The organism is Rathayibacter sp. AY1C7 (genome assembly GCF_002931865.1).
Lineage (GTDB): Bacteria > Actinomycetota > Actinomycetes > Actinomycetales > Microbacteriaceae > Rathayibacter.
Genome location: NZ_PSWB01000008.1, coordinates 57,672 through 114,829 on the forward strand (window position 1 = coordinate 57,672; position 57,158 = coordinate 114,829).

Here is a 57,158-nt window from a genome sequence, read left to right on the forward strand (position 1 = left end):
GAAGAGGCCGCCGATCACCGAGTACCAGGCGTCGCAGCCGCCGAGCAGCCCGCGCGCACCCGCGGCGTCCCCCGAGACCCCGACAGTGACCCCCTCCGGCACCCGCGCCCAGATCTCGCGGACGCGCGCCGCCGCGGCGCCCGGTCCCTCCGGCACGCCGGGGATCTTGAGGGAGGCGACCTGCGGCAGCCGGGCGACGGCCCCGTAGAGGTCGTCGGAGAAGGAGAAGCGCGTCGTCCCGGGGTTGTCGTACACGACGAGCGGCACCGAGAGCTGAGCCGTCACGTCCTCGTAGAGCCCGAGCACGTCTTCGTCCGTCAGCGGCTGGTAGCCGAGCGGCGCCAGGAGCACCGCGCTCGCCCCGGCGCTCTGCGCGTCCTCGGCGAGCGCCAGCACCTGCGAGGTGCGCAGCGCCCCGATCCCGACCACGACCGGCACCGGGCCGGCGCTGCGGACGGCGATCTCGGCGGCGCGCCGGCGCTCGCCGCGGTCCAGGTACGGAGCCGAGCCGGTCGAGCCCAGGGCGCCGATCGAGTCGACTCCCGCCCGCGCGAGCCGCTCGACGAGAGCGGCGAACGACCGCTCGTCGATGCTGTCGTCGCGGAGCGGAGTGAGGGGGAAGGCGCTGAGTCCGGTGAGCACGTCGGTCCGTTCGCTGGGGGCGGGAGGGGCCCGGCCAGTCTCCCCGGCGGCAGGGGCCCGGTCGAGGCCAGAACCGCCGGGGGCCGGGGGACCAGCCGTCACTCCGCGTCGAGCACCACTCGGGAGTGGAGTCCGAGCCGGTCGAGGAACGCCTCGTCGTGGCTGACGACGACCAGGCCGCCCCGCCAGACGGCGAGAACGTCGACGAGGTGGTCGGTCGTGGCGAGATCGAGATCGTTCGTCGGCTCGTCGAGCACGAGCAGCTGCGGAGCGGGCTGGGCCAGCACGAGCCCGGCGAGCGCGACGCGGAACCGCTCGCCCCCCGAGAGCGACGCGATCCTCCGATCGACCACGTCGCCGCGCACCAGGAGCCGCGCGAGGGCGTTCCGCAGCTCGACCGCCGGACGATCCGGCGCGGCCCGGGAGACGTGCTCCCGCACGGTGGCCTCCTCGTCGAGGAGTCCCTCGCGGCGCTGGGGGAGCCAGCCGACCCGCTCCGTCAGCGCTCGGGCCGTGGTGCCGGCGAGCGGATGCTCCCGCGCACCCGGCGCCCCGACGAGGTGCTCGAGCAGGGTCGTCTTCCCCGTCCCGTTCGCGCCGACCACGGCGATCCGCTCCGGCCCCTGGAGCACCGTCGTCCGGCCGCGCACCGTCACCTCCGCCAGCCGGCGCCCGGCCGCGACCCCGGGGTCCGGCAGGTCGAGGCGGACCCGGTCGTCGTCCCGGACTGCTCGCGACGCTGCGTCGACCTGCTCGCGCGCCCGCGCCTCCGCGGCCCCGTGCCCGGAGCGCAGCCGTCCCGCGGTCGCCTCGGCTCGTCCTCTCCTCGCGTTCGCGAGGATCGCGGGCATCGACTCCGCCGATCGCGCCCCCGCCCGCGCGCGGCGGGCGATGGTCGTCTCGGCCTCGATGCGCTGCCGCCGCTCGGCGCGGAGAAGCCGGTCGGCGTCGCGCAGATCGCGCTCCGCGGCCGCCTGCTCGAGGGCGAGCCGCTCCTCGAACGCCGAGAACGTCCCGCCGGAGGTGCGGACCGCCCCGTCGCGCAGCTCCGCGATCTCGTCGACGTGCTCGAGCAGCTCCCGGTCGTGGCTGACGAGCACGAGCGTCCCGCGCCACCGGTCGACCAGGTCGAGCAGAAGCCCTCGGGAGCGCCGGTCGAGGTCGTTCGTCGGCTCGTCGAGCACGGCGATCGGCCGGCCGCGCAGCCGGACGCCGGTCACGGCCGTGAGGACGGCCTGCCCTCCGGAGAGGGTCGCGACCGGCCGCAGCAGGTCCGCCTCCTCCAGGTCGAGACCGGCGTCGCCGAGTGCGGCGAGCGCCCGGGCCTCGAGGTCCCAGTCGTCCGCGAGCACCTCGAAGTGCCGCGGATCCGCGTCGCCGCGGAGGATCGCGTGCAGAGCGTCCAGGCGCTGCCGGATCCCGAGGAGATCGGCGACGGTGTCGTCGGGCCCTCGCCGGAGGCGCTGGGGCAGCAGGTCGACGGGTCCCGTCGTCGAGACGCTCCCGGCGGTGGGGGAGAGGCCGCCGGTGACGAGGCGGACGAGGGTCGACTTGCCGGCGCCGTTCGCGCCGACGAGACCGGTGCGCCCGCGTCCGAACGCAGCGGTGACGCGGTCGAGGACGACGGAGCCGTCGGGCCAGGCGAACGTGCAGTCGTGGAGGACGACGGCGGGCGGGGTGGTGCGGGACGAGGAGGGCACGGTGCTCCAGTGGTCGGTGTCGGCGCACGACGACCACCGGGCTCCGAGGGAGCAGGGCCTCGCCCCTGAGGGGCGGGCACGGGGGACGTCAGTGCGAGAGCAGCTGCTGCGTCGTGGACGCAGTACCGGTGCTGGAGCGCAGGAGTCCGTCTTCCGTGCGGGGGGCCCCCGTGACCGCGAGCCGCTGGATCGGCCGGTGTGGCGGCCGCACCGACGTCGCGGCTCGCGACGAGGTACCCGACGACCGTACGTGCCCGTCGATACACGCGCAACCGTGACCGACTGCTCGTCCGCGGCCTGCGTCCGTCGGCGCCGTCGCGCGGCTCGCGGCGGACGGCTCTCCACCCACGGCGGGACGGCCGGACCGCCCTGGTATGCACGCTGCTGCCCACCGGTCGAGGGAGTCGCCGGCGGGCCCTCCCGTCGCCGGGCCCTCACTACGCTGAGCCCATGGTGACCATTCGCGACGTCGCGGCCGATGCGGGGGTGGCCCGCAGCACGGTGTCCTACGTGCTCTCCGGCAACAAGAAGCTCCCGGAGGCGACCCGCCTGCGCGTGCTCGCGAGCGTGGAGCGGCTCGGCTACCGGCCCGACCCGATGGCGCGGGCCCTGGCGCTGCGGCGCACGAACATCCTCGGCTTCTTCGCCTCCGTCGATCCGGAGTCGCGGCAGACCGATGTCGACGTCTTCATGCGCTTCGTGCGGGCGGCGATGTACGCGGCCCGCGCCCGCGGCTTCGACCTGCTGATGATGGGCACGGGCGAGGGGGAGCTCGCGCGCGACGTCCTCGCCGATGCGCTCGTCGTGATGGACATCCGCCGGGACGACCCCCGGCTGCCGGTCCTCGCGAGCATCGGCCTGCCGACCGCGCTGGTCGGCTACCCGGGCGAGGGCAGCCCGTTCAGCGCGATCGACCTCGACTTCGACGGCGCGGCGCGGGTCGCCGTCGACCACCTCGCCGACCTCGGGCACGTCGAGATCGCGGTCCTCGGGATGGGCCCCGACGCCTACGAGAGCGGCTACGCCTTCGCCCTGCGGTTCCGCGAGGGCTTCCTCGACCAGTGCCGCCTGCGCGGCGTGCGGGGCGCCGTCATCCCCAGCACCGACGACGTCGACGACTGGTTCGAGCAGGCGCAGGAGCAGCTCCCCGGCCTGAGCGCCGTGGTCACTCACGGGCCGGGCGTGCTCGAGCCGTTCCTGCAGCGCCTCAGTGGCCTGGGCCTGCGCGTCCCGGAGGACTGCTCGATCATGACCATCGCCCCGGAGGCGGTGATGCGGCACGCCGACCAGCCGGTCACCGTGGTGGACCTGCCCGGCGACGAGATGGTCTCGCGGGCGGTCGACCTGGTGCTCGACGAGCTCGCCGGCACCGCGACTCCGGGAGTGACGGAGCTGCTGCCCGCGGTGGTCGTGGACCTCGGCACCACCGCGCCCTTCTCGCCGGGCACCAGCCGGGGCGTCGTCCCCTCGTGGCGGCGGGCGCGCGGCTGACGTCGCCGGGTCGTCCGGAGCGTTCCCCGGGCGATCGGTGAACCGGTTCTCCGAAATCTATTGAACCGGTTCTCCGACTCGGTTAGGCTCGCCACGACTTCCGGACGGACCGCCCCAGCGGGCGCCCCCGGAGGGTCTTCCCGGCGCGAGCGCTCCGCTCGTTCCGACCGTATTCAGAGAGGAATACCGTGAAGAACAGCATCCGACGAGCCGCAGGCGCCGCCTCCCTCGTCCTCATCGCCGGAGTCGCCCTCAGCGCGTGCAGCGCACAGGGAGCGGGCGACGACTCGTCGAAGTCGCTCACCCTCTGGGACAGCTTCACCCAGTACGACGCGTCCTCCCCCTACGGCCAGCTCCTGGCCGGCTGCGAGGCCTCGACCGGGATCACCCTCGAGCGCACCTCCGACCCCGACCTCACCACCAAGCTCCTGCAGTCGGCCGCGTCGAAGACCACGCCGAACCTGGTCGTCCTCGACAACCCCAACGTCGCGAAGTTCGCCGACACCGGCCTGCTCGTCGACAACGCCGCCTCCGGGCTCGACACCAGCGACGTCCTCCCGAACGTGCTCGCCGCCGGCCAGCTGGACGGGAAGACCTACGGCTCGTCGATCGGCTCGAACACCCTCGCGCTCTTCTACAACAAGGCGCTCTTCGAGGCAGCCGGCGTCACTCCGCCGACGACCTGGGACGAGCTGACCACCGCCGCGAAGGCCCTCACCGCGGGCGACGTCACCGGGCTCGGCTTCTCCGCGGTCGGCACCGAGGAGGGCACCTTCCAGTTCCTGCCCTTCTTCTGGGGCTCCGGTGCGACCCTCGAGGACATCTCCTCCGACGACGCCGTCTCGGCGCTCGCGCTCTGGACCGACCTGGTGAAGAGCGGCTCGGCCTCGCAGGCGAACGTCAACGCCAACCAGCAGGACGTCCGCGACCAGTTCCTCGCGGGCAAGCTCGGGATGATGGTCAACGGCACCTGGCAGCTCTCCGCCCTCGACGAGGCGGGCATCGACTACGGCGTCGTGCCGATCCCGGCGAAGGACGGGGGAGCGGCACCGAGCCCGCTCGGCGGCGAGTTCGTCGAGGTGGTCGCCTCCGACGCCGCGAAGCAGACCCTCGCCACGGAGTTCGCGCAGTGCGTCATCCAGCCCGACAGCCTGAAGGCCTGGGCGGCCGGCCAGTCGTACATCATGCCGTACGCCGACGCGGCCGCCGAACAGGCGACCGAGGACCCCGCGCTCCAGCCGTGGGTGGAGGCCATCTCGGTCGCGCAGGGACGCACCAGCGACCTCGGCGTCGCCTACCCCGACACCTCGAAGGCGCTCTGGACCGCGATCCAGGAGTCGCTGACCGGCTCGAAGACGCCGCAGGCGGCCCTCGACGACGCCGCGGCGAGCCTGAAGTAGCGGCCGCATGACCGACCCCGCCGTGCTCACGGCGCCGGTCGCGGGCGGGGCGGCCACCAGGCCGCCCGCCCGCCGCCGACCCCGCTCTCACCTCCGCCTCGCCGCCGCCGCCTTCATGGCGCCCGTGGTGATCTTCCTCGCCGTCTTCTTCGTCTACCCGATCATCCGCGGCGTCGTCCTCAGCCTCCAGGACTTCGGACCGTCGTCCTTCGTGACCGGGATCGCCCCCTTCGTCGGCTTCGACAACTACGTCACGGTCGTCACCGATCCGATCTTCGCGAGCATCGCCTGGCACACCGTGGTCTTCACCGTGGTCTCGCTGGTGGGCCAGTTCACGATCGGCATGGCCCTGGCGCTGTTCTTCAGCCGCCGGTTCCCGCTCTCGGCGACGTTCCGCTCCCTCATCCTGCTGCCGTGGCTCCTGCCGCTGATCGTCTCGGCGACGGCCTGGCGCTGGATCTTCGACCAGCAGTTCGGCATCCTGAACGCCGCGATCGGCACGCCGGTCGGCTGGCTGACCGATCCGTCCGTCTCGCTGTGGGCGGTCATCATCGCCAACATCTGGCTGGGCATCCCGTTCAACATGGTGCTGCTGCACGGAGGCCTGCAGGGCATCCCCGAGAGCCTCTACGAGGCCGCGGCACTGGACGGCGCCTCGCGCTGGCGGTCCTTCTGGAGCATCACCTGGCCGCTGCTGCGACCGGTGACCTCCGTCACGCTCCTCCTCGGCCTCGTCTACACGATCAAGGTGTTCGACGTCATCTGGATCCTCACCAAGGGAGGCCCGGCCAACAGCTCGCACACCCTGGCGACGTGGGCCTACGAGCAGTCCTTCACCGACCTGCAGTTCGGAGTCGGAGCGGCGGCCGGCCAGATCCTCGTGATCGTCGCCCTCGTCTTCGGCGTGATCTACATCCGCGCCCAGCGCAAGGAGGACCTCGGATGAACCGGCACACCACAGGGCTGCGCCGCGGGATCGACGTGGTCATCGCGATCGTGCTCTGCGGCTTCCTCCTCTTCCCGCTCTACTGGATGGTCAACGTCTCGCTGACCAAGCCGCAGAACCTGATCCAGACCCCGCCGAGCCTGTTCCCCGGCGACCCGACCCTCGACGGGTACGTGCAGGCGTTCTCGACGCAGCTGCCGAACCTCATCACGAGCCTCGTGATCTCGATCGGCTGCGTGATCCTGACGCTGGCGATCGCCCTGCCCGCCGCTTTCGCGATGGCGAAGTTCCGGGTGCGGGGGACCGGCGTCGTGATGTTCGTGTTCCTCCTCGCCCAGATGATCCCCGGGATCGTCCTGGTCACCGCGCTGTTCGCGATCTACAACGCGCTGGGGCTGCTCAACACCTATCCGGGCCTGATCCTCGCCGACGCGACCGCCTCCGTGCCGTTCGCGGTGATCATCCTCCGGGCCTTCATGCTCGGCATCCCCGACGAGCTGATCGAGGCCGCGCGGATCGACGGTGCGAGCAACTGGCGCTCCTTCGTCTCGATCGTCATCCCGCTGAGCCGGAACTCGATCGTGACCGCGGGCCTGTTCTCGTTCCTGTTCGCCTGGGCCGACTTCCTCAACGCGAACTCGCTCACCTCGGGCAACAGCATCGTGCCGTTCACCCTCGGCCTCTACCGCTACATCGGATCGACCACCACCAACTGGAACGGGATCATGGCGACCGCCGTGATCGCCTCCATCCCGGCCGCCGTGCTGCTGATCGTGGCCCAGCGCTACGTCGCCGCCGGGGTCACCGCCGGCGCGGTCAAGGACTGAGCGCCGTGCCCGACTCGAGGAAGCAGGAGCACATGGACACCGACGCGTTCGCGCTCGAGGGGGACCGCCTCGTCTGGCGCGGCGACGGCGAGACCGTCGTCGTCGAGCCGTGGGGGAGGGACAGCGTCCGGGTCCGCGCCCGCCGGTCCGGGGAGGTCCTCGACACCGACTGGGCGCTGATCGCCCCCGAGCGCCACGCGCCGGAGGTCTCGATCGAGGGACCGCGGGCGACGCTGCGCGCCGGCGGCATCACCGTCGTCCTCGAGCAGCAGGAGGGCTACGGGTACCAGACCGGCTACCACGAGCTCTCCTGCTCCCTCTCCTTCTACGACCGTCGGGGGGAGCTGCTCTTCCGAGAGCTCGGGAGCGGGGGAGCGCTCAAGCTGCGCGCCCGCGAGCAGCGTCCGCACCTGGGCGGCGACTTCCGGCTGACCGCGCTGTTCGAGACGTCCCCCGACGAGAAGCTGTACGGGATGGGGCAGTACCAGCAGGACATCCTCGATCTGAAGGGCTGCACGCTCGAGCTCGCGCACCGCAACTCGCAGTCGAGCGTCCCGTTCGTGCTGTCGAGCCGCGGCTACGGGTTCCTCTGGCACAACCCCGCGATCGGCCGCGCGACTTTCGCAGCCAACCGCACGGAGTGGTCCGCCGAGTCCTCCCAGCAGCTCGACTACTGGGTGACCGCGGGGGAGACCCCGGCCGACATCACCCGGGTCTACGCCGACGCGACCGGGCACGTCCCAATGATGCCCGAGCACGGCCTCGGCTTCTGGCAGTGCAAGCTGCGCTACTGGAACCAGGAGCAGCTGCTCGAGGTCGCCCGCGAGCACCGGCGCCGCGGCCTGCCGATGGACGTCATCGTGGCCGACTTCTTCCACTGGCCGCACATGGGCGACTTCCGCTTCGAGGAGGAGTTCTGGCCGGATCCGTCCGCCATGGTCGCCGAGCTGCGCGAGCTCGGGATCGAGCTGATGGTCTCGGTCTGGCCGCAGGTGTCGGTCGAGTCCGAGAACTACATCGCGATGAAGAAGGGGAACCTCCTCGTCAAGGCCGAGCGGGGCCTGGACCTGCACATGCAGTTCGAGGGTCCGAGCGCGTTCTACGACGCGACGAGCCCCGCCGCCCGGAGGTTCGTCTGGGAGGCGTGCCGGCGCAACTACGGCGAGCACGGGATCCGGCTCTTCTGGCTCGACGAGGCCGAGCCCGAGTACGGCGTCTACGACTTCGACAACTACCGCTACGCCGCCGGCCCCGCCGTCCAGGTCGGCAACCTCTACCCGCAGGCGTTCTCCCGCGGCTTCTTCGAGGGGCAGAGCGAGGGCGGGGAGACCGCGATCGTCAACCTCGTCCGCACCGCGTGGGCGGGCAGTCAGCGCTACGGCGCGCTCGTGTGGTCGGGCGACATCCACTCGACCTTCGCGGACCTGCGCCACCAGATCACGGCCGGCATCCACATGGGCGTCGCGGGGATCCCGTGGTTCACGACCGACATCGGAGGATTCGCCGGGGGAGACCCGTCGGATCCGGAGTTCCGTGAGCTCCTCGTGCGCTGGTTCCAGTTCGGCGCGTTCAGCCCCGTGATGCGCTTGCACGGCGACCGCGCGCCGTCGGCCCCGGTCACGGCCGCCGACGGGAGCCGCCGCGCCGCGACCGGAGCCGGGAACGAGGTGTGGAGCTTCGGCGAGGAGGCCACGCCGATCCTCACCCGCCTGCTGCATCTTCGCGAGACCCTGCGCCCGTACACGCGCGCGGCGATGCGGGAGGCGCACGAGCTGGGCCAGCCGGTGCTGCGAGCGGTGTTCCACGAGTTCCCGGGGGACCCGGAGGCCTGGGATCTGGCCGACCAGTACCTCTTCGGCTCGGACCTGCTCGTGGCTCCGGTCACGCACGCCGGAGCCGTCTCCCGTCGGGTCTACCTGCCCGCCGGGGCGCGGTGGACGGAGCTCTCGACGGGCGCCGAGCACGAGGGCGGGCAGTGGATCGTCGCCGACGCGCCCCTGGCCGTCATCCCGGTCTTCGCGCGCGACGGTCGGCAGGCGCACCTCGTCGGGCAGCTCTGAGCGAAGGCTCCCCGCTGTCCGGAGGTTCCGCCGCGAGGAGCTCCCCCGCGTCAGCCCGTCCCCTCGAGCCAGAAGTCGACCGCGTCGGGGGACGGGCGTTCGGCGACCCGGACGACGTCGCCGAACTCGAGCACGCTGTCCGGATCCTCCTGGACGGCCGGCCACCGCTCGCGGCCGGCGGCGTCCGGATCGCCGTGGGAGACGAATGCGAGCCAGCGCGCGGTCATCTCCTGCTCGAGCCGGCGGTCGACGTCCGTGTAGTCGGCGTCGCCGTCCGCCCCGAGGTTCCCGTACGCGTACATCACCTCGGCGCCGTGGTACGCGCCGAACCGCTCGAGTCCGCTCTCCGGGGGAGTGCGCGTGAAGATGTAGGCGTGGACGCCCGCCCGCCCGGTCCGGGCGGCCGTCAGCGCCCAGAGCCGCATCGGGGCGGTCATCGTCCGGTCGCTGCCGGCGCGCAGCCGGGAGTCGACGACCTGGTCCTCGACGGCACCCGGGTACAGCGCGAGGAATCGGTCCGCGTCGTCTCCGTGCTCCCGGCGCACCTCCTGCTCGTAGGCGTTCGGATCCGGGTCGACGCCTCCCAGCAGATCGAGCGAGGTCTCGTCGGAGTTGCTGCCGAGCAGGAGGGGGACGTCGTTCTGCCGACCGGCCTCGTAGACGGCGAGCGGCGTGTCGGGGAGGACGACGCCGTCGATCGAGGGCCACCAGTGCTGCGAGAGGCCCGCGGCGGCCGCGACGACGCGCTCGGCCGGCAGGGCTCTCATCTCGGCGAGGCTCGCCCCGCCGAGGGCCTCGCTCAGGCGCGCAGCCGCCTCCCGTGCGGTGGCGGCGTCGTCGTAGAGGTCGCCGGCCTCGCGGTCTCCCGCCGACCCCAGGCATCCTCCGCTCTCCCCGATGATCCCGTGGAGGAGGCCGGCCGCGAGGGGCGAGGCCCCGAGGATGCAGGCGCTGCCGGAGCCGGCGGACTGGCCGGCGACCGTCACCCGCCCCGGGTCCCCGCCGAAAGCGGCGATGTTGTCCTGCACCCACTGCAGAGCGGCGACCTGGTCGAGCAGTCCCTGATTCCCCGGGGTGCCGCCGCCGAGCACATCACCGGCGAGGAAACCGAGGACGCCCAGACGGTAGGCGACGGTGACGACCACCGCGCCCCGGGAGGCGAGCGCCGCGCCGTCGTAGGCGGGGAGGGCGCCGGACCCCGAGACGAACGCGCCGCCGTGGAGGTAGACGAGGACCGGGCTGGAGTCGCCCGCCCCGCCGGCCGGCGTCCAGATGTTCAGGCGGAGGCTGTCCTCGTCCGTCGCGTACCCGCCGAGGAGCGTCTCCTCCAGCGGCAGGTCGAGCACGCGGGTCGCCGCTCGGGAGAGGAACGTCGGCTCCGGCTGAACGGCGGAGGGGCCGAAGTCGTCGGCCACGAGGGTCGCCGACCGCTGCGGGGCCGGGCGGGGCGCCTCCCAACGCAGCGGGCCGACCGGGGGAGCGGCGTAGGGGATCCCCGCGAAGGCGTCGACCCCGGCCGCGGCGTCGTGCACACCGACGACGTCGCCCTGCCGGGTCATGACCGGGGCGCTGTGCGGACCGGCGAGCGTCCGCGTCGCTGGGAGAGGACCCGCGGCGAGGGCGACGGCTCCGATGAGCCCTGCGGACGCGACCCAGGCCGCCGTACGCAGCATCCAGTGCCGGTGCCGCCATCTCCGCGAGACGGCCGCGATCAGGACCGCGGCCGCCGCGACGACGAGCCACCCCCACCACTCCACCCGGTTCAGCCAGGCGAGGACCGCCCCGATGAGCACGACGGTCGCGGTCGGCAGCCACCGGGACCGTCGCCGTCGAGGTTCGGGCGTTCCAGTTCTCGATACGGTATGCATTGGAAACGAAACGTACTGAAAAGGCCCATCCAGCGCAAGGATCCGAATAGGCTGGGGGCGTGGTCACAGGCGAGCAGGCTCCGGTCCGGCGGAGGAGCGAGACGCGACGACGTCTCCTCGCCGCGGCCGCCGAGCTCTTCGAGAGCACGGGCACCATCGGCCAGCGCGTCGAGGACATCTGCGCGCAGGCGGGCTTCACCCGCGGCGCGTTCTACTCGAACTTCGCCGGTGTCGACCAGCTCTTCCTCGCACTCCACGAGGAGCAGGCCGCGAGAGTGTGGGGGAGCCTGCAGGAGGCCCTCGACGTCCAGCTGCAGGAGGAGCACCGCGCGGCGACCCTCGACGGCGCCGTACGCTCCCTCCTCGACGCGCTCCCGTCCAGCCGCGAGTGGTTCTCCCTGCGGTCGGTGCTCCTGGCACGCGCTGCCGCGGACCCGGAGTTCGCCGAGCGGATGATGATCGACGACGACCGCGTCTCGCGCGAGCTGGGCGAGCGCTTCGCCGCCCTCGCCGCCGTGCACGGCCGCGTCCCCGCCGTCGAGTCCGCCGTCCTGGCGAAGGCCGTCGTCGCGGCGCACGTCGGGTCGGTGAGCCAGTGGCCCGTGGACACCAGCGCCGAACTCACGCAGCGCCTGGTCGTCGCCGCGGTGATCCGAGGCCTCACCGTCGAAGCGCCCGGTCTGCCATCGGAGTGCGGCGGCGATCGATGACGTCCTGTCGCAGGAGCATTGAGGGGAGCCGATCGCCATCCTGCCGACCGGGGCTTCGGTCGAACTGACATAATGTGCATTATCGGATAACGGCGGAAGGGCCGGACGGACCGGGACTGAGGCCGCCCGACGGTCCGGCACGTCATCAGCGGATCGGCGAATGCTCCACCCACGGCTCGACGTCCTCGTACCAGCACGTCTCGGTCGAAGTGTCGAAGCGCGTGACCAGCCGCAGCTGCGGATCGACGGTCATCGTGCCGCGGACGCCGCCGTCGCCTCGATCCTCTCGGGCGCCCGCCGCAACGCGCGTCGGCGTTCCTGCGAGCGCTCCCGCCGGTTCACCATCACCGCGACGGCATCGAGAAGGATGCTCACGCCGGCCGGCGTCCGCCGGCGGACGGACTGCGCCCACGACGGCGTCGGACTCCCCCGATGCCGGTCCATTGCCGTCCACCGGGGCCATCCGTCGAGGAGCGCAGACCCGTGCGCCGGCGTCAGCCCCTGGTGAGGATCAGGCGAAGTCGGAGATGTCGCCGACGAGGCGGGTATTGTCCGCGGGGATCGGCTCGACGGCCGCCAGAGCGACCTCGGCCGCGAACTCCTGCACGTTGTAGAGCTTGCCGGCCGACTCGCGACGCGAGCTGATCGCGCCCGGGTTCGCGCGCTCCAGCAGGGTCGCGGTGATGGTGCCCTCGATCATGTCGCCCGAGACGACGACGAACTCGATCCCGCGCTCGGCGAGCTCACCGATCCGCTCGCGCAGGGCGTCCTCGCCGGCGCGCTTGGAGAGCGCGACGGGCTCGTACTCGGGCATCGTGGGCGTGGTCCGGATGAAGTGCGCCTGGTGGCTCGTGACGAACACGACACGGGAGCCCTCGGAGAGCAGCGGCAGCGCCGCGTCGAGCACGGCGACCTGCGAGTCGCGGTTGAGGACCATCGCGTAGTCCTCCCCCATGTTGCTCTCCATGCCGCCGGAGGCGTTCAGGACGAGCACGTCCAGTCCTCCGTACTCCTTCTCGATGCGGGAGAAGAGCTCGGCGCGCGAGTCGGCGTCGGTGAGATCGGCGCCGACGGCGATGGCGGTGCCGCCGGCCTCGACGATCTGCGCGACGAGCTTGTCGGCGCGCGGCGCCTTCGAGCGGTAGTTGACGACGACGCGGGCTCCGGCCTCGGCCAGGTAGCGGACCGTGTCGGCGCCGATGCCGCGGGACGACCCGGTGACGAGAGCGCGCTTGCCGTCGAAGGAGCCGGGGGCGAGGGGATTGGACACGGGTATTCCTCCAGAACGCCGGCTCGGAGACCGGATCGGGCACGATGACGGGCCACGGCCCGACGGAGGAGTCTACCAAGGGCCTCGAGACCGTCGGCGCACCCCTCTCCCAGCCCTCGTCCGGGGGGCGTTGATAGCCTGGGAATGCTCGTCGAGGGGAAGGAGCACACAGCATGGACGCTGTCATCCAGTACGCGTGGATCCTCTGGCTCGCGCTGATCCTCATCTTCGTGATCGTCGAGATGATCACTCTCGAGTTCACGTTCCTGATGCTCGCCGTCGGCAGCATCGGCGGACTGCTGACCGGGCTGGTCGGGGCTCCCTTCTGGGTCCAGGTCCCCGTCGCGGCCGTCCTCGCCGCCCTCCTGCTGTTCACCGTCCGGCCGCCGCTGCTGCGGCTGCTGAAACGGGGCGGCGATCCCACCCCCAGCGGAGCGGACGCTCTCCTCGGGCTCTCCGGCAGCGTCGTCCTCGCCGGCCCCGGAGCCCGCCAGGTCAAGCTCGCCAACGGCGAGACCTGGACCGTCCGCCTGTCCCCGCTCGTCGAGGACCGCACACTCGGAGTCGGCGAGAGAGTCGTCGTCACCGCCATCGAGGGCGCGACCGCGGTCGTCGTCCCCGCCGAAAGGAGCACACCGTGACACCGTCCTCCGTCGTGACGATCGTCGTCGTCGCCGCCGTCGTCCTCTTCGCCCTGGTCGTCCTCTTCCGAGCGGTCCGCATCATCCCCCAGGCCACCGCCGGGGTCGTGGAGCGCCTCGGCAAGTACCACAAGACCCTGCTGCCGGGCCTCAATCTCGTCGTGCCGTTCATCGACCGGGTCCGCCCGCTGATCGATCTGCGCGAGCAGGTCGTCTCGTTCCCGCCCCAGCCCGTGATCACGGAGGACAACCTCGTCGTCTCGATCGACACGGTCGTCTACTTCCAGGTGACGGACGCCCGCGCGGCGACCTACGAGATCGCCAACTACCTCGGCGCGGTCGAGCAGCTGACCACCACCACGCTCCGCAACGTCGTCGGCGGCCTGAACCTCGAGGAGGCGCTGACCTCCCGCGACAACATCAACGGGCAGCTGCGCATCGTCCTCGACGAGGCGACCGGCAAGTGGGGCATCCGCGTCGGACGCGTGGAGCTCAAGGCCATCGACCCGCCCCTCTCCATCCAGGACTCGATGGAGAAGCAGATGCGCGCCGAGCGCGACCGTCGAGCCGTGATCCTCACCGCCGAGGGCACCAAGCAGTCCCAGATCCTGAACGCCGAAGGTCAGCGCCAGGCCGCGATCCTCGCTGCGGAGGGCCAGGCGAAGGCGGCGGTCCTGCGGGCCGAGGGTGAGGCCAAGGCGATCACCACCGTCTTCCACGCCATCCACGAGGGCCGCCCCGACAGCGAGCTCCTCGCCTACCAGTACCTCCAGACACTCCCCAAGATCGCCGAGGGCAGCGCGAACAAGCTCTGGGTCATCCCGAGCGAGCTCACCGAGGCGCTGAAGGGCATCGGAGGCGCGCTCGGCCAGCGCGGCCAGTCCGCCCCGGCGGTCCGCCCGCAGGACGCGGCACCCACGTCGGCGCCTGCGCCTCCCGCGCCTGCCGCATCCGGGTCCGTCGGCTCCACGCCTGTCGTGCCCGGATCCGACACGTCCGCCCCCTTGGCGGCCGCGACGACCGACGGAACCCCGGACTCCGCGCCCACTCCCCCGCCGCCGGCCGTCTGAGCCGCGGATCCGGTCCGCGATGCGCGCCTCCGAGCGACCCCTCGTCCTGAGTGGGCCGACCCCCCGGGCGATCGCGCATCGCGGATTCGGCCCGCCGGCCGAGGGCAACACGCTCGCCGCCTTCGAGCGCGCCCTCGCCGCGGGTGCGGACCTCCTCGAGACGGACGCGCGCGCGTCCCTCGACGGGGTCGCGGTGCTCGTCCACGACGCCGAGGTGATCGACCACTCCGGCCGCCGCCACGTCGTCGCCGCCACCCGGTGGGAGGAGCTCGCCGACCTCCAGCTGGCGGGCGGCGCCCGGCTCGCCTCTCTCGAGCAGGCCCTCGCCGCTCTCCCCCGCGCGCGCTTCAATCTCGACGTGAAGTCGCGGGACGCGATCGACCCGGTCGTCGCGGCGGTGTCCGGCGCCGCCGCCGCGGAGCGCGTCTTGATCACCTCGTTCTCCGAGATCCGTCGAGCAGCGGCCCTCCGCCGTCTTCCCGGCGCCGCGACCTCGGCGTCGGCGGTCCGCTTCGTCGTCGCCCTGGTCGCCGCCCACCTCGGCGCCGCCCTCCCCGTGCGTCTCGCTCTCCGCGGCATCGACGCGCTCCAGGTGCCCGAGCGCGCGCTCGGCCTCCGCGTCGCGGAGCCGCGGATCCTCGCCCGGCTGCGGGTGACCGGCTGCGAGATCCACCTCTGGACCATCGACGATCCGGAGCGGATGGAGCGGCTCCTCGCGCTCGGGATCGACGGGCTCGTGACCGACCGCACCGACCTCGCCCGAGCGGCCGTCGACGCCTTCCTCAGCGCCCGTCAGCCACGCCCTCAGGAACCGCGGAATACGCCTCCGACCTGAGGATTCTCTGGCAATGGCAGGGACGGGAAGACCACCTCCAGGTACGACGTTGACACTGGGGAAGCACAGCGAGAGGAGACCACACAATGGCAGATCGAAGCTTGCGAGGAATGCGGCTCGGATCCCAGAGCCTGCAGAGCGAAGAAGGCGTCGTCTTCTCCCCGCGATCGACGTACGAGTACCACTGCGCGAACTGCGGCCACGACACCGACATGGTGTTCTCGGCCGATGCGGAAGCGCCGGAGACCTGGGAGTGCCGCTCCTGCGGTCACGAGGCCACTCTGATGGTGGACTCGAAGCCGGTCGTCGTGGACAAGGGCGAGCAGAAGGCTCCGCGCACCCACTGGGACATGCTGCTCGAGCGCCGGACCCGCGCGGAGCTGGAGGAGCTGCTCGAGGAGCGGCTCGCCTATCTGCGCGCCAGGCGCGGTGAGCACAAGATCGGCGCGTAGCGCCGGTCAGCGGGAACGGCGTCGCGGCTCGCGCGTCCTGAGGACGAACGAGACCATGCCGATGAGACCGGCGGCCAGGAAGTACCAGCCGAGGTCTCGCGCCCACACCAGAGCCGGGGTCGTGGTGGAGCTGAGGGGGACCTCGTCCACCATGGCACCCGGCTCGAACCATGTCAGGGAGTCGATCGTCGCGCCGTCCGGCCCGATGATCGCACTCGTCCCGACGGTCGAGATGTTGACCACGCTGCGCCCGGTCTCGATGGCCCGCAGGCGAGCGATGGCGAGCTGCTGGACGCTCTCGTCCGTCCGGCCGAAGTCGGCGTTGTTGGTCTGCCCGAGGATGACCTGGGCACCCCCGTCGACCATCGCGTTCGTCAGCGCGTCGTCCGAGATGTCGAAGCAGATCGCGATGCCTGCGAGGACGCCGTTCACGTCGAAGACGTTGGGACGGGTGCCGATCGAGTAGTCCCGGCTCACCAGGTCGACCAGGTCCGGAGCGAACATCCGCCAGAACGCGCGGTCCGGCATGTACTCGGCGAACGGGACGGGATGCACCTTGTCGTAGACCTGCGTCGCCCCCTCCCCCGCCTTCCAGAGCAGCGAGCTGTTGTAGAAGACGTCGTCCGAGGGGTTCGTGATCGTGCCCACGACGAACGGCGCGTCCATCGTCCGGCTGAGGTAGTCGAGGACGGCGGCCGACTGGGCGTTCCGGGTCGGATCGATGTCGACGCCGTTCTCGGGCCACACCACCATGTCGACGTCCTGGTCGAGGATCGGCAGAGTCGCCGAGGTGTGGTCCTCGAGGATCTGCCCGCGGTAGCTCTGCGAGAACAGGCCCGCATCGGAGTCGCCCTGGACGGCGGCGATCCGGGTCGTGCCCTCCGTCGGTGCCGGCCAGGCGGGGAACACCAGCGCCACGATCGCGAAGCCCGCGAGAGCGCTGACGCGAGAGGAGGCCGGGACGGACATCTCGCGGACGGCCTGCGCGAGCACGGCCGCGAGGAACGCCACCACGAAGCCGAGGCCGGCGAAGCCGATCCACGCCGCGAGACCGGCGAGCGGGCCGAGGGACTGCGAGATCGCGAGGCGGCCCCAGGCGAAACCGCCGTAGGGCCAGACGCTGGTGATCGACTCGCGCCCGATCCAGAGCGCCGCCAGGAGGGCGGGGAGGCCGACCATCCGGCCGAGCGGTCCCGTCCAGACGCGGTGGCCGCGCGTGGAGACGACCGCCATCAGCCCCGCGGAGACCGCGAAGAAGATCGCCTGCAGGCCGGCGAGGGCCGCCCACGGGACCGGGCCGAGGTAGAGGGTCAGCCACTCGATGTGGACACCCCAGAAGACCGCTCCACCGACGAGGCCGACGAGGGCCCCGCTCCAGAAGCCGCGCCCCGCCAGCGCGAACAGGATCGCCGCGGCGCCCCCGATCGCCAGCGGCCAGATATCGGAGTCGGGGAAGCCGCGGTCGAGCACGGCGCCGCCGAGGGCGGCGAGGGGCAGCGCCACCCACAGCGGAACGGTCCGCCCGTCGGGCGGAGGAGCGACCGGCGTCATGCGACGGTCGAGTACGCGACGATGCCGCGGCGGACCAGGTCGAGGGCGGTCCGGGCCGCGCGGCCGACCTTGCCCTCGGCGACGACGGAGAGCTGATCGAGGAGGTCGATGGTCTGCTTCGCCCAGCGCACGAAGTCGCCGGCGGCCATGTCGGACTCGCGGAGCACCATGTCGAGCGGCATGCCCTTGGCCCACATGTTCATCGACAGCGCCAGGCTCGTCGAGATCGGGTTGCTGCCCGGCAGGCGGTGCTCCCGCTCGACATCGTCGAGCCGGGCCCACAGCAGCTGGGTCTTCTCCAGCGCCTCGGGGAACGCGCCGCGGGGCAGGAACTGCTCGCCGAGCGTCCCCTCCTCGCGTCGCGGCTCGAAGACCAGGCAGCACGCCATCGCCGCGAGGCCGGCCGGATCGAGCTCCGTCCACGCCTGCTTCCGGAGGCACTCGGCGACGAGCAGGTCCCGCTCCCCGTAGATCCGGCGGAGCGTGCGACCGTTGGGCGTCAGCGAGAGCTCGCCGACCTCGTCCCGGCGGAAGTAGCCGAGCTCGAGCAGCACGTCCGTGATGTGGTCGAAGATGCGGGCGACGGCGCCGGTGCGCGAGCGGATCTGGCGCTCGATCTCGTCGGTCTCGCGGCGCAGCTTCCACCAGCGCTCGGCCCAGCGCGCGTGCTGCTCGCGGTCGGAGCAGGCGTGGCACGGGTGCGCCTTCATCCGACGCCGCAGGCTCGTGAGCTGTCCCTGGCGCTTCTCGCGCTCGGCGTGGGAGGCCGACTCGCCGCGCACCGCGCCCCGGCGCTCGAGGTCGCCGATCTCACGGCGGATCGCCGCGTACTGCTCGAAGTCGCCCAGGTGGCACTGCATCGCCGTGACGTAGCCCGCCATCGACTCCTCCTGCTGGCGGACCCGGCGGGCGAGATCGACGACGGACCGGTCGGCCTGGAACTGCGCGAACGACGACTCGAGGATCTCGCGCGTGCGCACCCGCCCGAACTGCTCGATCAGGTTCGCGGCCATGTTGTAGCTGGGGCGGAAGCTGGAGTTGAGCGGGTAGGTCCGCCGGGAGGCGAGGGACGCGACCGCCTGAGGGTCCATCCCGCCGCGCCACTGGATCACCGAGTGGCCCTCGACGTCGATGCCGCGTCGGCCCGCCCGGCCGGTGAGCTGGGTGTACTCCCCCGGTGTGATCGGGACGCGCGCCTCGCCGTTGAACTTCTCGAGCTTCTCGAGGACGACCGTGCGGGCCGGCATGTTGATGCCGAGCGCGAGCGTCTCGGTCGCGAAGACCACCCGCACGAGCCGGCGCAGGAACAGCTCCTCGACGACCTCCTTGAAGGCGGGGAGCATCCCGGCGTGGTGCGCGGCGACGCCCCGCTGGAGTCCGTCGAGCCACTCCCAGTAGCCGAGCACCGCGAGGTCCTCGTCGCGGATCGTCCGGCACCGCTCCTCGACGATCGCGCGGATCTCGTCGCGCTCGTGGCGCTCGGTGAGGCGCACGCCCGACCGGAGCACCTGGCGCACAGCCTGGTCGCAGCCCGCACGGCTGAAGACGAAGAAGATCGCGGGGAGGAGGTTCTTGCCGCGGAGGATCTCGACGACCTCCGAGCGCAGCACGAGCTCCTCGGTGCGCTGCTCCGGGTAGCGGCCGCGACCGCCTCGGCCGTTGCGGCCGCCCCTGCCGCCGCGCTCGACCCGGGAGCCGCCCTGGGCCATGCGGGCGAGCTCGGGGTTCACCCGGTTCGTCGCCGCCCGACCGGAGGAGTCGAAGAGGTCGACCAGCTTGCCGCCCACCAGGACGTGCTGGTCGAGCGGGACGGGCCGCTCCTCGGAGACGATGACCTCGGTCTCGCCCCGGACGGTCTGGAGCCAGTCGCCGAACTCCTCGGCGTTCGACACGGTCGCGCTGAGCGAGACCAGCCGCACGCGCTGCGGGAGGTGGATGATGACCTCCTCCCAGACGGCGCCGCGGAAGCGGTCGGCGAGGTAGTGCACCTCGTCCATCACGACGTAGGCGAGGTCGCGCAGGAGGTCCGAGTCGGCGTACAGCATGTTGCGCAGCACCTCGGTCGTCATCACGACGATGCGGGCGCGCGCGTTGACGTTGGAGTCGCCGGTCAGCAGACCGACCTCGGAGGCTCCGTAGTCCTCGACGAACTCCTGGAACTTCTGGTTGCTCAGCGCCTTCATCGGCGTCGTGTAGAAGACCTTGGCCGTCGGGTCCTGCATGGCCAGGTGGATCGCGAACTCGGCCACCGCCGTCTTGCCGGCGCCGGTGGGCGCGGCGACGAGGACGCTGTGGCCGTCGTCGAGCGCGCTGCAGGCCTCGTACTGGAAGGGGTCGAGGTCGAACGCGAGGGTCGAGCGGAACGCCTCGACCCTCACGTGGCCCTGGCGCGTCCGGAACGCGGCGAACCGCTCGGCGGGAGACGGTCCGGTCACGCGGGCAGGTCGGAGGGGCTGCCGTCGAACACCAGCTGGCGCTTGGCGGCGCGCCGGTCGTGCAGGATCGCGATCCCGCAGGCGAGGAAGAACAGGAAGATGATCGGGATGGCCAGGAGGAACATCGAGATCGGGTCGGCCGCGGGGGTCGCGATCGCCGTGAAGAGCACGATCGCCATGATCGCGATGCGCCACGACTTGAGGATCAGCATGCCGGGGAGGATGCCGAGGAAGTTGAGGAGCACCAGGAAGACGGGCAGCACGAACGCGATGCCGACGACCAGCACGAGCTTGAGAACGAACTCGTAGTAGATCTTGGCGTCGAGGAAGCTCGCCGCGTTGCTGCCGGTGAAGCTCGTCAGGAGCTCCACGATGTGCGGGAACACGAACCAGCCGGCCGCGCAGCCCGCGAAGAACAGCGGGATGGCGGTGAGGATGAAGCCGAGGCCGTACCGCATCTCCTTGCGGGTCAGGCCCGGGACGAGGAACGCCCAGATCTGGTAGAGCCAGACCGGGCTCGCCAGGACGATGCCCACCGTGATGGCGATCTGCAGCCGCAGGTCGAAGGCACCGGCGATCGTCGGGAAGTTGAGGATCGCCTCCTTGCCCTGGGTCGAGGCCACCTCGGAGATCGGAGCCTTGAGGGCCTCGAAGACCCACTCCGAGACGAACCACCCCGCGACACACGCGATGACGATCGCGATCGCCGACTTGAAGAGCCTGTTGCGAAGCTCGACGAGGTGCGCCCCGAGCGACATGCGCCCGTCGGGGTTCTTCGTCCGCTTCGTCCGTGGCTTCTTCGGTGCCACGGACGTCATTACTTGAGCGGGGACTCGGGCGGCGTGGTGGTGCCGGTGCCGGTGGTCGAGCCGGTGGATCCGGCGACGGTGCCGGTGGTCCCCTCGGTCGACTCACGGCGCTCGGTGCCGTCCTCGTCCTTCATGGTCTTGACCTCGCTCTTGAAGATCCGCATCGACTGCCCGACACTGCGGGCCAGCTGCGGGAGCTTGGGCGCACCGAACAGGAGGAGGATCACGGCGAGGATGATGAGGAGGTGCCACCCCTGGAGGCCAGCGAACATTGCAGACTCACTTCACTTGTCGGTTGCGGTGTACGAGGAGCTTACCCCGTTCGACCCGTCCTGACCGGCGGAGATCGATCCTGTCGCGACGTGCGTCACGTCGGCCCTCGTGCGCACGCCTCACGTCGTCGCGATCGGCGAACAGCGACGAGGGAGGACGGGGCGGCAGGTGGTCCGTCACTCCTGGACTCAGTGTCTCGAGTTTCGCGGTGACCTCGGACAGCTGTCCGAGGAGCACCTTCCCCTTGCGCCAGTAGGAGAGGGCGAAGAGGACCAGCATCGCCAGAGCGCCCAGCGCGAGGCCGAGCCAGATCAGGATCCACGACCACCAGGTCACGACGGCTCCCCCTCGTTCGCGGCGAGCGCGGAGGCCGCCCAGTGCGCGACCGCGGTGCGCGCCTCGGGGGGTGCCACCACGGTGACGAGACCCGCCAACGACGCCACCAGGCGCGTCAGTCCCTCCAGATGGGCGACGCGGAGACGGACGAGGACACCGTGGTCCTCCTCCCCCGGCACGGGATCGGGGAACTCGGCGTCGGCCGCGTAGTCGCCCAGCAGCACGACGGCGCTGGGAGCGACGCGCAGGTCCACGACGAGATCGGAGGCGGAGGCCTCGAAGAGCCGTTCCGAGAGGGTCACCTCGTTGCGGCGCCGGACGATCGGCGTCCCCGTGTCGCGGAGGGAGCGCATCCTGTCGACCCGGAACGTCCTGACGCCCTCGCGGAGGTGGTCCCATCCGCGCAGGTACCAGTCCCGGTCGACCGATTCGAGCACGAAGGGGTCGACGAGCCGGGACTCGGTCTCGCCGCGGGCGCTGCGGTAGTCGAAAGCGACCTGCGTCGCCGAGCCCATCGCTGTCCGCAGGAGCGCCACAGCGCTGTCCGCGCCCGTGCCGCGCGAGACCGCCACCGCGCTCGGGGCCGAGGAGGCGCCGCGTGCGAGCTTCCCCATCAGCGAGGCGATCCGGTCGTTGCCCTGGTTCTCGGGCAGGGCTGCGAGGTACTGCATGCCGGCGATGAGGGCGGCGGCCTCGCGCGCCGAGAACCTCGGCGAGTCGTCGATCGCGACCTGGTGGGTGAGGACGACGTGGTCGTTCTCCTCGAAGTCGTCCCAGCCGATGTCGAAGAGGTCGTTCGCCTGGTACTGCGCGGTCTCGCCGGGGATGCCCGAGACGGCGATGAGGCGCACCGCGCGCCGCACCTCCTCCTCCGGGATCTCGAAGTGCGCGGCGACCTCGGCGACGGAGACGCGACCCCGGTCGAGCAGGTAGGGAACGAGGGAGAGGAGGACGGCCAGTCGGTCGCGCGCCTGCAGGGAGCGGGGTCTAGCCACGGGGATCCCCTCCATGGTCGTCCAGGGTGCGGCGGAGGCGGTCGAGGACGCGGCGGCGGAGCTCCTCCGGCTCGAGCACCCGCACCTCGGGACCGTGACCGGCGAGCTCGTCCGCGAGCACGTCCGGGTCGGTGTAGTGCAGGCGCAGCAGGCCCTGGCCCTCGCCCTCGGCCTCGGCACGCCCGCCGAGACGGAGGGCGGCGTCGGAGTCGGGGGCGACGCGCAGGAGCGCGCTGTTGCGCTGCAGGATCTCGTCGAGCTGGGCGAGAGCGGTCGCAGCGTGGTCCCCCTCCGCGGGAGGCGCGGTGCGGCCGGTGGACGCGACCGGCCCGACGATCCGCGACAGGAGGAAGGTCCGCGTGCCCTCGGCGCCCTCGTCCCAGCCGTGGAGGTGCCAGCGCCCCTGGTGGTTCACCAGGGCGCGGGGCTGCACCGTGCGCACGCGCGGCTCCTCGCCGCCGGGCTTCAGATAGGGGAAGCGGACGACCTGGCCGCGGTCGAGCGCGGCGTTGAGCGGCTCGAACGAGGACTCGCGGACCCGGATCGAGGGGCTGATGCCGATGACGGGGTCGACGGACTCGACCCCGATCGAGCGCAGCTTGATCAGCGCGCGCCGCGACTCCGCCGAGAGCGTCCCCTCGCGCCAGACCGCGCCGGCCAGGCGGAGCAGCGCGAGCTCCTCCGGATCGAAGGTCAGGTCGGCCGGGAGGTCGTAGCTGCGCTTCGCGATGCGGTACCGGACGGTCTGGGTGTTGCCCGGGTCGCCCGGGGCGTCGACCGTCTCGATCGGGATGCCCAGCTCGCGCAGGTCGTCCTTGTCGCGCTCGAACTGGCGCTCGAGCGAGGTCCGGTCGCCCCGACCCACTCGCTGCCGGTAGCCCTGCACGGTGGAGAGGACGTCGGCCTTCGTCAGTCCGTTCTCGGCCGCGACGAGCGCGAGCACGAGGTTGAACAGACGCTCTTCGGCCGGGACGCGGCTCGAGGACGGGGCGTCGGAAGGCACGCCCTCCAGTCTAGGGCCGGGCCCGGTCAGACCTTTCCGAGGATGTCGGCGACGAAGATCAGCGTCGCGCCGCCGGGGATCCCGCCCTGAGGAGAGCCCTGGTCGCCGTAGCCCTGGTCCGGCGGGATGACCGCTATGACCTGGGATCCGACGGGCTGGCCGATGAGGGCGTCGGCGAATCCGGCGATGACTCCGCCCTGGGTGGTCGAGCCGTCGGCGGCCGTGAAGACGGCGGGAGCGCCCTTCTCCCAGCTGGAGTCGAACACCTTCCCGTCGCTCCACTGCCAGCCGGTGTAGGCCACGACGACCTGGTCGCCCTCGGCGACGACGTCGCCGTCGCCCTTCTTGAGCTGGGCGATGCGGAGGTCGGTCGGTGCGTCGCCCGAGGGCTTCGCGAGCCCCGGGCGTCCGTCGTCGCCGAGCGTCACCGTCGGGAAGCCGTCGGGCGCGGGCTGGGCGGCGCCGTTCGCGCGGGCCAGCGAGGCCTCGCGGACGTCCGCGACGAGCACGAGCGTGTCGTCCTCCGAGATGCCGAGCTGCGACGAGGACTGGCCGAAGCCGTCCTCGGGGGCGATCGCGATGGCGACGCGCGAGCCGACCTGCGTGCAGAGGAGGCCCTCGTTCAGGCCGACGAGCCCGGCTCCGCCGACGCCGAAGCGGGCGGTGCTCGACCCGTCGTAGGGCGAGGTCTCGAGGACCGTGCCGTCCGCGCCGTTGACCAGGGTGTAGTCGATGGTGACGAGCTGGCCCTTCTCGAGCGGTGCGCCCGAGCCCTCGATGAGGGTGCTGACCTGCGTGCCGTCCGCCTTCAGCGGCGTCGGGACGCTGACGTCCGGCTTCGCTCCGAAGTCGCCCGTGGCGCTGACCGCCGCCGAGGAGTCGCCGGAGGAGAACGGAGCGTCGCAGTCCGCCTGCGAGGAGGACGCGGTGCATCCGGTGAGAGCGGCGACGATGCCGATGCCGGCGATGAGCGCGGTGGTCCTGCGCACGGGTCCTCGATTCGAGAGAAGGGGAGCGGTGACGCCCGGGGTGGAGACGGCCCGGAGGCCGGGAACAGCTTAGAGGATGCCCTCGTCGTCGGGCTCCGCGGTCTCCTCGCCGAACCCGCGGGCCCGGGAGAGCTCGGCGCTGGTGGCGGACTCGCGGACCCGCTTGCGGAGGCTCTTGGGGCTCACGGCGCGCTCGCCGAGCGCGCCGGGGGTCCAGGCCTCCACGTCCTCGTCGCTGAAGTCCGTCTTCGACGGGCGACGCTTGAGCTCGGGGAGCACGGTGTCCGGAGCGAGCCGGCGAGCGGTGATGAGGAAGCCGGTGTGGCCGATCATCCGGTGGTCCGGCCGGACCGCGAGGCCCTCGACGTGCCAGCCGCGGACCATGGTCTCGTTCGACGACGGGTTCGTGAACAGGCCCGAGGCGCGGATCGCCTCCGCCGTCCGCGAGAGCTGCGTGACGGTGGCCACGTAGCAGAGGAGCACTCCCCCGGGCGTGAGAGCCTCGGCGGCGACGTCGAGGCACTCCCAGGGCGCGAGCATGTCGAGCACGACGCGGTCGGCCTCGCCGGACGGGACCGTGCCGGGCAGCGCCTCGACGAGGTCGCCGACGGTGACGCTCCAGTTGTCGGGCGTGTAGCCGAGGAAGGTCTCGATGTTCGCCCGTGCGACATCCGCGAACTCCTCGCGCCGCTCGAACGACGACAGCCGGCCGGTCGGACCGACCGCCCGCAGCAGCCAGAGCGAGAGCGCGCCGGAGCCGACACCGGCCTCGACCACGCGGGCGCCGGGGAAGACGTCGGCGAGGGCGAGGATCTGGGCCGCGTCCTTCGGGTACACGATCGCCGCGCCGCGGGGCATCGACATCACGAAGTCGGCGAGGAGGGGTCGCAGCGCGAGGTGCTCGACGCCGACGGTGTTGGTCACCACCGAGCCGTCGGGCAGCCCGATCACCGTGTCGTGCTCGATGCCGCCCCGGTGCGTGTGGAACACCTTGCCGGGAACGAGCGTGATGGTGTTCATCCGCCCCTTGGGTCCCGTCAGCTGGACGCGGTCCCCTGCGCGGAAGGGTCCGGAATGCTGCAGTGCCTCACCGGTCATCGGCGGGCCTCCGTCTCGGTCGTGGCCGGGCCGGAGCCGCGGTGCTCGGAGGACACCGTCGCGAGGTCCGCGACGGTGCGGCCCGCGAGAGTGGGCCAGAGGGCGTAGGGGGCGGCGGGGTCCAGCTCCAGCTGGTGCGGGACGCCGATCGCCGCGGCTCCGGAGGCGACGGCCGCGCCGAGGCCCGTGAGGGAGTCCTCGATCGCGACGCAGGCGGCGATGTCGACACCGAGGGTGCTCGCGGCGAGGAGGTACGCCTCGGGGTGGGGCTTGCTGCGCTCGACCATGTCGCCGCTGACGACGGCGGCGAAGGCGGGGAACGGGATCCGGTCCACGACGGCCGCGGCCATCCGCGAGATCGACATCGTGACCAGCGCCTGCGGCACACCCGCCTCGGACACCGCGTGCAGCAGCTCGAGCGCGCCCGGTCGCCACGGGATGCTCACGGCCAGCTGGTCGACGACCTCGTCGGTCATCCGGTCGATGATCGCGTCGACGGAGAGGTCGACGCCCTTGCCCTGCAGGATGCGGGCGGCGGCGGGCAGGCCCGAGCCGACGAGTCCCATCGCGTCCTCGTGGGTCCACACTCCGCCGAAGGAGGAGACGAGCGCGTGCTCCGACGCCATCCAGTACGGCTCGGTGTCGACGAGCGTCCCGTCCATGTCCCAGAGGACGGCGGCGGGGGCGGACGCTCCTCCGAGCGACTCGGAGGACAGCGGCCAGGCGGAGGTCTCGGGAGTCACGAGCGACCATGGTACCGGCAGGGCCGCGCCCCTCCCCGGCCGCGGGCCGAGAGCGAACAGCGCGGCCGATCCCGCCGGACGGGACGGCCGGGGCCGGGGGCGGTCCTATCCTGGACGGAGGGACAGGCGCGGTGTGCGCTCCCCGCACATCGAGCCGAACGCGGAGATCCTGCCTATGAACGTGATCACGGGGAACGTCCTGGTCGTGGCCTTCGAGGGCTGGAACGACGCCGGGGACGCCGCCAGCGGCGCGCTGCGGCTGGTCAAGGACGCCGGGGAGTACGTGCCCCTCTTCGCCGTCGACGCCGAGCAGTACTACGACTTCCAGTACACCCGCCCCATGCTCTCGATCGGAGAGGACGGCCGCCGCAGCCTCGCCTGGCCCGGCACCCAGATCTTCGGCCCGGCCGACACCTCGGTCGACGCCGAGAGCGCGCTGTACCTCATGATCGGCACCGAGCCCTCGCGCAGCTGGAAGAGCTTCGCCGCCGAGGTCGTCGACGCCATGCTCGCGATCGACATCTCCGCCGTCGTCTTCCTCGGCGCGATGCTCGCCGACGTCCCGCACACCCGGCCGATCTCGATCTTCGCCTCGAGCGAGAACGCGGAGCTGCGGAGCTCGTTCGAGCTCGAGCGCTCCAGCTACGAGGGGCCGGTCGGCATCCTCAGCGTGATCGGCGAGGCCGCGCAGAAGGTCGGCATCCCCGCCGTCTCGATCTGGGCCTCCGTCCCGCACTACGTGCACAACGCGCCCTCGCCCAAGGCGATGCTGGCGCTGCTCGAGAAGCTCGAGGAGGTCGTCGGCCTGGCGATCCCCCGCGGCGACCTCGTCGAGGAGGCGGAGGAGTGGGAGCGCGGCATCGACGCCCTCGCCGCCGAGGACGAGGAGATGGCGTCGTACATCGCCCAGCTCGAGCAGGCGCGCGACACCGTCGACTCGCCCGAGGCGAGCGGCGAGGCGATCGCCCAGGAGTTCGAGCGCTACCTGCGCCGGCGCGGCGACGGCCGCTCCGGCGAGGAGCCCTGGCGGCCGTAGCCTCCGCCGGCGCCCGCTCGTCCGAGACGGTCGTCGATCACTGGACTGTTCCCGACCGATGACACTCCGGGCCGCTCTGACGGGACTCGAGCCGTTCGGGACTCGAGCCGTCCGGGACTCGAGCCTGACGGGGTTCAGGCCGGGCGCACCCCGAGCAGGGCGTCGACCGCGTCGCGCAGGAGCGACGGGTCGTCCACGCCCTCGGTCAGTGCGGCGTCGACGACGGCGAGGGCGGCCGGAGTGCCGAGGTCGTCGGCCAGCGCCTCGCGCAGCTGCGCCAGCACCTCGAGCGCCGAGCGCGGTCCGACGGCGGCGAGGGCCGACTCCCAGCGCGCCAGGCGCGCCTCGGCCGACGGCAGGTCCTCGGGCAGCCACTCCCAGTCGGAGCGGTAGTGGTGCGCGAGGAGCGCGAGGCGGATCGCCCGCGGGTCCGCGCCCTCGCTCCGCAGACGGGAGACCAGCACCAGGTTCCCGAGCGACTTGCTCATCTTCTCGCCCTGGTAGGCGACCATCCCGGCGTGAGCGTAGGCGCGGGCCAGAGGACGGCCGGACAGCGAAGCGGCGTGGCCTGCGCTGAACTCGTGGTGCGGGAAGACCAGGTCGCTGCCGCCGCCCTGCAGGGTGAACTCGGGTCCGAGCCGGTCGAGGGCGATCACCGAGCACTCGATGTGCCAGCCCGGACGGCCGCGGCCGACCTCGGCGTCCCAGGCGGGCTCGCCGGCGCGCTCGGCCCGCCAGAGCAGCGGATCGAGGGGGTCGCGCTTGCCGGCGCGCTCCGGGTCGCCCCCGCGCAGCGCCGAGAAGCGGGCCATCGACTCCGCGTCGAGCCGGCTCTCGCTGCCCAGGTGCCAGACGGCGCTCTCGGCCGCGGCGATGTCGTAGTAGAGGTCGCTCGCGCCCTCCTCCGCCGCGTCCGGAGCAGCGACGCGGTAGGCGACGCCGTCGCGCTCCAGGCGGGCGACCGCCTCCGCGATGGGATCCACGGTCTCGGTGACTCCGACGTAGTGCTGCGGAGGCAGGACGCGCAGGGCGGCCATGTCGCCGCGGAACAGCTCGACCTGCTCCTCGGCGAGGTCGCGCCAGTCGACGCCGGTGGCCGTCGCACGCTCGAGCAGCGGGTCGTCGACGTCGGTCACATTCTGGGCGTACTCGACCGTGTAGCCCGCGTCGAGCCAGACGCGCTGGACCGTGTCGAAGGCGAGGTAGGTCGACGCGTGCCCGAGGTGGGTGGCGTCGTAGGGCGTGATGCCGCAGACGTAGAGGCTCGCGACTCCGCTGGGCGCGTCGAGCTCGACGGGGCCCGCGGTCGCGGTGTCGTGCAGGCGCGGTGCGCTCCCCCGGCCGGGCAGGGCGGGGACGTCGGCGGCGGTCCAGGCGCGCATCTAGGCGGCGATCAGGCCGGTGGCGAGCGCGACCATCAGGACGACGCCGAGCACGATGCGGTACACGACGAACGGGAGGAAGCTGCGGCGGGAGATGTAGCTCATGAAGAACGCGATCACGACGAAGCCGACCACGAACGCGACGATGGTCGCCACGAGGGTCTCGAGCCCGCCGACCTGGACCTGGTTCGGGAGCACGACCGGGTCGCTGATGCTCTTGTACAGCTGGTAGAGCCCGCTGCCGAACACTGCGGGGATCGCGAGGAGGAAGGAGTAGCGCGCCGCCGCCTTGCGCTCGTACCCGAGGAAGAGGCCTGCGGTGATGGTGCCTCCCGAGCGCGAGACGCCGGGGATCAGGGCGAGCGCCTGCGCGCCTCCGAAGATCAGTCCGTCGCGGACGCCCAGATCGCGCAGGCGGCGCTTCTTCGCGCCGACCGCGTCGGCGATGCCGAGCAGGATGCCGAAGAGGATGAGGGTGGTGGCCACCACCCACAGGGAGCGGAGGGTCGTCTCGATCGCGTCCTGGAAGACGAGGCCGAGGACGATGATCGGAAGGCTGCCCAGGATGATGAGCCAGCCCATGCGGGCGTCCGGGTCCGAGCGCGGGATCCGGCCGACGAGGGAGCGCGCCCAGTGCGACACGATCCGCACGATGTCGCGCCAGAAGTAGATGATGACGGCGGTCTCGGTGCCCAGTTGCGTGATCGCGGTGAACGCGGCTCCGGTGTCGCGGCCGCCGAGACCGGGCAGCAGCTCGCTGACGATCCGGAGGTGGGCGCTGGAGGAGATGGGGAGGAATTCGGTCAGACCCTGGACGAGTCCCAGGATCAGCGCGTCGAGCAGGCCCATGCGTCACTTTCGAGGAGGGCTGGGGCGTCGTCGGCCAGCAGTCGGTCGGGATCGGTCGGTGCTGACCCGGTCCGCGGCGCCGTCAGGAGCTCAGCAGGAGATCGGTCAGGACCTTCCTGCCAAACACTAGTGCGTCCAGTGGAACGCGCTCGTCGACCCCGTGGAACAGCGCCGGGAAGTCCAGGGACGACGGCAGCTGGAGCGGCGCGAACCCGTATCCGGTGATGCCGAGCGTCGAGAGCGCCTTGTTGTCGGTGCCTCCGGAGAGCAGGTACGGGAGGACCTCGGCGCCCGGATCGAACCGGCGGATCGAGGCGGCCATGCTCTCGACGAGCGGGCCGGCGAAGGGCACTTCGAGTCCGATGTCACGGTGCTGGACGAGGATCTCGACATGCTCGCCCGCGAGGACCTTCAGGCGCTCGAGCACCGAATCCTCCTCGCCGGGGAGGACGCGCACGTCGATGGTGGCCTCCGCGGTGTCCGGGATGACGTTGGCCTTGTAGCCGGCCGACAGCATCGACGGATTGGCGGTGGTGCGCAGCGTCGCGGCGATGAAGCGCGAGGCGGTGCCGGTGGCGAGTGCCAGCTCCTCCGGAGTGCTGCGCTGGGGGTCGTGGCCGAGCAGGCGGGCGACCTCGTCGAGCAGCTCGCGCGTGGTGTCGGTGAGGCGCGTGGGCCACTCCTCGCTGCCGATGCGGGCGATCGCCTGCGCCAGCCGGGTGACGGCGTTCTCGGAGTTGATCTGCGAGCCGTGCCCCGCCGTGCCGTGCGCGCGGAGGGTCAGCCACATCAGCGCCTTCTCGCCCGTCTGCACGAGGTAGGCGCGCTTGCCGGCCAGCTCGATCGAGTAGCCGCCGACCTCGCTGATCGCCTCGGTCGCTCCGGCGAACAGCTCGGGCCTCTCACGGGCCAGGAATCCCGATCCCCGCACGCCGCCCGCCTCCTCGTCGGCGAAGAAGGCGATGACGAGGTCGCGGGAGGGGCGCCGCCCCTCGCGGAGGATGTCGCCGAGCGAGGCGAGGATCATCGCGTCCATGTTCTTCATGTCGACCGCGCCGCGGCCCCAGAGCATGCCGTCCTTGATCTCGCCGCCGAACGGGTCGACGCTCCAGTTGTCGGCGATGGCGGGCACCACGTCGAGGTGCCCGTGGACGACGAGGGCGCCGCGCTCGCGGTCCTCCCCCGCGACTCGCGCCACGACGCTCGTGCGTCCCGGGTCGGAGTCGATCAGCTCGGGCTCGAGGCCGAGGTCGCGCAGCTTCGCCGCGACGTACTCCGCGGCCGGGCGCTCCGGCTCCGCCTTCCCGTCGCCGTAGTTGCTGGTGTCGAAGCGGATGAGATCGCGCGCGATGAGCGCCGTCTCGTCGAGGGTGCTGTCGGTCACGGGCGCGCTGTCGATGCTGTCGGACATGCGGGCAACGGTACCGGCGCGGGCTCGACGGCGCGCGGAGGCCGGTGGGCCACGAGGTGGCGTGAGAGGCTCCGGAACCGTGCTAATGTCTTCTTCGGCCGCGGAAACGCAGGTCGAAGGAAACACTCGTCCGGGTGGCGGAAATGGCAGACGCGCTAGCTTGAGGTGCTAGTGCCCGTATAGGGCGTGGGGGTTCAAGTCCCCCCTCGGACACACTGATCGGAACCCCTCGTCTCTCCTCGGAGAGGCGGGGGGTTTCGTCGTTCCCGGCACCTCCCTCCTCGTGCCGGTGGGAGGGATGCGGCAGGCGGAGAGAGCAGACGCCCCGCTCTTTCCCGAAGAGGCGGGGCGTCTCCTGCAGTAAACGGGCGCTCCTGCAGTAAACGGGCGCTCCTGCAGTAAACGGGCGCTCCTGCACCGCACGGGCGCTCCTGCACCGCAGGGCCCTCCTGCACAGACCGTGCCTCGGCGTCAGACGCCTGCTGTCGCCGGCGACCAGCCGAGAGCCGGAGCGATCGATTCCACGACAGTGCGCAGGAGCCGCGCGTTGTACTCGACCCCGAGCTGGTTGGGAACGGTGAGCAGCAGCGTGTCCGCCTCCTGCACGGCGGCGTCCGCAGCGAGCTCGGCGGCGACGGCGTCCGGCTCGCCCGTGTAGCTGCGGCCGAATCGGGCGCGGACGCCCTCGAGAGTGGCGACCTGGTCCTGCTCGCCGCGGCCGCCGAAGTACAGGCGGTCGAGATCGCTCGTGATCGGGAGGACGCTGCGCGACACGGAGACGCGAGGGGTGCGCTCCCAGCCCGCCTCGCTCCACGCGGCGCGGTACTCGCGGATCTGGCGGGCCTGCAGCTCGTCGAAGGGCACGCCCTCCTCCTCCAGGAGCAGGGTCGACGACTGCAGGTTCATGCCCTGCTCGGCCGCCCAGCGCGCGGTCGCGAAGCTGCCGGCACCCCACCAGATCCGGTCCTCGAGGCCGGGCGAGCGCGGCTCGATCGAGAGCGGGAGCGACTGGCGCGTCATCGCAGGATCGGACTGCGCGACCGGCGCCCCGGCGAGCGCCTCCCGGAGGATCCGCACCTTCTGCCGGGCGAGGTCGGCGTCGGTCATCCCCTCCGGGGGGACGAAGCCGAACGCCTCGGACCCGCGCAGGGCCGTCTCGGGCGATCCCCGGCTGACCCCGAGCTCGAGCCGGCCGTCGGAGATCAGGTCGGTGGCGGCCGCCTCCTCCGCCATGTAGAGCGGGTTCTCGTAGCGCATGTCGATGACCCCGGTGCCGATCTCGATGCGGCGGGTGCGCGCGGCGATCGCCGCCAGCAGCGGGAACGGCGAGGCGAGCTGCGGCGCGAAGTGGTGCACGCGGACGTAGGCGCCGTCGATGCCGATCTCCTCCGCCGCCTCCGCGAGCTCGATCGTCTGGAGGAGGACGTCGCGAGCAGAGCGGGTCTGAGACCCGGGGACGGACTGGTAGTGGCCGAAGGAGAGGAAGCCGATGCGCGAGACCATCCCTGCCTCAGCGCCCGGGGGTCCCCCGCTATTCCCGGAGGGTGTGCACGGCGGTCGCCGAACCGCGACAGCGCTCCCGAGGAGTCCTCAATACACGTATGGTTGTCGCGTGCCCGCTGATCGGGGCGGAGAGGGGTCGTCGTGGAGCCGATGGTCGGTCGCCTCGGGGCGACTCTCGGGGTAGCCATGCAGACGATAAGCGGGTCGCAGGTGCAGGCAGGCGCTCTCCGTCCGCAGCAGAAACGGTCGCCCGGTCGCGTCTCCGCGTCAGTGCGCCTCGAAGTCGGCGGAGACCGAGGCGGTGACCTCGATGTCCTCCGGCTTGAGTGCCAACGGCTCCTCAGGAGAGGAGAACGCCTTGGCGCGGCTCATCATCGCCGAGCCGCCCTCGATGCGCGTGTGCGGCCGCAGTCCCGGCTCGAAGAGGGTCAGCACCCGCACCTCGGTCAGGCCGAGGGCCGCAGCATAGGCCTCGGCCCGCTCGCGCGCGTCGCGGACGGCAGCGGTGCGGACCTCGCGCTCGATGCCCGCACGTCGTGCCGCCGTCACGTCCCAGTCGACCCCCGAGATCTGGATCCCCGGCACCTCCGAGATCGAGCCGACCCAGCGCCCGAGAGCCGCGAAGTCCCGGTACTTCACCCGGACCCCGGCGGCAGCGACATGGAACAGCTGCGTGACGTCCGAGTCCTTGATGTACCGGCGGATCGAGGAGACCGAGATCTGATCGGAGGACCACCAGGTGGCGGCGCCGGACGCCTGCTCGGCGGCCGCCTCCTCACGGACCCGCGCGTGCAGGGCGGTGACCTCGGCGAGCGCCTGGGGCCGGGATCGCGACTCGCGCCGGATCTCGAGGCGGACGGTGCCCCGCTCGGCGGGGTGGAAGTGCTGGGCGAGACCGGCGACGGTGATGGTGACCATGGCCCCATCGTGCCGTACGCACCCCGTCAGCTCCGAGCGGCGAGCATCTCCCGGATGCGGTCGGCGAGGGCCCGTTCCGTCGTCAGGTTGCTGACCAGCTGGGCTCGGTGCCCCCCGCAGGCGCCTGGGAGGGGAGCTCCGCTGCTCGGGTCGACCCGGCTCAGCAGTGCCCGCTCCCCCTGGGCGATCGAGGCCTCGAGCAGGGCGAGCCGCCGCTCGAGCCTCTCGGTCTCGAAGCTCTCGGGCGTGATGTCGGACTCGCGGAAGTGGCCGGCTGTGGAAGTGGGGACGCTCATCGATGATCCGTTCCGTCGGGGGCGCCCAGGAGCGGCGCCATCACCAGGAAGACACCGGAGAACGGCGATCATGACGCGAAGGCGCGAAATGCACTGAGACGTGGCGCGCCACCGGCGGTCAGGAGCGGAAGACGGCCAGGTTCTCGTTCTCCACGATGGCGAGGGTGCGGACGAGGCGGGTGTAGCGCTCGACGAGCTCGCCCTCCCCCGCGCCCTGTCCCAGCAGGGCCGAGATGCTCTCGGCGGGGAAGAGGGAGACGATCTCCATCGCGACGGCCCGCGCGTGCTCGGAGGAGAGAGTGCGCGCGTACTCCAGAGCGCGGGTCAACTGCGGCCTCTCCTCCCCCTCCGGACTCGCCGACGGTGCCGTCGTGGCGGCATGCCCGAGGACCGCCACGAAGACGCGAGCGATCTCGTCGACCCGGAGTGCGCGGACCAGGGTCAGCAGACGCGAGGAGACGCGGGAGACGCCGCGCGCGAGGAGCTCTCCGCTGAGGGCGCGCACCTCGATCACGTCGCCGCCGCCGAACTCGCCGGAGACGCGCTTGATGCCCGAGGCGAACAGACTCGAGCCGGCTCCGATGCTCCGCTCGGCCTCGAGGTTGATCTCGACGCGGCCGCGGCCGGTGGCCACTCCGGAGATCCAGCGCTGCTCCACGGGCGGATGCGCGTGCACGGCGCGGACGAGGGTGCCCGGGCCCGGCCCTCCCAGGGCGCCCAGGATGACCTCGGGGGTGCGCGCCCCGGCGATCCTGGTCGAGACGCCGTTGTGCGCGGCGAGTTCGGCGGCCCGCAGCTTGGAGCGGATGCCCCCTCGGCCGGTACCGCCTTTCTGCACGCCGATGCGGCGCAGCTCCGAGATGCCCAGCTCCTCGAGGTGCACGCCCTCGGCGATGCTGCCGGCGAAGACGCCGGGGACGTCGGTGAGCAGCAGCAGAAGGTCCGCCCCGAGGAGCATCGCCAGTCCGCCGGCGACGCCGTCGTTGTCCGAGCCGGCGGAGTCGATCGTGTCGTTGCCGTTGACCACGGGCACGACTCCGGCGTCGAGGGCGTGGCGGATCGCCTCGGCGACGTGCGCCATCTGCCGGGGAGAGGCGAGGTCGGACTCGCCGATGAGGATCTGCGCGACCAGGGCGCCCGAGAGCTCGGCCACCGAGCGGTAGAAGCCCATCAGGACGGTCTGGCCCACCGCTGCCGCCAGGCGTGCGCTGATCGGCTCCTCCTGCGAGCGGGCGAAGAGCGCCCGGCCCGAGGAGACGGCGCCGGAGGAGACCAGCACGACGTCCCAGCCCAGCGCGCGGGCGGCGAAGGCGCTCTCGAGCGCGCTGGCCAGGAGAACGGGATCCGGACCCGACTGCTTGGTGACCGAGCTGGACCCCATCTTGACCACGAGGGTCCTTCTGCGCGGCGCGGCCGGGTCGGTGGCGTCGGAGTCGGCGTGGTCGGGCAGGGCGTCGGACATGGCTCCCATGGTAGAGCGGGGGCGGTGGCCCTCCCTCGCCGAGACCCGGCGGAGACCTCCCAGGACGGGGATGTCGGGGGCGGATGCGAGACTGCCCGGGACGTCTGGCACCTCCTCCTCAGTGCGCCTCGCCGGGCGGTCGCGGAAGGGTCCGAGCGGCTCGCCGGTGGATGTCGGTGGCGATTGACATACTCGAACACATGTTCGAAGATGGGCAGATGAGCCCCCCTTCACCCCTCGTCTCCGCGGAGACGGCCGAGGCCGCAGAGCCCCTTCTGCGGCAGCTCGCGTCGGTGAAGGAGCTGCAGTCCCGCATCCGGGACATGCAGGCGACCACCCTCGAGACCAGGAGCCTCGCCACCCTGCCGGCCTTCTCCTCCGTGCTCCCGGGCGGCTCGCTCAAGCAGGGTGCCGCCTACTCGGTGGAGGGCTCGATGAGTCTGGCGATGGGGCTGCTCGCCGGCCCGTCCGCCGAGGGCTCGTGGTGCGGCGTGGTGGGCGTACCGGAGTTCGGGGCCGAGGCCGCGGCCGGCATGGGGATCGACCTCGAGCGCCTGGTGCTCGTGCCCGCACCGGCCGAGCACTGGCTCACCGTCACCGCCGCTCTGGTCGATGTGCTGACCGTCGTGCTCACCCGTCCGCCCGCCTCCGTCTCCTCGGCCGACGTCTCGCGTCTGGGAGCACGACTGCGCCAGCGGGGTGCCGCGCTCGTGGTCCTCGGCGAGTGGCCCCAGGCCGAGGCGCGGCTCAGCATCCGCAGCAGCCGCTGGGAGGGGCTCGGCGACGGCCACGGCTACCTGCGCTCCCGGGAGGCGATGGTCGATGTGGTCGGCCGGGCCGGCACCCGGGTGCGCACGGTGCGGATGAGCATGCCCGGCGTCGAGAGCGCCTTCGGCTCCCGGGTCGAGCACGGCCGCCTGCACGAGCGGGCGGTCTGAGATGGCGAGCGCACCCGAGCTGCGGCGGACGATCCTCGTCTGGTGCCCCGACTGGCCCCTCCTCGCGGCCGCCGCCGACGCCGGCCTCGGCGACGAGCACCCCCTGGCCCTCACGGAGAAGAGCCTGGTCTTCGCCTCCTCCCCCGCTGCCCGGGCGGAGGGGGTCCGGCGGGGCATGCGCGTGCGCGAGGCGCAGTCCCGTTGCACGGGTCTCGCCGTCCTCCCGTACGACCCGGTGCTCGACCACCGGGCGTTCGAGCCGCTCATCCAGGCGCTCGAGGAGATCACCCCGGGCATCCAGCTGATCCGGCCCGGTCTGTGCGCGATCCGTGCCCGCGGTCCGCGCCGCTACTACGGGAGCGAGCAGAGCGCGGCCGAGGCGATCCTGCAGCGGCTGGCCGAGCTGGGTCTTCCCGACGCCCGCATCGGGATCGCCGACGGGCTCTTCGCCTCCGAGCTCGCCGCGAAGCACTCCGGCCGCCCCGTCGCCGTCGTGCCCCCAGGAGCAGCGGCAGACTTCCTCGCCCCGCTCCCGCTCGACGCCCTCGAGACCGAGTCCGTCGCAGCCCCTGCCCGTGCTCCCCGCCGGGGGGACGACCTGGTGGCGCTCCTGCGCAGACTCGGCGTCCGCACCCTCGGCGCCTTCGCCGCCCTCCCTCGCGAGGACGTCGCCGCCCGGTTCGGACCGGAGGGCGCCCACGCGCACCTCCTCGCCGCCGGTGCGGAGTCGGAGACGGTGGTGCCCCGGCTCCCGCCGGAGCGTCTCGACCGGGCGATGGAGTTCGAGCCCCCTCTGGACCGCATCGACCAGGCCGCCTTCGCCTTCCGCGTCCCCGCGGAGGAGTTCGTCGCCGGGCTCACCCGCGCACAGCTGGTCGCGACCGCCATCCGCATCGAGGTCGTCAGCGAGCGCGGTGAGGTCTCCTCCCGGAGCTGGCTGCACCCGAGATGGTTCACCCCGGGCGACGTGCTCGACCGGGTCCGCTGGCAGCTGCAGGGCAGCGGGGAGATCGACACCGGTCTCGGAGCGCCGATCTCACGGCTGTGCGTCGAGCCCGAGGCGGTCGACGCGATCGGCAACCACGAGCAGGGTCTCTGGGGCACCGCTCCGGAGGAGCGCGTCCACCACGGGCTGAGCCGCGTGCAGAGCATGCTCGGGCACGAGGCCGTGATGACCGCGTCGATCGGAGGGGGTCGATCCCTCCGCGACCGCCAGCACCTGATCCCCTGGGGCGACCGGGAGCCGGGCGACGCACGGCCGAGGACCCTGCCCTGGCCCGGCTCCCTGCCGCCGCCCCTCCCGCCGACGGTCTTCGCGGAGCCCGCGGCCGTGCTCGTCCGCGGACCGAGGGGCGAACCCGTCGCGGTCGACGAGCGCGGCGCCCTCAGCTCCGTGCCCGCCTACTTCACCCCCGGGACCTCTCAGGCACGCCTGGAGCCCCTCGCCGGATGGGCGGGTCCCTGGCCGATCGACGAGCGCTGGTGGGATCCGAGCACCGCCGTCCGCTACGACCGCTTCCAGGTGGTCGACGCCGCCGGTGTCGCCTGGCTGCTGCTCTGCCTCGACGGGGTCTGGGCAGCCGAGGCCCGCTACGACTGAACCGGAGCATCCCTCCACCACCGCGAACGAGCATCGAAGGAGCCCCGATGGGCTGGAACAACCCGCCGATCCCCTGGTCGGAGTTCGAGCGCCGCCTCTCCAGCGGCAAGCGCGCCGACGGCACTGTCGTCCGGGGCGACGGCGGCGACAGTCCGGCCTGGTCGCACAAGCGCCCCGCCTACGTGGCAGGGGACGACGTCCGGCCGCCGGCTCATCCGGTGCCCTACGCCGAGCTGCACGCCCACTCCCACTTCAGCTTCCTCGACGGGGCGAGCAAGCCGGAGCAGCTGGTCGAGGAGGCGGTCCGGCTCGGCATCGACACTCTCGCGCTCACCGACCACGACGGCCTCTACGGCATCGTGAGGATGGCCGAGGCCGCGCAGGGGCACGCCGTCCGCACGGCCTTCGGAGCCGAGCTCTCGATCGGGCTCACCTCGCCTCAGAACGGGGTCGCCGATCCGGAGGGGACCCACCTGCTCGTCCTCGCGCGCCGCGAGGAGGGCTACCACCGCCTCGCCCGTGCGATCACCACCGCCCAGCTCGCCGGAGCCGAGAAGGGCAAGCCGAGCTACGACCTCGAGGAGCTCGCGCGCGCCGCCGACGGCCACTGGATCGTGCTGACGGGCTGCCGCAAGGGAGCGGTCCGTCAAGCGCTCGCCGCCGCAGGAGTGGCCGCGGCCGAGCAGGAGGTCTGCGAGCTCGTCCGGCTCTTCGGTCCCGCCAACGTCCTCGTGGAGCTGTACGACCACGGGGATCCCCTCGCCTCGCGCGCCAACGACCAGCTGGCGGCGATCGCCGAGAAGCTCCGGCTGCGGACGGTCGCCACCGGGAACGTGCACTACGCCCGGCCGGAGGAGCGCCCCCTCCAGACGGCCCTCGCCGCGGTCAGAGCACGCCGGAGCCTCGACGAGATGGACGGCTGGCTCCCCGCAACGGGCGGCGCCCACCTGCGCTCCGGTGCCGAGATGGCCGAGCGCTTCGGCCGCTACCCCGGCTCCGTGGAGAACACGGTGCGCGTCGCCGACGAGATCGCCTTCGAGCTCGGCCGAGTCCGGCCCCGGCTGCCGCGCCAGGAGGTCCCCGAGGGGCACACCTCGATGAGCTGGCTGCGCGAGCTCGTGCGCGAGGCCGTGCCGGCCAAGTACCCCCGCGCCGACGCCGACGTCCTCGCGCGCCTCGAGAAGGAGCTCGCGGTGATCGAGCAGAAGGACTTCCCGGGCTACTTCCTGATCGTCCACGACATCGTCCACTACGCCAAGCGGAACGGCATCCTCTGCCAGGGACGCGGCTCGGCCGCCAACTCGGCGGTCTGCTACGTCCTGGGCATCACGGCGGTCGACTCGATCTTCTACGACCTGCCGTTCGAGCGGTTCCTCTCCAGCATCCGCGACGAGGAGCCCGACATCGACGTCGACTTCGACTCGGAGCGGCGCGAGGAGGTGATCCAGTACGTCTACCGGAAGTACGGACGTCTGAACGCGGCCCAGGTCGCCAACGTCATCACCTACCGGCCCAAGTTCGCCGTGCGCGACATGGCCAAGGCCCTCGGATACAGCGCCGGGCAGCAGGACGGCTGGTCGAAGCAGGTCGAGCGGTGGGGGTCCGTCACCGAGAGCACCGACCACGACATCCCCGAGGACGTGGTCGCCCTGACCACCCGGGTGCTGGGCACGCCCCGGCACCTGGGCATCCACTCCGGCGGCATGGTGCTGACAGACCGGCCCGTGGGCGAGGTCTGCCCGATCGAGCCCGCCCGGATGGAGGACCGCACCGTCCTGCAGTGGGACAAGGACGACTGCGCCTGGATGGGCCTGGTCAAGTTCGACCTCCTCGGGCTCGGGATGCTCGCCGCCCTGCAGTACACGTTCGACCTCGTCGCCGAGCACGTCGGCGAGAAGTGGGACCTCTCCACCCTCCCCCGGGAGGAGAAGGGCGTCTACGACCAGCTCTGCCGCGCCGATTCGATCGGGGTGTTCCAGGTCGAGAGCCGGGCGCAGATGGGCACCCTCCCCCGGCTGCAGCCGCGCCGCTTCTACGATCTGGTGATCGAGGTAGCGCTCATCCGCCCCGGCCCCATCCAGGGCGGTGCGGTCCACCCCTACATCCGCCGCAAGCTCGGCGAGGAGCCGGTGACGTACCAGCACCCCCTCCTCGTGACGCCGCTCAAGCGCACCCTCGGCGTGCCGCTCTTCCAGGAGCAGCTCATGCAGGTGGCCGTGGCCGTCGGCGACTGCAACGCGGAGGACGCCGACCTGCTGCGCCGGGCGATGGGGTCCAAGCGCGGGACCGAGAAGATCGAGACCCTCCGCGAGCGGCTCTACCAGGGGATGGCCCGCAACGGCATCACGGGCGAGGTCGCGGACGACATCTACCTCCGGATCCAAGCCTTCGCGAACTTCGGCTTCGCCGAGAGCCATGCGATCAGCTTCGCCCTGCTGGTCTACGCGAGCGCCTGGCTCCGCCTGCACTACCCCGCCGCGTTCACCGCCGCGCTGCTGAGGGCGCAGCCCATGGGCTTCTACGCCCCGCACACCCTGGTCGCCGATGCCCGGCGTCACGGAGTGGAGGTCGTCTCGCCCGACGTCAACCGCTCCCTGGCGCCTCCCGGGCTCGAGGTGAAGGAGGACGCCCCCGCACGCCGGAGGGGCGGCGCCGCCTACGGGAGCGACGACTGCCTCCGCGCCGATCAGCCGCCCACGGGACTGTTCGACCGCACCGAGCACTTCCACACGGACGACCACAGGCGCGACAGCGGCTTCGTGATCCGGCTCGGGCTGGCAGGGGTGAAGGGCATCGGCACCGCGCTCGCCGAGCACATCGTCGCCGAGCGCGAACGCGGCGGACCCTACGCGAGCATGGCCGACCTCTCGCGTCGGGTCGGCACGACCGCGGCTCAGCTGGAGGCCCTCGGCGCCGCGGGCGCCTTCGACTCGCTCGGTCTGCAGCGTCGGCAGGCGCTCTGGGAGGCCGGCACCGCCGCAGGCGACCGCGAGGAGTTCCTCGCCGGCTCCACGGTCGTCGTGCAGCCCCCGCTCCTGCCGATGCTCTCCCCTCAGGAGCGCGTGGTCTTCGACTTCTGGGCCACCGGCATCTCGCCCGACGACCATCCGCTGCGCCACCTCCGCGAGGGACTCGCTCGCCGCGGCGCCCGCTCCTCGGCCGATCTCCCCGGCATCCCCTCGGGGACCCGGATCGAGGTCGGCGGGGTCGTGATCCACCGCCAACGTCCCTCCACAGCCGGTGGAGTGACCTTCCTCAACCTCGAGGACGAGCACGGGATCCTCAACGTGATCTGCTCCGTCGGAGTATGGAACCGCTACCGCCGCGTGGCCCGCGAGGCACCCGCCCTGCTGGTCAGGGGGATCCTCGAGCGCTCCGACGAGGGGGTGACGAACCTCCTCGCCGACAGGTTCGAGACCCTCACGGTCGGCGCTCGCACCACCTCCCGCAACTTCCGATGACCCCTCAGCGGCACCGCCCGCTCGCCCACGAGAAAGCGACACCATGACCACTCTCGACCACGCCGCTCCCGCTCCGCACCTCGATGCGCCGCTCCTGAACGACCGCGAGCTGCGCGAGCGCGTCTCCTCGCTGATCGGACCGGCCTACCGCCGGGCCCTGTGGCCGATCTTCCTCGACCGCGACGGCGTGCAGCTGCCGATCCTCTACCCGGTGGACGGACTCCCCGTGCACCCTGACGAGGAGAAGACCGAGCGGATCGTCGCCACCCTCGCCAAGGCCGTGGCGCACCAGGACGTGGGCTCTCTCGCCTTCGCCCTGGAACGTCCCGGGCGCGCCTTCCTCGGCGAGACCGACCGGGTCCTCGCCCGTCACCTGGCGGCGGCGTGCCACAAGCGGGCCATCCCCCTCCGCGCGCTCCTGCTCGTCCACGACGAGGGAGTGCGGGTCGTGACCGCGACGGAGTACGCCGCGGTCACGCTCTGAGCGCTCGGGCCCGAGGCGGCCGTTCAGGACATCGGCGGGCGGCCACCTGAACAGCCTGCCGCCACGGAGCTCAGGCGCTCAGGCGCTCAGCGTCACCAGCAGCGAGGAACCGCCGAGATCCACCTCGGTGTCCCCGGGCTGCACCGCGTACTCCCCGACGCCGAGCAGCGTCTCCGCCACCTCCGGCAGGGCGATGCGGGCGGCGGACTCGCCGACGTTGATCGCGACGGTCACCCGACCGCGGCCGAGAGTCAGCCAGCGGGCCTCCTCGTCGAACTCCACGCGGAGCGACCCGAAGCGCGGGTCCGTCAGCTCGGGGTAGCGGCGGCGGATCGCCGCCAGCTCGCGGTACACCTCGAGGGTGCGGGCGTGACGCCCCTCCCCGACCTCGGACCAGTCGAGCCGCGAGCGCAGGAACGTCTCCGGGTCCTGCGGGTCGGGCACGACCTCCGGGTCCCAGCCCATCTTCGCGAACTCCTCGATGCGGCCCTTCGCCGTCGCCTCGCCCAGATCCTTCTCCGGGTGCGAGGTGAAGAACTGCCACGGGGTCGACGCCGCCCACTCCTCGCCCATGAACAGCATGGGAGTGAAAGGGCCCAGCAGCGTCAGAGCAGCGGCGATCGCGAGACGCCCCTCGTCGAGGGACGCCGTCAGACGGTCGCCGACCGCCCGGTTGCCGATCTGGTCGTGGTTCTGGCTGCAGACCACCAGGCGCCAGGTCGGCATGTGCTCGGTGTCCACCGGACGGCCGTGGTGACGGCCGCGGAACGTCGAGAGGGTGCCGTCGTGGAAGAAGCCCCGTGTCAGCACCTTCGCGAGGGCGCCGAGCGGCGCGAAGTCCTCGTAGTAGCCCGTGGTCTCCCCGGTCAGCGCGACGTGGACTGCGTGGTGGAAGTCGTCGCTCCACTGCGCGTCGAGCCCGTAGCCGTGCGCCTCCCGCGGAGTGATCAGCGTCGGGTCGTTGAGGTCGGACTCGGCGATCAGCGTCAGAGGGCGCCCGACGTGGGCCGACAGCACGGCCACCTCGCTCGCCATCTCCTCGAGCACGTGCACGGCCCGCTCGTCCGAGAGGGCGTGCACCGCGTCCAGGCGCAGGGCGTCGACGTGGTAGTCGCGCAGCCACATCAGAGCGTTGTCGATGATGTACCCGCGGACGGTGTCCGAACCCTCGCCGTCGAGGTTGATCGAGCTGCCCCAGGTGTTGGCCTTCTCGTTCTTGAGGTACGGGCCGAACTCCGGCAGGTAGTTGCCGCTCGGGCCGAGGTGGTTGTAGACGACGTCCTGGACCACGCCGAGGCCGGCACGGTGGGCGGCGTCCACGAAGCGCTGGTACGCCTCGGGTCCGCCGTACGGCTCGTGCACGGCGTACCAGAGGACGCCGTCGTAGCCCCAGTTGTGCGTTCCGTTCACCGCGTTGACCGGCAGCAGCTCGATGAAGTCCACGCCGATCGAGCGCAGGTGCTCGAAGCGCTCCGCCGCCGCGTCCAGGGTGCCCTCGGGTGTGAACGTGCCGAGGTGCAGCTCGTAGATGACGGCGCCGGCGAGCTCGCGCCCGGTCCAGGCGGAGTCGCCCCACTCGTGCGCCGAGGGGTCGAACGTGCGCGAGAGCTCGTGCACGCCCTTCGGCTGGCGGCGCGAGCGGGGGTCCGGCAGCGGACCACTGCCGTCCACCCGGTACCCGTAGTCGACCTCGCCGGTGGCCGGGGCCGACGCGGGCGCCCGCCACCATCCGTCGTCTCCGTGGCGGGTCATCGTCAGCGACGAGTCGTCGCCGAGGAGGAGCTCGACCGTCGAGGCCTCGGGGGCCCAGACGTCGAACCGCTCGGGCCCGGTCGTCGGGAGTGCGTAGCGGTAGGGAGTCGTGCTGATCACTGCTGTCTCCAGGAGGGGTCGGATCGGTCTGCGGTGCGGTGCGGAACCGGTCAGGAGACCGGGGCGAGCAGTGCCACGGGGTAGTCGGCGAGGATCTCGGCGACCGGAGTCACTCCTCCCGCGAAGGTGCGGCCGGTGAGGACGTCCTCCATCGGGTGCCCGGGCAGGACCACGACCGTGCCGTTCCACCCGCCCGAAGCGGCGAGGCCCTCGGGGAGCCTGGTCGCGACGGTCAGCGCGCCGCCGCGGTCGAAAGCGATCGCGTGCTCGGCGGCGGGCCCGATCGCGGGGACGGCGGCGTAGCGGGTGAACAGCTCGGGGCGGTCGCGGCGGAGCCGGAGGGCGCGTGAGGTGACGAGGAGCTTCGCGGCTCCCTCGGCGTCGATCGCGGGCTTCCAGCCGCCGTCGATCCGCTCCAGCAGCGCTCGACGCTGCCCGAAGTCGACCTCGCGGCGGTTGTCCGGGTCGACGAGGGAGGTCTCCCAGAGCTCGCTGCCCTGGTAGACGTCCGGGATGCCCGGGGCGGTGATCTGCACGAGCTTCGCGGCGAGGCCGTTCGACCAGCCGGCGGCCGACACCCGCTCGACGGTCTGCTCGACCAGCCGGCGGACGGCGGGCTCGTCGAACGCCGCGTCTATCGCCGCGTGCATCCGCTTCTCGAACTGCTCGTCAGGAGCGGTCCAGTGCGTCGAGTCGTCGGCCTCGCGCGACGCCTTCTCGGCGTAGGCGTGCAGGCGCTCGCGGCTCGCGGGCCAGGTCCCCACGACGGCCTCCCAGAGCAGGTGCTCGATCGGGCCGTCGCCGAAGCCGACGAGGGCGTGGAGCTCGCGGAGCGTCGCCGCCCACGCCTCCGGGTCCTCGGCCAGTGCGGTGATGCGGGCACGGGTGTCCTCGCCGCGCTTCGTGTCGTGGGTCGAGAGCGTGGTGAGCGAGGCGGGGAACGAGGCCTGGCGCACGGCCTGGCGGCGGTGGAACTCGACCAGGTCGATCGCGAACTCGTCCGGGTCCGCTCCGACCTCGTTCAGCGAGGTGAGGCGGCTGAAGCGGTAGAACGCCGTGTCCTCGACGCCCTTCGCCATCACCATGCCGGAGGTCTGCTGGAAGCGCACGGACACCGGCGTGCCGGTCTCGCCGAGCGCCGCGGCGACCTCGTCGATGGTCGCGCGGATCTCGGGGCGGCGGCGCACGGCGTCGACGCGGGCGTGCTCGAGGTGCTCCGCTCCGTAGGGGAGGTAGCTGCGGTAGACCGGGTAGGTCGCCAGGAGCTCCGCCAGCGCGTCGTCCGCTCCCTCGATGCCGGGGATCAGGCGGGCCAGCCGCAGGACCTCGGAGCGGAGGATGCCGTCGGCGATGCCGCGCTTGGTGTCGTGGATGAGGTCGGCCCACTGCAGCGGGGCGCCCTTCCCCGTGAGCTCGGCGTCGAGGCCCTCCAGCACGGGGCGGGCGTCGGGGTCGACCAGGATGCGGTCGACGTCGGCCAGGGCGTCGTAGCCCGTGGTGCCGACGGTCGCCCAGTGCGGCGGGAGCTCCTCGTCGCCCTCGAGGATCTTCTCGACCCAGACCGGCGCGCCGCCGATCGCGCGGGCCAGGTCGTCGAGGTATCCGCCCGGGTCGGCCAGGCCGTCCGGGTGGTCGACGCGCAGGCCGTCTGCGAGCCCCTCGGTGAACCAGCGGACGATCTCGGCGTGCGAGGCGTCGAACACCTCGGGCCGCTCGACCGTAATGGCGGCGAGGGTGTTCACCGCGAAGAAGCGGCGGTAGTTCAGCTCGGCGTCGGCGCGGCGCCAGTTCACGAGCTCGTAGCTCTGGCGCGCGTGCACCGTGCGGCCGGAGTCGCCGGGCTCGGCGGTGCCGGGCGCGATCGGCAGGCGGTTCTCGTAGTAGTGCAGCTCGTCGCCGACGACCTCGAGCGCGTCGAGTTCGCTGTCGCTGTCGCCCTCGCTCGCACCGTCGCCGAGGATCGGCACGCGCAGCTTCCCGCCCCCCGCCTCCCAGTCGATGTCGAAGGCGGTGGCGTAGCGGGAGGACGTCCCGTTCCTCAGCAGGTCCCACCACCAGGAGTTCTCGCTCGGGGTCGCGACGCCCATGTGGTTGGGGACGATGTCGATGAGGACGCCGAGGCCCTCCGCCCGCGCCGCGGCCGAGGCGTTCGCCAGGCCGGCCGCGCCACCGCGGTCGGGATCGACCTCGGTGTGGTCCACCACGTCGTAGCCGTGGTCCGAGCCGGGCTCGGCCTTCAGCAGCGGCGAGAAGTACAGCCAGTCCGCTCCGAGCGCGCGCACGTAGTCGGCGACGCGGGCGGCGTCGTCGAGGTCGAACGCCGACCGGATCTGGAGGCGGTAGGTGGAGGCGGGCAGACGCACGTCAGGCTCCTGTCGAGGGTGCGGTCGCGGAGTCGGTCGACTCGGCGTGGGGGCTGGTGGGTCCCGTCGAGGAGACGATCGGGATGGCCGAGGTGGCCGCCAGGGACGCGAGCGAGGCGGCGACCGAGTGGTCGACCTCGGGCTCGGGGGTGCTGTGCTCCTGGAGGATGACGAGCGACTTCGCCTGGACGGTGAGCATCGCCCCCGCCGGACGCGGGATCGAGTCCGCCTCGGCACCGGCGGTGTCGACGAGGACGCTCCACTCGAGCGCGTACTCGTCGCTCGGGATCGCGAACTCGACGTCGACGTCGTCGGCGTTGAAGTACAGGAGGAAGCTGTCGTCGGTGACGGGGCGCCCGCGCTGGTCGCGCTCGCGGATCCCGTTGCCGTTGAGGTAGATGCCCACCGATCGGCCGAGACCGGAGTCCCAGTCGGACGGGGACATCTCGGTGCCGGCGGCGGTGAACCAGACGATGTCGGGCAGGGGCTCGCCGTCGCCGCGCAGGACGGGGCGGCCGTCGAAGAAGCGCATGCGGCGGAAGGTCGGGTGCTCGGCGCGCAGGCGGATGAGCGCCGCGGTGAACTCGAGCAGCGGCCGGTCGGCGTGCGCCCAGTCGATCCAGGTCAGCTCGCTGTCCTGGGCGTAGGTGTTGTTGTTGCCGTTCTGGGTCCGGCCCAGCTCGTCGCCGTGGAGGATCATCGGAACGCCCTGGGAGATCAGCATCGTCGCGAGGAAGTTCCGCTGCTGGCGCGCCCGGAGCGCGAGCACCCGCGGGTCGTCCGTGGGCCCCTCCACGCCGTGGTTCCAGGAGCGGTTGTGCGACTCGCCGTCGTTGCCGTCCTCGCCGTTGGCGTCGTTGTGCTTCTCGTTGTACGAGACCAGGTCCCGGAGGGTGAAGCCGTCGTGCGCCGTGACGAAGTTGATCGAGGCGACCGGGTAGCGGCCCGAGTGCGCGTAGAGGTCGGCCGAGCCGGTGAGGCGGGAGGCGAACTCCCCCAGCGTCGACGGCTCGCCGCGCCAGAAGTCGCGGACCGTGTCGCGGTACTTGCCGTTCCACTCCGTCCACTGGGGCGGGAAGTTGCCCACCTGGTAGCCGCCCGGCCCGACGTCCCACGGCTCGGCGATCAGCTTCACCTGCGAGACCACAGGGTCCTGCTGGACGAGCTCGAAGAAGGTGGAGAGCCGGTCGACGTCGTAGAACTCGCGTGCCAGCGCCGAGGCGAGGTCGAAGCGGAAGCCGTCGACGCGCATCTCCGTCACCCAGTAGCGCAGCGAGTCCATGATCAGCTGGAGCGAGTGCGGGTGGCGCACGTTCAGGGTGTTCCCGGTGCCGGTGTAGTCCATGTAGTAGCGCTTGTCGTCGTCGACGAGGCGGTAGTACGCCTCGTTGTCGATGCCGCGGAACGACAGCGTGGGGCCGAGGTGGTTGCCCTCCGCCGTGTGGTTGTAGACCACGTCGAGGATGACCTCGATGCCGGCAGCGTGGAGCGCCTTCACCATGCTCTTGAACTCCTGGACCTGCTGGCCCTGGTCGCCCGTGGAGGAGTAGGTGTTCTGCGGAGCGAAGAAGCCGATCGTGTTGTAGCCCCAGTAGTTCGAGAGGCCCTTGTCCATCAGCGTCGAATCGTTCACGAACTGGTGCACGGGCATGAGCTCGATCGCCGAGACGCCCAGGTGCTTGAGGTGGTCGATCACCGCGGGGTGGGCGACTCCGGCGTAGGTGCCGCGGAGCTCCTCCGGCACGTCGGGATGCGTCTTGGTGAGCCCCTTCACGTGCGCCTCGTAGATCACGGTGCTGTCGTAGGAGGTGCGCGGGCGGCGGTCACCGGCCCAGTCGAAGAAGGGGTTGATGACGACGCCCATCATCATGTGCGGCGCCGAGTCCTCGTCGTTCGTCGAGTCCGGGTCGCCGAAGGTGTACGAGAAGAGGGACTGGTCCCAGTCGATCTCCCCCGAGATCGCCTTCGCGTAGGGGTCCAGCAGCAGCTTGTTCGGGTTGCAGCGGTGGCCGGCATCGGGGTCGTACGGTCCGTGGATGCGGAAGCCGTAGCGCTGGCCCGGCTGGACCTGCGGAAGGTAGCAGTGCCAGACGTAGGCGTCCGACTCCTGGATCTCGACGCGCGTCTCGGTGCCGTCCTCCTCGAAGAGGCACAGCTCGACGCGCTCGGCGATCTCACTGAACAGGGCGAAGTTCGTGCCGCTTCCGTCGAACGTCGCGCCCAACGGGTAGGCGGTTCCGGGCCAGGTCTCCACGAGACTCCTCAGGGGATTGTTCTCGGGCAGTCCGGGAGACGCCGATGTGCGGTCTGCGGATGCCCGACGTCGGGGGTGATGGTCCGTCACTTCCGCGACGGACCGACTGCTCAGCTTAGCGAGCGTGTCTCGAGCATTCCCCTGACGGTCAGCGCTCATCGCGCGGTCCTCCTCCGGTGGTCACGACCGGCGGCCGGAACCGCCGTCCGGTTCGTCCTGCGGGCGCGTGAGCGGGCAGGTCGTTCCGGTGGGTCACGCTCGAACAGTACGGTCGCGCCCGGTCCGCCGGGGAGGGCTGGCGCCGCGCCGGGTGCATCGGCTAGAACGCGCCGGAGGGACTGTCCGGCGCACGCGGAGGGGCCGGCCGGGCTGGGCGGGAGCAGCGATCGGCCCCGTCGTCAGGGCCACGTCGCCACGGACCGGGGCGCCGCACCGCGATCAGTGCGAGCCGAGCCTGCGCCGCAGGAGGTCGATCCGCGCCTGCAGCTGGGTCACGCTCGCCTGCGCCACCGCGGGTCCGCCGCAGAGCCGGCGCAGCTCGGTGTGCACCTGGCCGTGCGACTCGCCCGTCCCCCGTGCCCACAGGCCGACCAGGGAGTTGAGCAGGCTGCGCTGCTCCTTGAGCGTGCGGTAGAGCGGCGCCGGGATCTCGCTCGCCGGCTCGGCCGGGGCCGCCGCGCCCGCGCGGCTGCCGGCGCGCTTGGCCTGCCGCTGCTGCCGGTGCTGGAGCAGCTCCCGCACCTGGTCGGGCTCGAGGAGCCCCGGCAGGCCGATGAAGTCGAGCTCCTCCTCGCTCTCGACCTCGACCTCCATCCCGAACTCGGCGCCCTCGTAGACGACGCGGTCGAAGGTGGCGGCCGAGCCGATCGACTCGAAGCGGCCCTCCTCCAGGAGATCGGAGGACGCCTTGTCGCTGCGCTCGGCGTCGGCCATCAGGTCGGCCTCGGGGTACTCCTCGTCGTCGGAGGTCCTGCGGTCGAGGGCGTGATCGCGCTGCAGCTCCATCGAGCCCGCCAGCGCGAGCAGGCCGGGCACGTTCGGGAGGAACACCGAGGCGGTCTCGCCGCGGCGCCGCGCGCGCACGAAGCGGCCGATCGCCTGGGCGAAGAACAGAGGAGTCGACGCCGATGTCGCGTAGACGCCGACGGCGAGCCTCGGCACGTCGACGCCCTCGGAGACCATGCGGACCGCGACCATCCAGCGACCGGTGTCCTTCGCGAACTCCTCGATCCGGTCGCTCGCCTCCTTCTCGTCGGAGAGCACGACGGTGACGGTCTCGCCGCTGATCTCGCGGAGCATCGCGGCGTAGGCGCGCGCGGTGTAGTGGTCGGTCGCGATGACCAGGCCGCCGGCGTCGGGCACGGCGCGCCGCACCTCGGTGAGGCGGGTGTTGGCGGCGCGGAGGACCGAGGGGATCCAGTCGCCCTTCGGGTCCAGCGCGGTCCGCCAGGCCTGCGAGGTGATGTCCTTGGTGTTGCCCTCGCCGAGCCGCGCCTCCATCTCGTCGCCGGCCTTCGACTTCCAGCGCATCTGCCCGGCGTAGACCATGAACAGCACCGGCCGGACGACGCCGTCCGCGAGCGCGCGGCCGTAGCCGTAGGCGTAGTCGGTGAGCGAGGTGCGGATGCCCTCCTCGTCCGGCAGGTAGCTGACGAACGGGATCGCCGCCGTGTCCGAGCGGAACGGCGTCCCGGTCAGCGAGAGCCGGCGGACCGCGGGCTCGAAGGCCTCGCGCACCGCGTCGCCCCAGCTGAGGGCGTCGCCGGCGTGGTGCACCTCGTCGAGGATGACGAGGGTGCGGCCGGACAGGGTGAGCTCGCGGTGGAGCTCGGCGCGGACGGCGACCTGCGCGTAGGTGACGGCGACGCCGTGGTAGTGGCGGGCGTGGCGGCCCATGCGGTTGGTGAAGGTCGGGTCCAGGCGGATGCCGACGCGGTGCGCGGCCTCGGCCCACTGGCGCTTGAGGTGCTCCGTCGGAGCGACCACGGTGATCCGGTCGACCGTGCGGTTGTGCAGCAGCTCGGCGGCCAGCCGCAGCGCGAAGGTGGTCTTGCCCGCGCCCGGGGTCGCGGCGGCCAGGAAGTCGCGCGGCTCGTGCTGGAAGTAGGCCTCGAGCGCCTCCGCCTGCCAGGCGCGGAGCTTGTTCGCGGTACCCCACGGTGCCCTGCCCGGGAACGACGGGGACAGGTGCTCAGCGGCGGAGGTGCCGACCTGATGACCGAAGCTCGAGGGACTGTTCACGTGGACCGAATCTAGCCGACGCCTCCGACAGCGGCTCGGTCTCCGCGGCCCGCCGGGAGGCGCACGGCGTGTCGCGCCGTGCCACCGGCGGCCGGGTGCGGAGCATGATGGAGGGATGGTCGAGCAGCGTCATCCGTGGTCCCGCTACGTCGCCCTGGGCGACTCCTTCACCGAGGGGATCGGCGATCCCGAGCCCGGCAGCCCCGGCGGGCACCGCGGCTGGGCAGACCGCGTGGCGGAGGTCCTGGGCAGCCAGAACGAGGACTTCGCCTACGCCAACCTGGCGGTGCGCGGCCGCCTCCTGCAGCAGATCGTCGACGAGCAGGTCGAGCCCGCCCTGGAGCTGCGCCCCGACCTCATCACCATCTCCGCGGGCGGGAACGACGTCATCCGCCCGGGGACCGACCCCGACGACATCGCGTCCCGCTTCGAGTCGGGCCTCGCCCGGCTCCGCTCCGACGGGGCGACCGTCGTCCTCTTCACCGGAGTGGATGTGGGCTTCTCCCCCGTGTTCGGGCGGATCCGCGGGAAGGTCGCGATCTACAACGAGAACCTGCGGGCGCTGGCCAAGCGGTACGACTGCATCGTCGCCGACCAGTGGTCCCTCCAGGAGATCCAGGACGTGCGGATGTGGGCGCCGGACCGCCTGCACCTCAACCCGCACGGCCACCACGAGGTCGCGCGCATGGTCCTCGAGTCGCTGAACGTCGAGAACGACCTGCGCCCCCTGGCCCCGGAGCCGCTGCACGCCCGCACCTGGCGTGCCGCCCGCACGGAGGACATCCAGTGGGCGCGGGAGTACCTCGTGCCGTGGGTGCTGCGCCGCGTCCGCCACCAGTCCTCCGGCGACTTCATCACCGCCAAGCGGCCCTCCGCCGAGCGCTGGAGCACCGATCCCGCGGCCTCGGAGCCGGGCTCGGTCGTGTCGGGCAACGCGACGCCGGAGGAGGTCGCCGAGGACATCGCGACCGCGGGCGTGCGGATCATCGACGACCGGGCCACGGATCCCCTGGCCTGATCCGCTCCCGGGAGGCGGCAGCTCGCCCCGCGCTCAGCCGAACAGCTCGGCCGGGTGGCCGAGGCGCCAGGCGAAGCCCGGGTCCTCGATCGACCCGTCGGCGACGAGGGGAAGCTCGTACGGGGTGCCGTTGACGTCGACGACGGCGGTCCCCACGCGCTCACCGTCGGCGACGGTCTCGAGCGGATCGAGGGCGACCGTGGTCGTCGTCGAGACCGCGCCCCACACCAGCACGGACCGCGCCTCCGCGGTCTCGGCCGTCGCCGTCTCCCCCCACGCGCTCGTGAGAGTGCCGTACTCCTGCCCCTCGACGGTCAGCGGGACGGTCCGGAAGCCCGCCTCGACGGTCGGGACGAGGGTCAGCACGTCCGCGGCGAGCTGCGGGTGCGTACGCGCGCCCACCACCACGCCGACCAGGGTGACCGGCCGGCCCTCGACGGTCGAGTCGAGCGAGAACAGCAGGCACGACCCCGCCTCGTCGGTCGTCCCCGTCTTGATCCCGTCCACTCCCGAGCGGCCGAGGAGCGAGTTGGTGTTGTCGACCTCGCCGACCCCCGGGATGACCGCGGTCGGCATCGCGACGATCGGAGCGAGCACCGGGTCCGCGATCAGCAGCTCGCCCAGGCGCACCATCTCGGCCGTCGTGCTGACCGTCGCCGGCGAGAGCCCGCTGGTGTCGGCGAGGGAGGTCCGCTCGAGCCCCTGCCCGTCGAGCCAGCCGCGCGCCGCGGCGAGGAAGGCGTCCTCCGAGCCGTACGCCCAGATCGCGAGCGACTTCGCGTAGTTGTTCGCGGACGGGAGCATCATGGCGGTCAGCGCCTCCCGCTCGGTCAGCTGCAGACCCGCGGTGACCGGAGCGTTCGAGCCGTTCTCGGCCAGGGTGTCGTTGTAGTACTGCACGTCCGCGCTCGTGAAGGTGATGGTCTCCCCGTCCGTCCCCGCCGCGATCGGCTTCGCCGCGAGGACGACGAGAGCGGTGACGACCTTGGCGATGCTCCCCGTCGGCACGGTTCCGGTGGAGCCGTAGCGGGCGAGCAGCCCGTCCTCCTCCGTCCCGTCGATGCCCACGGCCGCCACGGCGCCGGAGCCGTAGGCAGGCCAGGCCGGAGCGGGCGCGTCGACGGTGCTCGAGACGGGGTCCACCGCGACGGCGCTCGCCGTCGGCAGCTCCGCGGTCGCCGCGTTGGTCGCGTAGGCACCGCCTCCGCCGACCAGCACGGTCGCGGCGACGAGACCGGCGACGACCGCCCCGCGCCGTCGACGCGGTCGCGGCTCCGGCGCGGCGGGCTCCCCGAACAGGTCGAGGGCGTCGTCGGATCGGGTCGGGGAGGTCACCCCGTCATCGTACGGGCGAGCCTCTCACCCGTCCCGGACGCCGCCCCGTCGTCGGACGCGGCGGGTGACGCGCGGCACCGACCCCGATCCAGCGTCGGGAGCGTCAGCAGCAGGTCACCGCGGGGCCGCCGAGCGCCGGAGCCGGGCGGTCAGCGCCCGCGGGTCAGCGCCCACAGTGCGACGGCGCTCGCCGAGGCCACGTTGAGCGAGTCGACGCCGTGCAGCATCGGGATGGTGACGACGGTGTCCGAGGCGTCCAGCGCCGCGCGGCTGAGCCCGTCCCCCTCGGCGCCCAGGACGATCGCGACGCGCTCGGGGCGAGCCGCCGCGTACTCGTCGAGCGGCACCGCGTCCGGAGCGAGCGCCAGGGCGGCGACCGAGAACCCGGCCTCCTCCAGAGCGCGGCGAGCCGGTGCCCACTCGGGGGTGCGCGTCCACGGCACCTGCAGGACCGTGCCCATGCTCACCCGGACGCTGCGCCGGTACAGGGGGTCCGCGCACCGCGGCGTCACGAGCACCGCGTCCGCGCCCATGCCGGCCGCGGCGCGGAAGACGGCGCCGACGTTGGTGTGGTCGACCAGGTCCTCCAGGATCACGACGAGGCGCGCGCCCTCCAGCAGCTCGGCCATCGGCCGCAACGGCGGACGGTGCATCGAGGCGAGCGCTCCGCGGTGGAGGTGGAATCCGGTCAGCTCCTCGATCAGCGGATCCGGCGCCACGAAGACCGGCACCTCGGGGTGACGCTCGAGCACCCCGGCCGCGTCCGGCAGCCGCTTCTCCTGCACCAGGACCGAGCGGGGACGGTGCCCGGCGTCGAGCGCCCGCTCGATCACCTTGGCCGACTCGGCGATGTACAGACCGCCCTCCGGCTCCAGCACCCGCCGCAGCGCCACGTCGGTGAGGCGGTGGTAGTCGGCGAGGAGCGGGTGGTCGAGGTCGGTGATGTGCACGATCGGCATCCCGGCAATCTAGGGCACGGCGCGGACTAAACTCGTCGGGGGCCGCTCGAACGGCCCTCGAAGGAGGCGCGGATGGAGTCGAGTCCGACACCGGTCGCCGAGGGCCCCGAGGCGCTCGCGGTCGAGCAGGCCGTCGAACTCCTCAGCGGGCGCCGCATCGCCGCCGTCACCGGCGCGGGCATGAGCACCGACTCGGGCATCCCCGACTACCGCGGAGCCGGGGCACCGGTGCGCAGCCCGATGACCTACTCCCAGTTCGTCGCCGATCCCGACTACCGCCGCCGGTACTGGGCCGGCAGCCAGCTCGGCTGGCGCCGCTTCACCAGCACGCTCCCCAACGACGGCCACCGGGCCCTGGCACGGCTCGAGGAGCGCGGCCTGCTCACGGGCGTCGTCACCCAGAACGTCGACGGCCTGCACGTCCGGGCCGGCTCGCGCCGCGTCGTGGATCTGCACGGCTCGGCGGACCGTGTGCGCTGCATGACCTGCGGCCAGTACTTCGCCCGCGACGCGGTGGCCGAGCGGATCGAGGCGCTCAACCCCTGGCTCGACGACCCCGACGTCTCCTCCCTCAACCCCGACGGCGACGCCGAGGTCCACGACGTCTCGGCGATGACCGTCCCCGAGTGCACGGTCTGCGGCGGGATCCTGAAGCCGGACATCGTCTTCTTCGGCGAGTTCATCCCGACCGAGCGGTTCGAGGAGGCGCGCGCCATCGTCGCGGGCGCCGACGCCCTGCTCGTGGCCGGCTCGTCGCTCGTGGTCAACTCCGGCATCCGCTTCCTCGAGATCGCCCGTCGCGCCCGGATGCCGATCGTGATCGTCAACCGCGGCACCACCAAGGGTGACTCGCGCGCGAGCATCAAGATCGACGGCGGCACCAGCGAGGTGCTCCGCGAGCTCGCCGAGCGCCTGCCCGCGCGCCGCACCGCCGCCCTCTGAGCTCCCGCCCGCTCCGCACCCGACCTCCCGAGAGGCCCCTGTGACCCAGCTCACCCTCGTCCGCCACGGCCAGACCGACTGGAACGCCGCCCGGCGCATCCAGGGCAGGAGCGACATCCCGCTCAACGCGACCGGGCGCGCCCAGGCGCGGGCGGCGGCGCGGCTGCTCGCCGAACGGCGCTTCGACGCGGTGGTCGCCAGTCCGCTGCAGCGCGCCTTCGACACCGGAGCGATCATTGCGCGCGGTCTCGGACTCGACGAGCCGCTGGCGGTGCCGGGCCTGGCCGAGCGCGCCTACGGCGAGGCGGAGGGGATGACCGGTCCCGAGCTCGCCGAGCGCTTCCCCGGAGGCATCGAGCGCGCGCCGATCCCCGGCTGCGAGACCCGCGCCGAGGTCGTCGAGCGGGCGACCGCCGCGCTGCTCGAGGTGGCCGAGCGCTTCCCCGACGCGTCCGTCGTCGTCGCCACGCACGGTGCGGTCATCGGCAGCCTGATCCGCGCGCTCAGCAGCGAGGACCTCCCCGTGCACGGCGTCTCGGTCGGCAACGGCTCCCGGCACGACTTCGCGATCGTCGACGGGGCACTGCGCATCGTCGGCGTCGACGACTCCGGCGACGTGGTCGTGGCGGACGTCGACCTCGACGACGTGCTCAGCCCGGCCCCGGGAGCCTGACGGCCCGCCTCCCGGAGGCGGTCCGATCGCCGGACCGCGTCAGCGCCGGCCGAGGTCCTGCAGGAGCCCGAAGAGCACCCGGGCGGAGTCGCGCCAGGAGAAGGCCGCGGCCCGCTCCCTCGCCCGGGCCGAGTGCGTCCGCCACACGGCGCCGTCCTCGAGCGACCGCACACCGTCCGCGATGCCCTTCGCGCTCGACGGGTCGACGTACACGGCGGCGTCCTGGGCGATCTCGCGGAAGATCGGGATGTCGCTCACCACGACCGGCGTCCCGAGCGCCATCGCCTCGACCAGCGGGATCCCGAAGCCCTCGTCCCTGCTCGCCGTCACGAGAGCGGTCGCCCGCGCGAGCACCGCGCGGTACTCCGCGTCCGGCGCCCCCTGGTGGAACACCAGCTTCGCGGTCGGCGCCAGGGCCCGGAGCGTCTCGACGGTCTCGTCGCTCGCTCGGCTCATCAGGTGCAGCTCGTAGTCGGGCAGCAGCCGCATCGCGCGCGCGAGCGTCTCGACGTTCTTGTAGGGCATGAACGAGCCCATGTAGACGAGCGAGCGCGCGGCCGACCGGTCGGGCAGCGATCCCGCCAGAGCGGCGCTCGCCTCGTCGGGCTCGGTCGCCGCGTTCGGGACGACGACCACCGGCCGGGTGGTGAGGCGGTGGGAGCGGATCAGGTCGCGGGTCGTCTCCGAGACGGTGACGACCGCGTCGGCGCGCTGGAGGAGCCTCCGCTGCGGCCACCAGGCGAGGTGGTAGAGCCGCCAGAGCGCGCGCACGGGAGCGGCCAGGTCGCGCGGCGGAGTGCGGTGGCGGTAGTAGATGAGGTCGTGCACGGTCAGGACGAGCCGGTAGCGGCGGCCGAGCGAGCCCATGGTCTGCATCGGCGAGAAGACCACGTCGGGCCGCAGCCGGTTCACCAGCAGCGCGACGAACGGCTCGAACGGGCTGGTCGGCCCGGTCACGCGCTCCCACGGGAGCGACGGGAGCATCGCGAGCTGGCGGCGGTCGCTGATCAGCATGGTCACGTCGTGCAGCTTCGCGAGCTCGCGGACGAGCTCCGCGGTGTAGCGGCTGATCCCGTCGTGCCGCTCGAGCCGGGTGTACCGGCAGTCGACGACGATCCTCATCGGTCGATCCCCTCCTCGAGGGCCGTCCGCAGCACGGCGGCGGCCTCGTCCGGCGTCTCGTAGTGGATCAGGTGGCCGACTCCGTCGATGACGTGCAGGCGGGCGTGCGGCAGCCTCTCGAGCAGGCGGTACTGCGCCGGGAGCGGAGTGATGTCGTCCTGCGCCGCGGCGATCAGCTGCGTCGGCACGCCGATCCGGGAGGCGTACTCGCCGACGTCGTGCGAGACGGAGGCGCGGAACGCCTCGAGGACCGTGTCGCGGGAGGCGAAGGCGCTGAAGTAGCGGTCGTGCTGGTCGTGCACGAAGCGTCGCAGCGCCGGCTCCTTCGTCTTCACCATCGCCAGGCTCATCACCCGCACGATCAGCGGGTCGCTGAGCAGGCGGTGTCCGAGGGGCCCCGGCAGGAGCGCGCCGAGCCGGTAGTAGAGGACGGCGAGCCTGGTCAGGACGCCGCGGGGACCCTGCAGGGCGGGCGCGCCGATCGGGTTGACCAGCACCAGGAGCGGAGCGGGCAGCCCGTCGGCGACAGCCGCGGCCGCGACGATCGAGCCGAAGGAGTGGCCGAGGACGGCCGCCTCGCCGCGGAGCCCCAGCGTGTCGAGGAAGGAGCCGAGCCAGGAGGCGTAGCCGTCCACGTCGTGCGGCAGGCGCGTCATCGGGGTCGAGGCGCCGAAGCCGGGCAGGTCGGGAGCGACGACCCGCACGTCCGCTCCCCCGGCGAGCAGACGGGCGACGACGGGCTCGAGGCCGTGGTGCTCGCCGCGGAACCCGTGCACCAGCACGAGGACGGTCGAGGCGTCCGGAGCGCCGTAGGTCCAGTAGGCGGTGCGGGATCCGGCGACGTCCACCGCGGCCTCGCGGACGGGGACACGGCCGAGATCGGAGGCGTAGGGGG

The 57,158-nt window shown here is 72.3% G+C and carries 48 protein-coding genes and 1 tRNA gene (2 of these 49 cut by a window edge); 19 read left to right on the plus strand and 30 right to left on the minus strand.

Annotation, left to right across the window (positions count from 1 at the left end):
• Nucleotides 1-642, minus strand: the 5' portion of a protein-coding gene (locus tag C5C69_RS06185; protein ID WP_104257537.1) for a dihydrodipicolinate synthase family protein. 258 nt of this gene lie to the left of the window's left edge; 642 of the gene's 900 nt are visible here — the first part of the coding sequence; the start codon lies at nt 640-642; its stop codon lies beyond the left edge, outside the window.
• Between the two features lie 98 nt (nt 643-740).
• Nucleotides 741-2,342 (minus strand): ABC-F family ATP-binding cassette domain-containing protein, encoded by a 1,602-nt coding sequence (locus C5C69_RS06190; protein ID WP_104257538.1) that lies wholly within the window; start codon nt 2,340-2,342, stop codon nt 741-743.
• A gap of 450 nt (nt 2,343-2,792) precedes the next feature.
• On the opposite strand from C5C69_RS06190, the gene C5C69_RS06195 reads away from it, so the two are divergent.
• From C5C69_RS06195 to C5C69_RS06215, 5 genes are all read left to right on the plus strand, one after another.
• Nucleotides 2,793-3,833, plus strand: coding sequence for a LacI family DNA-binding transcriptional regulator (locus C5C69_RS06195; RefSeq protein ID WP_104222050.1), 1,041 nt, complete (start codon nt 2,793-2,795; stop codon nt 3,831-3,833).
• 188 nt (nt 3,834-4,021) lie between these two features.
• A complete protein-coding gene (locus C5C69_RS06200; RefSeq protein ID WP_104232593.1) occupies nt 4,022-5,233 on the plus strand; it encodes an extracellular solute-binding protein in 1,212 nt (403 codons plus the stop codon).
• Between the two features lie 7 nt (nt 5,234-5,240).
• Nucleotides 5,241-6,179, plus strand: a complete 939-nt coding sequence (locus tag C5C69_RS06205) for a carbohydrate ABC transporter permease (protein ID WP_104225253.1) — start codon at nt 5,241-5,243, stop codon at nt 6,177-6,179.
• Nucleotides 6,176-7,006, plus strand: coding sequence for a carbohydrate ABC transporter permease (locus tag C5C69_RS06210; protein ID WP_104222044.1), 831 nt, complete (start codon nt 6,176-6,178; stop codon nt 7,004-7,006). Before C5C69_RS06205 ends, C5C69_RS06210 begins: the two co-directional genes overlap by 4 nt.
• A gap of 32 nt (nt 7,007-7,038) precedes the next feature.
• Nucleotides 7,039-9,066 carry a TIM-barrel domain-containing protein gene (locus tag C5C69_RS06215; RefSeq protein ID WP_104257539.1) on the plus strand — a complete coding sequence of 676 codons (2,028 nt, stop codon included), beginning with the start codon at nt 7,039-7,041 and terminating at the stop codon, nt 9,064-9,066.
• A gap of 50 nt (nt 9,067-9,116) precedes the next feature.
• On the opposite strand, the gene C5C69_RS06220 is transcribed toward C5C69_RS06215, so the two are convergent.
• Nucleotides 9,117-10,859, minus strand: a complete 1,743-nt coding sequence (locus C5C69_RS06220; protein WP_219812346.1) for a carboxylesterase/lipase family protein — start codon at nt 10,857-10,859, stop codon at nt 9,117-9,119.
• A 134-nt stretch (nt 10,860-10,993) separates the two neighbouring features.
• Here C5C69_RS06220 and C5C69_RS06225 point away from each other — a divergent pair, with 134 nt between their 5' ends.
• Nucleotides 10,994-11,644, plus strand: coding sequence for a TetR/AcrR family transcriptional regulator (locus tag C5C69_RS06225; protein ID WP_104257541.1), 651 nt, complete (start codon nt 10,994-10,996; stop codon nt 11,642-11,644).
• A 145-nt stretch (nt 11,645-11,789) separates the two neighbouring features.
• Here C5C69_RS06225 and C5C69_RS16640 read toward each other — a convergent pair whose 3' ends face one another.
• Nucleotides 11,790-12,107, minus strand: coding sequence for a hypothetical protein (locus tag C5C69_RS16640; protein WP_146083604.1), 318 nt, complete (start codon nt 12,105-12,107; stop codon nt 11,790-11,792).
• A gap of 48 nt (nt 12,108-12,155) precedes the next feature.
• Nucleotides 12,156-12,914, minus strand: coding sequence for an SDR family oxidoreductase (locus C5C69_RS06230; protein WP_104222036.1), 759 nt, complete (start codon nt 12,912-12,914; stop codon nt 12,156-12,158).
• A 173-nt stretch (nt 12,915-13,087) separates the two neighbouring features.
• On the opposite strand from C5C69_RS06230, the gene C5C69_RS06235 reads away from it, so the two are divergent.
• The 4 genes from C5C69_RS06235 to C5C69_RS06250 all read left to right on the plus strand — a co-directional run bounded on the left by C5C69_RS06235 (nt 13,088) and on the right by C5C69_RS06250 (nt 15,912).
• Complete coding sequence (locus C5C69_RS06235) at nt 13,088-13,555, plus strand: NfeD family protein (RefSeq protein ID WP_104257542.1); 468 nt, start codon at nt 13,088-13,090, stop codon at nt 13,553-13,555.
• 14 nt (nt 13,556-13,569) lie between these two features.
• Nucleotides 13,570-14,625, plus strand: a complete 1,056-nt coding sequence (locus C5C69_RS06240; protein WP_374953572.1) for an SPFH domain-containing protein — start codon at nt 13,570-13,572, stop codon at nt 14,623-14,625.
• A gap of 19 nt (nt 14,626-14,644) precedes the next feature.
• Nucleotides 14,645-15,460: a glycerophosphodiester phosphodiesterase family protein gene (locus C5C69_RS06245; protein WP_104257544.1), complete on the plus strand. Its 816-nt coding sequence runs from the start codon at nt 14,645-14,647 to the stop codon at nt 15,458-15,460.
• Nucleotides 15,461-15,546: 86 nt separating this feature from the next.
• A complete protein-coding gene (locus C5C69_RS06250; RefSeq protein ID WP_068207052.1) occupies nt 15,547-15,912 on the plus strand; it encodes an RNA polymerase-binding protein RbpA in 366 nt (121 codons plus the stop codon).
• Between the two features lie 6 nt (nt 15,913-15,918).
• Here the strand turns inward: C5C69_RS06250 and lnt are convergent, their stop codons facing one another.
• The 10 genes from lnt to C5C69_RS06300 form a co-directional block, all read right to left on the minus strand.
• Complete coding sequence (lnt, locus tag C5C69_RS06255; RefSeq protein ID WP_104257545.1) at nt 15,919-17,463, minus strand: apolipoprotein N-acyltransferase; 1,545 nt, start codon at nt 17,461-17,463, stop codon at nt 15,919-15,921.
• On the minus strand, nt 17,460-19,898 hold the full coding sequence (locus C5C69_RS06260) for an RNA helicase (RefSeq protein ID WP_104257546.1): 2,439 nt from the start codon (nt 19,896-19,898) through the stop codon (nt 17,460-17,462). The genes lnt and C5C69_RS06260 overlap by 4 nt, the downstream gene beginning before the upstream one ends.
• The gene (gene tatC / locus C5C69_RS06265) at nt 19,895-20,716 is read right to left on the minus strand and encodes a twin-arginine translocase subunit TatC (RefSeq protein ID WP_374952911.1); all 822 of its coding nucleotides are present in this window, start codon (nt 20,714-20,716) and stop codon (nt 19,895-19,897) included. Before tatC ends, C5C69_RS06260 begins: the two co-directional genes overlap by 4 nt.
• Complete coding sequence (gene tatA / locus C5C69_RS06270) at nt 20,716-20,979, minus strand: Sec-independent protein translocase subunit TatA (protein WP_104232603.1); 264 nt, start codon at nt 20,977-20,979, stop codon at nt 20,716-20,718. Before tatA ends, tatC begins: the two co-directional genes overlap by 1 nt.
• Before the next feature lie 7 nt (nt 20,980-20,986).
• On the minus strand, nt 20,987-21,316 hold the full coding sequence (locus tag C5C69_RS06275; RefSeq protein WP_104257547.1) for a hypothetical protein: 330 nt from the start codon (nt 21,314-21,316) through the stop codon (nt 20,987-20,989).
• Nucleotides 21,313-22,311: a YafY family protein gene (locus C5C69_RS06280; RefSeq protein ID WP_104283651.1), complete on the minus strand. Its 999-nt coding sequence runs from the start codon at nt 22,309-22,311 to the stop codon at nt 21,313-21,315. Before C5C69_RS06280 ends, C5C69_RS06275 begins: the two co-directional genes overlap by 4 nt.
• Nucleotides 22,304-23,314, minus strand: coding sequence for a YafY family protein (locus tag C5C69_RS06285; protein WP_104237454.1), 1,011 nt, complete (start codon nt 23,312-23,314; stop codon nt 22,304-22,306). The genes C5C69_RS06280 and C5C69_RS06285 overlap by 8 nt, the downstream gene beginning before the upstream one ends.
• Nucleotides 23,315-23,340: 26 nt before the next feature.
• On the minus strand, nt 23,341-24,303 hold the full coding sequence (locus tag C5C69_RS06290) for an FKBP-type peptidyl-prolyl cis-trans isomerase (RefSeq protein WP_104222014.1): 963 nt from the start codon (nt 24,301-24,303) through the stop codon (nt 23,341-23,343).
• Nucleotides 24,304-24,372: 69 nt separating this feature from the next.
• Entirely contained in the window at nt 24,373-25,401 is a 1,029-nt protein-coding gene (locus C5C69_RS06295) for a tRNA (adenine-N1)-methyltransferase (RefSeq protein WP_104222012.1), read from the minus strand.
• Complete coding sequence (locus C5C69_RS06300; protein WP_258065145.1) at nt 25,398-26,144, minus strand: HAD family phosphatase; 747 nt, start codon at nt 26,142-26,144, stop codon at nt 25,398-25,400. The genes C5C69_RS06295 and C5C69_RS06300 overlap by 4 nt, the downstream gene beginning before the upstream one ends.
• A 175-nt stretch (nt 26,145-26,319) precedes the next feature.
• Between C5C69_RS06300 and C5C69_RS06305 the strand changes: the two genes are divergently transcribed.
• A complete protein-coding gene (locus C5C69_RS06305) occupies nt 26,320-27,180 on the plus strand; it encodes a proteasome assembly chaperone family protein (RefSeq protein ID WP_104222142.1) in 861 nt (286 codons plus the stop codon).
• A 134-nt stretch (nt 27,181-27,314) separates the two neighbouring features.
• Here the strand turns inward: C5C69_RS06305 and mshC are convergent, their stop codons facing one another.
• The 3 genes from mshC to C5C69_RS06320 form a co-directional block, all read right to left on the minus strand.
• Entirely contained in the window at nt 27,315-28,562 is a 1,248-nt protein-coding gene (gene mshC / locus C5C69_RS06310; protein ID WP_104222010.1) for a cysteine--1-D-myo-inosityl 2-amino-2-deoxy-alpha-D-glucopyranoside ligase, read from the minus strand.
• A complete protein-coding gene (locus C5C69_RS06315; protein ID WP_104222008.1) occupies nt 28,563-29,411 on the minus strand; it encodes an undecaprenyl-diphosphate phosphatase in 849 nt (282 codons plus the stop codon).
• 82 nt (nt 29,412-29,493) lie between these two features.
• A complete protein-coding gene (locus C5C69_RS06320; protein WP_181027105.1) occupies nt 29,494-30,822 on the minus strand; it encodes a M20/M25/M40 family metallo-hydrolase in 1,329 nt (442 codons plus the stop codon).
• A 128-nt stretch (nt 30,823-30,950) separates the two neighbouring features.
• Here C5C69_RS06320 and C5C69_RS06325 point away from each other — a divergent pair.
• Nucleotides 30,951-31,035: transfer RNA gene (locus C5C69_RS06325), tRNA-Leu, on the plus strand.
• A 258-nt stretch (nt 31,036-31,293) separates the two neighbouring features.
• Here C5C69_RS06325 and C5C69_RS06330 read toward each other — a convergent pair.
• The 4 genes from C5C69_RS06330 to proB form a co-directional block, all read right to left on the minus strand.
• Complete coding sequence (locus tag C5C69_RS06330; protein WP_104257548.1) at nt 31,294-32,325, minus strand: LLM class flavin-dependent oxidoreductase; 1,032 nt, start codon at nt 32,323-32,325, stop codon at nt 31,294-31,296.
• Between the two features lie 267 nt (nt 32,326-32,592).
• Complete coding sequence (locus C5C69_RS06335; protein WP_104225267.1) at nt 32,593-33,243, minus strand: SIMPL domain-containing protein; 651 nt, start codon at nt 33,241-33,243, stop codon at nt 32,593-32,595.
• Between the two features lie 26 nt (nt 33,244-33,269).
• Entirely contained in the window at nt 33,270-33,539 is a 270-nt protein-coding gene (locus C5C69_RS06340; RefSeq protein WP_104250347.1) for a hypothetical protein, read from the minus strand.
• A 118-nt stretch (nt 33,540-33,657) separates the two neighbouring features.
• Nucleotides 33,658-35,001: a glutamate 5-kinase gene (proB, locus tag C5C69_RS06345; RefSeq protein ID WP_181127028.1), complete on the minus strand. Its 1,344-nt coding sequence runs from the start codon at nt 34,999-35,001 to the stop codon at nt 33,658-33,660.
• 218 nt (nt 35,002-35,219) lie between these two features.
• Between proB and C5C69_RS06350 the strand changes: the two genes are divergently transcribed.
• From C5C69_RS06350 to C5C69_RS06365, 4 genes are read left to right on the plus strand one after another with little or no spacing between them, the layout of a single operon-like run.
• Nucleotides 35,220-35,939, plus strand: a complete 720-nt coding sequence (locus C5C69_RS06350; protein WP_104225270.1) for a hypothetical protein — start codon at nt 35,220-35,222, stop codon at nt 35,937-35,939.
• A 1-nt stretch (nt 35,940) separates the two neighbouring features.
• Nucleotides 35,941-37,539, plus strand: a complete 1,599-nt coding sequence (locus C5C69_RS06355; RefSeq protein ID WP_104257550.1) for a DNA polymerase Y family protein — start codon at nt 35,941-35,943, stop codon at nt 37,537-37,539.
• 47 nt (nt 37,540-37,586) lie between these two features.
• The gene (locus C5C69_RS06360; RefSeq protein ID WP_104257551.1) at nt 37,587-41,000 is read left to right on the plus strand and encodes an error-prone DNA polymerase; all 3,414 of its coding nucleotides are present in this window, start codon (nt 37,587-37,589) and stop codon (nt 40,998-41,000) included.
• A gap of 43 nt (nt 41,001-41,043) precedes the next feature.
• Complete coding sequence (locus C5C69_RS06365; protein WP_104221992.1) at nt 41,044-41,484, plus strand: hypothetical protein; 441 nt, start codon at nt 41,044-41,046, stop codon at nt 41,482-41,484.
• Between the two features lie 78 nt (nt 41,485-41,562).
• Here C5C69_RS06365 and treZ read toward each other — a convergent pair whose 3' ends face one another.
• From treZ to C5C69_RS06385, 4 genes are all read right to left on the minus strand, one after another.
• Nucleotides 41,563-43,356, minus strand: a complete 1,794-nt coding sequence (gene treZ / locus C5C69_RS06370; RefSeq protein WP_258065146.1) for a malto-oligosyltrehalose trehalohydrolase — start codon at nt 43,354-43,356, stop codon at nt 41,563-41,565.
• A 50-nt stretch (nt 43,357-43,406) separates the two neighbouring features.
• A complete protein-coding gene (gene treY, locus C5C69_RS06375; RefSeq protein ID WP_104257552.1) occupies nt 43,407-45,719 on the minus strand; it encodes a malto-oligosyltrehalose synthase in 2,313 nt (770 codons plus the stop codon).
• Between the two features lies 1 nt (nt 45,720).
• On the minus strand, nt 45,721-47,973 hold the full coding sequence (gene glgX / locus C5C69_RS06380) for a glycogen debranching protein GlgX (RefSeq protein WP_104237465.1): 2,253 nt from the start codon (nt 47,971-47,973) through the stop codon (nt 45,721-45,723).
• A 438-nt stretch (nt 47,974-48,411) separates the two neighbouring features.
• Nucleotides 48,412-50,214, minus strand: a complete 1,803-nt coding sequence (locus C5C69_RS06385; protein WP_104221986.1) for a DEAD/DEAH box helicase — start codon at nt 50,212-50,214, stop codon at nt 48,412-48,414.
• 115 nt (nt 50,215-50,329) lie between these two features.
• On the opposite strand from C5C69_RS06385, the gene C5C69_RS06390 reads away from it, so the two are divergent.
• Complete coding sequence (locus C5C69_RS06390) at nt 50,330-51,232, plus strand: SGNH/GDSL hydrolase family protein (protein WP_104257553.1); 903 nt, start codon at nt 50,330-50,332, stop codon at nt 51,230-51,232.
• Between the two features lie 33 nt (nt 51,233-51,265).
• Here the strand turns inward: C5C69_RS06390 and C5C69_RS06395 are convergent, their stop codons facing one another.
• Together C5C69_RS06395 and C5C69_RS06400 are read right to left on the minus strand one after the other, a co-directional pair.
• Nucleotides 51,266-52,567, minus strand: coding sequence for a D-alanyl-D-alanine carboxypeptidase family protein (locus tag C5C69_RS06395; RefSeq protein WP_104257554.1), 1,302 nt, complete (start codon nt 52,565-52,567; stop codon nt 51,266-51,268).
• Nucleotides 52,568-52,716: 149 nt separating this feature from the next.
• Nucleotides 52,717-53,526, minus strand: coding sequence for an RNA methyltransferase (locus C5C69_RS06400; RefSeq protein ID WP_104232619.1), 810 nt, complete (start codon nt 53,524-53,526; stop codon nt 52,717-52,719).
• A gap of 72 nt (nt 53,527-53,598) precedes the next feature.
• On the opposite strand from C5C69_RS06400, the gene C5C69_RS06405 reads away from it, so the two are divergent.
• Together C5C69_RS06405 and C5C69_RS06410 are read left to right on the plus strand one after the other, a co-directional pair.
• On the plus strand, nt 53,599-54,468 hold the full coding sequence (locus C5C69_RS06405; RefSeq protein ID WP_104250355.1) for a Sir2 family NAD-dependent protein deacetylase: 870 nt from the start codon (nt 53,599-53,601) through the stop codon (nt 54,466-54,468).
• Nucleotides 54,469-54,508: 40 nt separating this feature from the next.
• A complete protein-coding gene (locus C5C69_RS06410) occupies nt 54,509-55,141 on the plus strand; it encodes a histidine phosphatase family protein (protein ID WP_104257555.1) in 633 nt (210 codons plus the stop codon).
• 39 nt (nt 55,142-55,180) lie between these two features.
• On the opposite strand, the gene C5C69_RS06415 is transcribed toward C5C69_RS06410, so the two are convergent.
• Both C5C69_RS06415 and C5C69_RS06420 read right to left on the minus strand, forming a co-directional pair.
• Nucleotides 55,181-56,263, minus strand: a complete 1,083-nt coding sequence (locus C5C69_RS06415; RefSeq protein ID WP_104225279.1) for a glycosyltransferase family 1 protein — start codon at nt 56,261-56,263, stop codon at nt 55,181-55,183.
• Nucleotides 56,260-57,158: the 3' portion of an alpha/beta fold hydrolase gene (locus C5C69_RS06420; protein WP_104257556.1), read on the minus strand. The gene runs 13 nt beyond the window's last position; only the last 899 of its 912 coding nucleotides appear in the window; its start codon lies beyond the right edge, outside the window; it ends in the stop codon at nt 56,260-56,262. The genes C5C69_RS06415 and C5C69_RS06420 overlap by 4 nt, the downstream gene beginning before the upstream one ends.

What these genes read in the sequence shown, in the direction of transcription:
- C5C69_RS06195 (WP_104222050.1), top strand. Translation starts at nt 2,793, where the DNA reads ATGGTGACCATTCGCGACGTCGCGGCCGATGCGGGGGTGGCCCGCAGC.
- C5C69_RS06205 (WP_104225253.1), top strand. Translation starts at nt 5,241, where the DNA reads ATGACCGACCCCGCCGTGCTCACGGCGCCGGTCGCGGGCGGGGCGGCC.
- C5C69_RS06210 (WP_104222044.1), top strand. Translation starts at nt 6,176, where the DNA reads ATGAACCGGCACACCACAGGGCTGCGCCGCGGGATCGACGTGGTCATC.
- C5C69_RS06215 (WP_104257539.1), top strand. Translation starts at nt 7,039, where the DNA reads ATGGACACCGACGCGTTCGCGCTCGAGGGGGACCGCCTCGTCTGGCGC.
- C5C69_RS16640 (WP_146083604.1), bottom strand. Translation starts at nt 12,107, where the DNA reads ATGGCCCCGGTGGACGGCAATGGACCGGCATCGGGGGAGTCCGACGCC.
- C5C69_RS06235 (WP_104257542.1), top strand. Translation starts at nt 13,088, where the DNA reads ATGGACGCTGTCATCCAGTACGCGTGGATCCTCTGGCTCGCGCTGATC.
- C5C69_RS06245 (WP_104257544.1), top strand. Translation starts at nt 14,645, where the DNA reads ATGCGCGCCTCCGAGCGACCCCTCGTCCTGAGTGGGCCGACCCCCCGG.
- C5C69_RS06250 (WP_068207052.1), top strand. Translation starts at nt 15,547, where the DNA reads ATGGCAGATCGAAGCTTGCGAGGAATGCGGCTCGGATCCCAGAGCCTG.
- lnt (WP_104257545.1), bottom strand. Translation starts at nt 17,463, where the DNA reads ATGACGCCGGTCGCTCCTCCGCCCGACGGGCGGACCGTTCCGCTGTGG.
- tatC (WP_374952911.1), bottom strand. Translation starts at nt 20,716, where the DNA reads ATGACGTCCGTGGCACCGAAGAAGCCACGGACGAAGCGGACGAAGAAC.
- tatA (WP_104232603.1), bottom strand. Translation starts at nt 20,979, where the DNA reads ATGTTCGCTGGCCTCCAGGGGTGGCACCTCCTCATCATCCTCGCCGTG.
- C5C69_RS06295 (WP_104222012.1), bottom strand. Translation starts at nt 25,401, where the DNA reads ATGACCGGTGAGGCACTGCAGCATTCCGGACCCTTCCGCGCAGGGGAC.
- C5C69_RS06305 (WP_104222142.1), top strand. Translation starts at nt 26,320, where the DNA reads ATGAACGTGATCACGGGGAACGTCCTGGTCGTGGCCTTCGAGGGCTGG.
- mshC (WP_104222010.1), bottom strand. Translation starts at nt 28,562, where the DNA reads ATGCGCGCCTGGACCGCCGCCGACGTCCCCGCCCTGCCCGGCCGGGGG.
- C5C69_RS06315 (WP_104222008.1), bottom strand. Translation starts at nt 29,411, where the DNA reads ATGGGCCTGCTCGACGCGCTGATCCTGGGACTCGTCCAGGGTCTGACC.
- C5C69_RS06320 (WP_181027105.1), bottom strand. Translation starts at nt 30,822, where the DNA reads ATGTCCGACAGCATCGACAGCGCGCCCGTGACCGACAGCACCCTCGAC.
- C5C69_RS06330 (WP_104257548.1), bottom strand. Translation starts at nt 32,325, where the DNA reads ATGGTCTCGCGCATCGGCTTCCTCTCCTTCGGCCACTACCAGTCCGTC.
- C5C69_RS06335 (WP_104225267.1), bottom strand. Translation starts at nt 33,243, where the DNA reads ATGGTCACCATCACCGTCGCCGGTCTCGCCCAGCACTTCCACCCCGCC.
- C5C69_RS06340 (WP_104250347.1), bottom strand. Translation starts at nt 33,539, where the DNA reads ATGAGCGTCCCCACTTCCACAGCCGGCCACTTCCGCGAGTCCGACATC.
- proB (WP_181127028.1), bottom strand. Translation starts at nt 35,001, where the DNA reads ATGTCCGACGCCCTGCCCGACCACGCCGACTCCGACGCCACCGACCCG.
- C5C69_RS06350 (WP_104225270.1), top strand. Translation starts at nt 35,220, where the DNA reads ATGAGCCCCCCTTCACCCCTCGTCTCCGCGGAGACGGCCGAGGCCGCA.
- C5C69_RS06355 (WP_104257550.1), top strand. Translation starts at nt 35,941, where the DNA reads ATGGCGAGCGCACCCGAGCTGCGGCGGACGATCCTCGTCTGGTGCCCC.
- C5C69_RS06360 (WP_104257551.1), top strand. Translation starts at nt 37,587, where the DNA reads ATGGGCTGGAACAACCCGCCGATCCCCTGGTCGGAGTTCGAGCGCCGC.
- C5C69_RS06365 (WP_104221992.1), top strand. Translation starts at nt 41,044, where the DNA reads ATGACCACTCTCGACCACGCCGCTCCCGCTCCGCACCTCGATGCGCCG.
- C5C69_RS06390 (WP_104257553.1), top strand. Translation starts at nt 50,330, where the DNA reads ATGGTCGAGCAGCGTCATCCGTGGTCCCGCTACGTCGCCCTGGGCGAC.
- C5C69_RS06400 (WP_104232619.1), bottom strand. Translation starts at nt 53,526, where the DNA reads ATGCCGATCGTGCACATCACCGACCTCGACCACCCGCTCCTCGCCGAC.
- C5C69_RS06405 (WP_104250355.1), top strand. Translation starts at nt 53,599, where the DNA reads ATGGAGTCGAGTCCGACACCGGTCGCCGAGGGCCCCGAGGCGCTCGCG.
- C5C69_RS06415 (WP_104225279.1), bottom strand. Translation starts at nt 56,263, where the DNA reads ATGAGGATCGTCGTCGACTGCCGGTACACCCGGCTCGAGCGGCACGAC.